This is a genomic window from Dyella nitratireducens (assembly GCF_014642835.1).
Taxonomy (GTDB): domain Bacteria; phylum Pseudomonadota; class Gammaproteobacteria; order Xanthomonadales; family Rhodanobacteraceae; genus Dyella_B; species Dyella_B nitratireducens.
In genome coordinates this window covers 56,681-113,388 of the sequence record NZ_BMJA01000007.1, presented here as the reverse complement: position 1 = coordinate 113,388, position 56,708 = coordinate 56,681, and the positions used below count along the sequence as shown (strand labels likewise).

Annotated in this window: 55 protein-coding genes (2 of these 55 running past the window's edge); 30 read left to right on the top strand and 25 right to left on the bottom strand. The window is 60.6% G+C overall.

Features of this window, described 5'->3' with window-relative positions:
- Positions 1–422 carry the start of a LysR family transcriptional regulator gene (locus IEX75_RS23610; protein ID WP_188798452.1) on the bottom strand. The gene continues 463 nt to the left of window position 1, outside the view, so the window shows 422 of its 885 coding nt (coding positions 1–422); it begins with the start codon at positions 420–422; its stop codon lies off the left edge, out of view.
- Between the two features lie 126 nt (positions 423–548).
- Between IEX75_RS23610 and trpB the strand changes: the two genes are divergently transcribed.
- Genes trpB through accD form a run of 3 tightly spaced genes read left to right on the top strand, consistent with a single transcriptional unit; the run spans position 549 to position 3,453 of the window.
- Positions 549–1,760 (top strand): tryptophan synthase subunit beta, encoded by a 1,212-nt coding sequence (gene trpB / locus IEX75_RS23605; RefSeq protein WP_188798450.1) that lies wholly within the window; start codon positions 549–551, stop codon positions 1,758–1,760.
- Positions 1,757–2,557: a tryptophan synthase subunit alpha gene (trpA, locus tag IEX75_RS23600; RefSeq protein WP_188798448.1), complete on the top strand. Its 801-nt coding sequence runs from the start codon at positions 1,757–1,759 to the stop codon at positions 2,555–2,557. The genes trpB and trpA overlap by 4 nt, the downstream gene beginning before the upstream one ends.
- Positions 2,558–2,583: 26 nt before the next feature.
- Positions 2,584–3,453 (top strand): acetyl-CoA carboxylase, carboxyltransferase subunit beta, encoded by an 870-nt coding sequence (accD, locus tag IEX75_RS23595; RefSeq protein WP_188798446.1) that lies wholly within the window; start codon positions 2,584–2,586, stop codon positions 3,451–3,453.
- A 361-nt stretch (positions 3,454–3,814) separates the two neighbouring features.
- Here accD and IEX75_RS23590 read toward each other — a convergent pair whose 3' ends face one another.
- Both IEX75_RS23590 and IEX75_RS23585 read right to left on the bottom strand, forming a co-directional pair.
- On the bottom strand, positions 3,815–4,390 hold the full coding sequence (locus IEX75_RS23590) for a phosphatase PAP2 family protein (RefSeq protein WP_188798444.1): 576 nt from the start codon (positions 4,388–4,390) through the stop codon (positions 3,815–3,817).
- The gene (locus tag IEX75_RS23585) at positions 4,359–5,519 is read right to left on the bottom strand and encodes a glycosyltransferase family 4 protein (protein WP_188798442.1); all 1,161 of its coding nucleotides are present in this window, start codon (positions 5,517–5,519) and stop codon (positions 4,359–4,361) included. Before IEX75_RS23585 ends, IEX75_RS23590 begins: the two co-directional genes overlap by 32 nt.
- A 174-nt stretch (positions 5,520–5,693) precedes the next feature.
- On the opposite strand from IEX75_RS23585, the gene IEX75_RS23580 reads away from it, so the two are divergent.
- From IEX75_RS23580 to IEX75_RS23550, 7 genes are all read left to right on the top strand, one after another.
- On the top strand, positions 5,694–6,128 hold the full coding sequence (locus IEX75_RS23580; protein ID WP_188798441.1) for a DUF4399 domain-containing protein: 435 nt from the start codon (positions 5,694–5,696) through the stop codon (positions 6,126–6,128).
- Between the two features lie 93 nt (positions 6,129–6,221).
- Complete coding sequence (gene gltX / locus IEX75_RS23575; RefSeq protein ID WP_188798439.1) at positions 6,222–7,625, top strand: glutamate--tRNA ligase; 1,404 nt, start codon at positions 6,222–6,224, stop codon at positions 7,623–7,625.
- Between the two features lie 97 nt (positions 7,626–7,722).
- Positions 7,723–7,998: a hypothetical protein gene (locus tag IEX75_RS23570; protein ID WP_188798437.1), complete on the top strand. Its 276-nt coding sequence runs from the start codon at positions 7,723–7,725 to the stop codon at positions 7,996–7,998.
- A 34-nt stretch (positions 7,999–8,032) separates the two neighbouring features.
- Positions 8,033–8,515 carry a transcriptional repressor gene (locus IEX75_RS23565; protein WP_188798435.1) on the top strand — a complete coding sequence of 161 codons (483 nt, stop codon included), beginning with the start codon at positions 8,033–8,035 and terminating at the stop codon, positions 8,513–8,515.
- A 118-nt stretch (positions 8,516–8,633) separates the two neighbouring features.
- Positions 8,634–9,068 (top strand): MerC domain-containing protein, encoded by a 435-nt coding sequence (locus IEX75_RS23560; protein ID WP_188798433.1) that lies wholly within the window; start codon positions 8,634–8,636, stop codon positions 9,066–9,068.
- Positions 9,069–9,115: 47 nt separating this feature from the next.
- The gene (locus tag IEX75_RS23555; protein WP_188798431.1) at positions 9,116–10,066 is read left to right on the top strand and encodes a cation diffusion facilitator family transporter; all 951 of its coding nucleotides are present in this window, start codon (positions 9,116–9,118) and stop codon (positions 10,064–10,066) included.
- Positions 10,067–10,150: 84 nt separating this feature from the next.
- Positions 10,151–10,318 (top strand): 30S ribosomal protein THX, encoded by a 168-nt coding sequence (locus IEX75_RS23550; RefSeq protein ID WP_188798429.1) that lies wholly within the window; start codon positions 10,151–10,153, stop codon positions 10,316–10,318.
- 109 nt (positions 10,319–10,427) lie between these two features.
- Here IEX75_RS23550 and hutI read toward each other — a convergent pair whose 3' ends face one another.
- The 3 genes from hutI to IEX75_RS23535 form a co-directional block, all read right to left on the bottom strand.
- A complete protein-coding gene (gene hutI / locus IEX75_RS23545) occupies positions 10,428–11,648 on the bottom strand; it encodes an imidazolonepropionase (protein ID WP_188798427.1) in 1,221 nt (406 codons plus the stop codon).
- Positions 11,645–13,090, bottom strand: a complete 1,446-nt coding sequence (locus IEX75_RS23540; RefSeq protein WP_188798425.1) for a chloride channel protein — start codon at positions 13,088–13,090, stop codon at positions 11,645–11,647. Before IEX75_RS23540 ends, hutI begins: the two co-directional genes overlap by 4 nt.
- A gap of 72 nt (positions 13,091–13,162) precedes the next feature.
- A complete protein-coding gene (locus tag IEX75_RS23535; protein ID WP_188798422.1) occupies positions 13,163–14,725 on the bottom strand; it encodes a bifunctional GNAT family N-acetyltransferase/carbon-nitrogen hydrolase family protein in 1,563 nt (520 codons plus the stop codon).
- Positions 14,726–14,815: 90 nt separating this feature from the next.
- On the opposite strand from IEX75_RS23535, the gene IEX75_RS23530 reads away from it, so the two are divergent.
- Entirely contained in the window at positions 14,816–16,180 is a 1,365-nt protein-coding gene (locus tag IEX75_RS23530) for a formimidoylglutamate deiminase (RefSeq protein ID WP_188798420.1), read from the top strand.
- A gap of 108 nt (positions 16,181–16,288) precedes the next feature.
- On the opposite strand, the gene IEX75_RS23525 is transcribed toward IEX75_RS23530, so the two are convergent.
- From IEX75_RS23525 to IEX75_RS23515, 3 genes are all read right to left on the bottom strand, one after another.
- The gene (locus tag IEX75_RS23525; RefSeq protein ID WP_188798418.1) at positions 16,289–17,104 is read right to left on the bottom strand and encodes a hypothetical protein; all 816 of its coding nucleotides are present in this window, start codon (positions 17,102–17,104) and stop codon (positions 16,289–16,291) included.
- 719 nt (positions 17,105–17,823) lie between these two features.
- The gene (locus tag IEX75_RS23520; RefSeq protein WP_188798416.1) at positions 17,824–18,216 is read right to left on the bottom strand and encodes an STAS domain-containing protein; all 393 of its coding nucleotides are present in this window, start codon (positions 18,214–18,216) and stop codon (positions 17,824–17,826) included.
- Positions 18,206–20,539, bottom strand: a complete 2,334-nt coding sequence (locus IEX75_RS23515; RefSeq protein ID WP_188798414.1) for a SpoIIE family protein phosphatase — start codon at positions 20,537–20,539, stop codon at positions 18,206–18,208. Before IEX75_RS23515 ends, IEX75_RS23520 begins: the two co-directional genes overlap by 11 nt.
- Positions 20,540–20,810: 271 nt before the next feature.
- On the opposite strand from IEX75_RS23515, the gene IEX75_RS23510 reads away from it, so the two are divergent.
- Positions 20,811–20,975, top strand: coding sequence for a hypothetical protein (locus IEX75_RS23510; RefSeq protein ID WP_188798413.1), 165 nt, complete (start codon positions 20,811–20,813; stop codon positions 20,973–20,975).
- Here the strand turns inward: IEX75_RS23510 and IEX75_RS23505 are convergent.
- Entirely contained in the window at positions 20,966–21,907 is a 942-nt protein-coding gene (locus IEX75_RS23505) for a LysR family transcriptional regulator (RefSeq protein ID WP_188798412.1), read from the bottom strand. The two genes, IEX75_RS23510 and IEX75_RS23505, sit on opposite strands and share 10 nt — an antisense overlap.
- A 116-nt stretch (positions 21,908–22,023) precedes the next feature.
- Here IEX75_RS23505 and IEX75_RS23500 point away from each other — a divergent pair, with 116 nt between their 5' ends.
- From IEX75_RS23500 to IEX75_RS23490, 3 genes are all read left to right on the top strand, one after another.
- On the top strand, positions 22,024–23,139 hold the full coding sequence (locus IEX75_RS23500; protein WP_188798411.1) for an aldo/keto reductase: 1,116 nt from the start codon (positions 22,024–22,026) through the stop codon (positions 23,137–23,139).
- Between the two features lie 57 nt (positions 23,140–23,196).
- A complete protein-coding gene (locus tag IEX75_RS23495) occupies positions 23,197–24,027 on the top strand; it encodes an alpha/beta fold hydrolase (RefSeq protein ID WP_188798410.1) in 831 nt (276 codons plus the stop codon).
- A gap of 258 nt (positions 24,028–24,285) precedes the next feature.
- Positions 24,286–25,536 (top strand): MFS transporter, encoded by a 1,251-nt coding sequence (locus IEX75_RS23490; protein ID WP_229721060.1) that lies wholly within the window; start codon positions 24,286–24,288, stop codon positions 25,534–25,536.
- 70 nt (positions 25,537–25,606) lie between these two features.
- Here the strand turns inward: IEX75_RS23490 and IEX75_RS23485 are convergent, their stop codons facing one another.
- Both IEX75_RS23485 and IEX75_RS23480 read right to left on the bottom strand, forming a co-directional pair.
- A complete protein-coding gene (locus IEX75_RS23485; protein ID WP_188798408.1) occupies positions 25,607–26,509 on the bottom strand; it encodes a LysR family transcriptional regulator in 903 nt (300 codons plus the stop codon).
- Between the two features lie 292 nt (positions 26,510–26,801).
- Complete coding sequence (locus IEX75_RS23480; protein WP_188798407.1) at positions 26,802–28,082, bottom strand: alkaline phosphatase family protein; 1,281 nt, start codon at positions 28,080–28,082, stop codon at positions 26,802–26,804.
- Between the two features lie 170 nt (positions 28,083–28,252).
- Between IEX75_RS23480 and IEX75_RS23475 the strand changes: the two genes are divergently transcribed.
- Positions 28,253–28,729, top strand: coding sequence for a nuclear transport factor 2 family protein (locus IEX75_RS23475; RefSeq protein ID WP_229721059.1), 477 nt, complete (start codon positions 28,253–28,255; stop codon positions 28,727–28,729).
- Between the two features lie 177 nt (positions 28,730–28,906).
- Here the strand turns inward: IEX75_RS23475 and IEX75_RS23470 are convergent, their stop codons facing one another.
- The 6 genes from IEX75_RS23470 to IEX75_RS23445 form a co-directional block, all read right to left on the bottom strand.
- Positions 28,907–30,151, bottom strand: a complete 1,245-nt coding sequence (locus IEX75_RS23470) for a TIGR03862 family flavoprotein (protein WP_188798403.1) — start codon at positions 30,149–30,151, stop codon at positions 28,907–28,909.
- Between the two features lie 39 nt (positions 30,152–30,190).
- Positions 30,191–30,700, bottom strand: coding sequence for a cupin domain-containing protein (locus IEX75_RS23465; protein ID WP_188798401.1), 510 nt, complete (start codon positions 30,698–30,700; stop codon positions 30,191–30,193).
- Positions 30,697–31,224: a methylated-DNA--[protein]-cysteine S-methyltransferase gene (locus IEX75_RS23460; RefSeq protein WP_188798399.1), complete on the bottom strand. Its 528-nt coding sequence runs from the start codon at positions 31,222–31,224 to the stop codon at positions 30,697–30,699. The genes IEX75_RS23465 and IEX75_RS23460 overlap by 4 nt, the downstream gene beginning before the upstream one ends.
- Entirely contained in the window at positions 31,221–32,735 is a 1,515-nt protein-coding gene (locus tag IEX75_RS23455) for an AlkA N-terminal domain-containing protein (protein WP_188798397.1), read from the bottom strand. The genes IEX75_RS23460 and IEX75_RS23455 overlap by 4 nt, the downstream gene beginning before the upstream one ends.
- Positions 32,736–32,908: 173 nt before the next feature.
- Entirely contained in the window at positions 32,909–33,457 is a 549-nt protein-coding gene (locus IEX75_RS23450) for a cytochrome b (RefSeq protein WP_188798395.1), read from the bottom strand.
- Positions 33,457–34,530, bottom strand: a complete 1,074-nt coding sequence (locus tag IEX75_RS23445) for a catalase family peroxidase (protein ID WP_188798392.1) — start codon at positions 34,528–34,530, stop codon at positions 33,457–33,459. Before IEX75_RS23445 ends, IEX75_RS23450 begins: the two co-directional genes overlap by 1 nt.
- Positions 34,531–34,820: 290 nt before the next feature.
- Here IEX75_RS23445 and hutU point away from each other — a divergent pair, with 290 nt between their 5' ends.
- The 5 genes from hutU to IEX75_RS23420 all read left to right on the top strand — a co-directional run bounded on the left by hutU (position 34,821) and on the right by IEX75_RS23420 (position 38,916).
- A complete protein-coding gene (gene hutU, locus IEX75_RS23440) occupies positions 34,821–36,491 on the top strand; it encodes a urocanate hydratase (RefSeq protein ID WP_188798390.1) in 1,671 nt (556 codons plus the stop codon).
- A gap of 256 nt (positions 36,492–36,747) precedes the next feature.
- On the top strand, positions 36,748–37,548 hold the full coding sequence (locus tag IEX75_RS23435) for a hypothetical protein (RefSeq protein WP_188798388.1): 801 nt from the start codon (positions 36,748–36,750) through the stop codon (positions 37,546–37,548).
- A gap of 16 nt (positions 37,549–37,564) precedes the next feature.
- Positions 37,565–37,927 (top strand): hypothetical protein, encoded by a 363-nt coding sequence (locus IEX75_RS23430; protein ID WP_188798386.1) that lies wholly within the window; start codon positions 37,565–37,567, stop codon positions 37,925–37,927.
- Positions 37,928–38,342: 415 nt separating this feature from the next.
- Positions 38,343–38,717, top strand: a complete 375-nt coding sequence (locus IEX75_RS23425; RefSeq protein WP_188798384.1) for a Tse2 family ADP-ribosyltransferase toxin — start codon at positions 38,343–38,345, stop codon at positions 38,715–38,717.
- A gap of 1 nt (position 38,718) precedes the next feature.
- Positions 38,719–38,916, top strand: coding sequence for a hypothetical protein (locus tag IEX75_RS23420; protein ID WP_188798382.1), 198 nt, complete (start codon positions 38,719–38,721; stop codon positions 38,914–38,916).
- A gap of 83 nt (positions 38,917–38,999) precedes the next feature.
- Here the strand turns inward: IEX75_RS23420 and IEX75_RS23415 are convergent, their stop codons facing one another.
- Complete coding sequence (locus IEX75_RS23415) at positions 39,000–40,340, bottom strand: amidohydrolase family protein (protein WP_188798380.1); 1,341 nt, start codon at positions 40,338–40,340, stop codon at positions 39,000–39,002.
- Positions 40,341–40,632: 292 nt separating this feature from the next.
- Here IEX75_RS23415 and IEX75_RS23410 point away from each other — a divergent pair, with 292 nt between their 5' ends.
- The 4 genes from IEX75_RS23410 to IEX75_RS23395 all read left to right on the top strand — a co-directional run bounded on the left by IEX75_RS23410 (position 40,633) and on the right by IEX75_RS23395 (position 42,679).
- Positions 40,633–41,064 carry an SRPBCC domain-containing protein gene (locus IEX75_RS23410; RefSeq protein WP_188798378.1) on the top strand — a complete coding sequence of 144 codons (432 nt, stop codon included), beginning with the start codon at positions 40,633–40,635 and terminating at the stop codon, positions 41,062–41,064.
- 92 nt (positions 41,065–41,156) lie between these two features.
- Positions 41,157–41,813 carry a hypothetical protein gene (locus tag IEX75_RS23405; RefSeq protein ID WP_188798376.1) on the top strand — a complete coding sequence of 219 codons (657 nt, stop codon included), beginning with the start codon at positions 41,157–41,159 and terminating at the stop codon, positions 41,811–41,813.
- Between the two features lie 14 nt (positions 41,814–41,827).
- A complete protein-coding gene (locus tag IEX75_RS23400) occupies positions 41,828–42,235 on the top strand; it encodes a DUF302 domain-containing protein (RefSeq protein ID WP_188798373.1) in 408 nt (135 codons plus the stop codon).
- Between the two features lie 3 nt (positions 42,236–42,238).
- The gene (locus IEX75_RS23395) at positions 42,239–42,679 is read left to right on the top strand and encodes a hypothetical protein (RefSeq protein WP_188798371.1); all 441 of its coding nucleotides are present in this window, start codon (positions 42,239–42,241) and stop codon (positions 42,677–42,679) included.
- A 70-nt stretch (positions 42,680–42,749) separates the two neighbouring features.
- Here IEX75_RS23395 and IEX75_RS23390 read toward each other — a convergent pair whose 3' ends face one another.
- From IEX75_RS23390 to IEX75_RS23365, 6 genes are all read right to left on the bottom strand, one after another.
- Positions 42,750–43,628: an AraC family transcriptional regulator gene (locus IEX75_RS23390; protein WP_188798369.1), complete on the bottom strand. Its 879-nt coding sequence runs from the start codon at positions 43,626–43,628 to the stop codon at positions 42,750–42,752.
- 71 nt (positions 43,629–43,699) lie between these two features.
- Positions 43,700–44,242 carry a YbhB/YbcL family Raf kinase inhibitor-like protein gene (locus IEX75_RS23385; protein WP_188798367.1) on the bottom strand — a complete coding sequence of 181 codons (543 nt, stop codon included), beginning with the start codon at positions 44,240–44,242 and terminating at the stop codon, positions 43,700–43,702.
- A gap of 5 nt (positions 44,243–44,247) precedes the next feature.
- Complete coding sequence (locus IEX75_RS23380) at positions 44,248–44,805, bottom strand: hypothetical protein (RefSeq protein WP_188798364.1); 558 nt, start codon at positions 44,803–44,805, stop codon at positions 44,248–44,250.
- A gap of 105 nt (positions 44,806–44,910) precedes the next feature.
- Positions 44,911–46,263: a PepSY-associated TM helix domain-containing protein gene (locus tag IEX75_RS23375; RefSeq protein WP_229721058.1), complete on the bottom strand. Its 1,353-nt coding sequence runs from the start codon at positions 46,261–46,263 to the stop codon at positions 44,911–44,913.
- Positions 46,264–46,276: 13 nt separating this feature from the next.
- A complete protein-coding gene (locus IEX75_RS23370; RefSeq protein WP_188798360.1) occupies positions 46,277–48,571 on the bottom strand; it encodes a TonB-dependent receptor in 2,295 nt (764 codons plus the stop codon).
- Between the two features lie 183 nt (positions 48,572–48,754).
- Positions 48,755–49,147, bottom strand: coding sequence for a DUF2946 domain-containing protein (locus IEX75_RS23365; protein WP_188798358.1), 393 nt, complete (start codon positions 49,145–49,147; stop codon positions 48,755–48,757).
- A gap of 160 nt (positions 49,148–49,307) precedes the next feature.
- Here IEX75_RS23365 and panE point away from each other — a divergent pair, with 160 nt between their 5' ends.
- From panE to IEX75_RS23340, 5 genes are all read left to right on the top strand, one after another.
- Complete coding sequence (gene panE / locus IEX75_RS23360; RefSeq protein WP_188798356.1) at positions 49,308–50,243, top strand: 2-dehydropantoate 2-reductase; 936 nt, start codon at positions 49,308–49,310, stop codon at positions 50,241–50,243.
- A gap of 213 nt (positions 50,244–50,456) precedes the next feature.
- Positions 50,457–52,259: an FAD-binding oxidoreductase gene (locus IEX75_RS23355; RefSeq protein WP_188798354.1), complete on the top strand. Its 1,803-nt coding sequence runs from the start codon at positions 50,457–50,459 to the stop codon at positions 52,257–52,259.
- Between the two features lie 272 nt (positions 52,260–52,531).
- Positions 52,532–54,220, top strand: coding sequence for a hypothetical protein (locus IEX75_RS23350; protein WP_188798352.1), 1,689 nt, complete (start codon positions 52,532–52,534; stop codon positions 54,218–54,220).
- 307 nt (positions 54,221–54,527) lie between these two features.
- Complete coding sequence (locus IEX75_RS23345; RefSeq protein ID WP_188798351.1) at positions 54,528–55,304, top strand: iron-containing redox enzyme family protein; 777 nt, start codon at positions 54,528–54,530, stop codon at positions 55,302–55,304.
- Between the two features lie 136 nt (positions 55,305–55,440).
- Positions 55,441–56,708, top strand: the beginning of a protein-coding gene (locus IEX75_RS23340; protein WP_188798349.1) for a putative bifunctional diguanylate cyclase/phosphodiesterase. It continues 1,432 nt past the right edge of the window; 1,268 of the gene's 2,700 nt are visible here — the first part of the coding sequence; it begins with the start codon at positions 55,441–55,443; its stop codon lies beyond the right edge, outside the window.

Below are 56,708 nucleotides of genomic sequence, written 5' to 3'. Positions count from 1 at the left end.
TCGGGTTCGGCATGCCGAGGCGCGAGTGGATCCTCCTCCGGCGATAGATGCAGCCGCAGCATCGGCAAGTCGCGTTCCAGCCGTTCCAGTCGCGGAATCACCCAGCGCGCGAGCAGGCTGCCAGCACACCCAAGCACGAAGGGCGCATCGTCGCGGCCACGTTGCAGATCCGCCCAGCCTTCCCGCAATTGCGCGAAGGCATTGCTCACACGGTCGTGTAGCTCCTCACCAATGGCCGTGAGCGCCACGCCGCGCCCTTGGCGAACAAACACAGGTTTTCCTAGGGCTTCTTCCAGCACGCGCAACTGCCGGCTGATGGCACCGTGGGTGACGTGTAGTTCCTCGGCCGCACGGCCTACGCTGCCCAAGCGGGCGGTGGCCTCGAAGGCGCGCAAGGCGTTGAGGGAGGGCAGGTCGCGCACGGATGTTGTGAGTTTTTCTAACAGATGCTGGCGATCATATCGCTTTTTTGATGACGCCAATCGCGGTATTTTCCTCGTCTGAGGCTGCCTTTCCGGTGCCCGCCATCCCTATAGGATTTCTGACCAATGCCCACGATCCAGGATTTCCATCAATGGCCCGATCCCCACGGGCGCTTCGGCGATTTCGGCGGGCAATACGTGGCCGAGACTTTGATGGCGCCGCTGGCCGAACTCACCGAGGCCTACCTGCGTCTGCGCGAGGATCCCGAGTTCCTGGCCGAACTTGATCGGGATCTCACCTACTACGTCGGCCGCCCCAGCCCGATCTATCACGCGGAACGGCTATCGAAGCACATCGGCGGCGCGCGCATCTTGCTCAAGCGCGAAGACCTGAACCACACCGGTGCGCACAAGATCAACAACACCATCGGCCAGGCGCTGGTCGCCAAGCGCATGGGCAAGCCGCGCGTGATCGCCGAAACCGGCGCCGGCCAGCACGGTGTGGCCACCGCGACAGTCGCCGCGCGCTTTGGCCTCAAATGCGTGGTCTACATGGGCGCCGTCGATATCGAGCGGCAGAAGATCAATGTGTACCGAATGAAACTGCTCGGTGCTGAAGTGGTGCCAGTCACGTCGGGATCGAAAACGCTGAAGGATGCCTTGAACGAAGCGATGCGCGACTGGGTCACCAATGTCGCCGACACGTTCTACATCATCGGCACCGTCGCCGGCCCGCATCCGTATCCCATGATGGTGCGCGACTTCAACGCCATCGTCGGGCGCGAAGCGCGCGTGCAGATGCTTGAGCAATACGGTCGCTTGCCCGACGTGCTTACTGCATGCGTGGGCGGCGGTTCGAACGCGATCGGTTTGTTCCATGCGTTCCTCAACGACAGCGGCGTGCGCATGGTTGGTGCCGAAGCGGCAGGTGAGGGCATTGCCACCGGTCATCATGCGGCTTCGCTGGCGGCAGGGCGTCCCGGTGTTTTGCACGGCAATCGCACCTACGTGCTGTGCGACGACAACGGCCAGATCACCGAAACACATTCGGTGTCGGCGGGTCTCGATTACCCCGGCGTTGGCCCGGAGCACGCGTTCCTGAAAGACGCCGGCCGTGCTGACTACGTCGGTGTCACCGACGACGAAGCCCTGGAAGCCTTCCACTTGCTCGCACGCACCGAAGGCATTCTTGCGGCACTGGAATCCAGCCACGCTGTGGCGCAGGCCTTGAAACTGGCGCGCGAGTTGCCGAAGGACGGCATCGTGCTGTGCAATCTTTCCGGCCGAGGGGATAAAGACGTGCATACGATTGCCGCACGCGAAGGAGTGCAGGTATGAGCCGCATCGATCAACGCTTTGCTGCACTGAAAGCCGCGGGCCGCACCGGCTTGATCCCCTTCGTTACCGCCGGCGATCCGGTGCCGGAACACACCGTAGCGTTGATGCATGCGCTGGTTGATGCCGGCGCCGATGTCATCGAACTGGGCGTGCCGTTTTCCGATCCGATGGCCGATGGTCCGGTGATCCAGCACGCGAGCGAACGCGCCATCGCCAAGGGCGTAGGTCTGCCGGATGTGCTGACGTGGGCAGCTCAATTCCGCGAGCGCGACCAGAGCACGCCGATCGTGCTGATGGGTTATCTCAATCCGGTCGAAATCCGTGGCTTCCAACGCTTCGCAGACGAAGCGGTCAAGGCGGGTGTCGATGGCGTGCTGCTGGTGGATTGCCCGCTGGAAGAAGCCGAGGTGCTGGCGCCGTTGCGCAACGCAGGCCTCCAGCAGATTCTGCTGGCCGCTCCCACGACCGCACCCGAGCGTATGGCGCAATTGTGCGAGGCCGCTGACGGTTTCCTGTACTATGTATCGTTCGCCGGCATCACGGGGGCGGGGCGCTTGAGTACGCAGGACATTGCCGCACGCGTGGCTGATATCCGCAAGCATGCCAAAGCACCGGTCGCTGTGGGGTTCGGCGTGAAGGATGCGCAAAGCGCAAAAGCCATCAGTGGATTTGCCGACGCCGTGGTGATTGGCAGTGCATTGGTGGAGCGTTTGGGTGGAGCGAAGACGGCATCGGAGATCACGGCAAAGATTGATGATTTCCTTCGTCCGATCCGCGCGGCACTGGATGCTGCTTGAAGTTTTAGCTGATTGAGGCGGAATCCATGAATTGGCTGCAAAAAATCATGACACCCCGCGTGCGGACGCAAGGCGCCGCCGCCGGCAAGGGCAAGGTACCCGAAGGTGTGTGGGAGAAGTGCGGTGGCTGCGGCGCCGTGCTGTACAAACCGGAGCTGGAACGCAATCTGATGGTGTGCCCCAAGTGCGGCCATCACCATGCGATCGGCGCGCGCGAACGGCTGTTGGCGTTTCTCGACGAAGGCAGCGCGCAGGAGCTGTGGGCCAGCATGGAGCCCAACGATCCGCTCAAGTTCCGCGATTCCAAGAAATACCGCGATCGCATCGTGGCCGCGCAGAAATCCACCGGCGAGAAAGACGCACTGATCGCGATGGGTGGCAAGCTCAAGGAACACCCGATGATGGCCGTGGCCTTTGAGTTCTCCTACATGGGTGGCTCGATGGGTTCGGTGGTTGGCGAGAAGTTTACCCGCGCCGCCGAGCGAGCCTTGAGTGAACGCAGTGCCCTGGTGTGCTTCTCCGCCACCGGCGGTGCGCGCATGCAGGAGGCGCTGTTCTCGCTGATGCAGATGGCGAAGACATCAGCCGCGCTTGCACGTTTGCGCGAAGCCGGTGTTCCGTACATCAGCGTGCTCACGCACCCGACTACCGGCGGCGTTTCCGCCAGCCTTGGCATGTTGGGTGACATCAACGTTGGCGAACCTAAAGCCCTCATCGGCTTTGCTGGCCCGCGCGTGATCGAGCAGACCGTGCGCGAGACGCTGCCGGAAGGCTTCCAGCGGTCGGAGTTTTTGCTTGAGCACGGTGCGATCGACATGATCGTGGATCGGCGGCAGATGCGCGACAAGCTGGCGGATGTGTTGAACATCTTGCGCAAGGTACCGCGCGCGGCGTAATGCATGCTGCATGATGCCTCGAACAACGCCGCCTTCGGGCGGCGTTGTTTTTTGTAGGTTGGGGTGCAAACCCCAACGTTGTGATGCTTACAAATTAGTGATGTTGGGGTTTGCACCCCAACCTACGGTTTTCCACAGCCAATGTGGATGCCTTCTTGAAAACCCTGTGGAAAACCCGCGCGCGCATCTTTTCCATCAACCACTTGGCACACCGTGATGAAATTTTGCGCAGCAAGTGCGCGTACTTTTCCACAGCGGTTGTGGAAAGTATCCGGTAGAGCCTGTGGATAGATGCGCTATGTCGTTGAGCGCAAAGCGTGTGAGTACGGCGTGATGAATGATTGATCAGCGCAAACTTTGATCAAGCGAACAGCAGCGGTGCGCTGTGCACCAACCACAGCGACAACGCGCCGAGGCCGCTGCCAACAAAAATCGCGGCGAGCACATCGCTTGGATAATGCAAGCCAAGAATCACGCGCGATGCAGCCACCAGCGCGGTGAACGTCAGCAGCAGCGGTGCAAGCAGCGGGTACCACGCCAGGGCGACGATAGTGAAGCCCACCGCCTGCAAGGTGTGACCGGAGGGGAAACTGAATTCATCCAGCGGCGGCACATGCGCGATCACACCAGGGCAGGTGCGGAACGGGCGCGGGCGGCGCGTCCAGCGCTTCAGCACGCGGTACAAGCCCAATGCCACCAGTCCGGTGGCTGCCATGTGCGCGGCGGCTTCCAGGCCACGCAGGCCATCGATCAATGCCAGCGCCAGCATCAATGCGTACCAAAACACACCATCGCCAAGGCGGCTGATGATGCCGAAGAACAGGCCGACGGCGTGCCGTGCCCCCCAGCGGTTGGCGGCAATGCACATGCGCCGGTCGAACGCGTGGCGCGGGAGGGCAACCTGCTCAGGCAGGTGCGATGGTGACATGGCGGTCATGCATGTTCTCCTCGACCAGTTCGCGCAACAGGTTTTCGAATTCGCGGATCACCGCGTCCGGTGAGAGCCGCTCCACGCTCTCCACGGCAGCGCGGCCCATATGGCGGATCAGTGCAACATCGCCGGCCAGCGTCACGGTTGCCGCCGTAAAGGCGTGGGCTTCGCCGGAAGCAATGCGGAAACCATTGATGCCGTCAAACAGATGCTCGCGTGCAGCGCCTTCGGCGTATGCCACCACGGGCAAGCCAGCCGCGAGCGCTTCCAGGATCACGTTGCCGAAGGTTTCGCTGAGGCTGGGGAATGGGAATAGATCTGCGCTTGCGTAATGCGATGCGAGGGCTTCGTCGCGCTTCATGCCGGCGAAGATGAAATCCGGATGTGCTGCCTGCAGCCCTGCTCGCGCGGGGCCGTCGCCCACCCACACATAGCGCGCTTTCGGCGCCACCTGCTGGATGGCGCGGAAGGTTTCCACGGCGAGGTCCAGATTTTTTTCCGGCGCAATACGGCCCACGTAGAGCACGACCGGCGTATCTGCATCCACGCCCCAGCTTTCGCGCAAGGCGTTGTCGCGCTTGGAGGGATGGAACAGCTTGGTGTCTACCGCGCGGCGCAGCAGGCGCGCGTGATCCACGCCCATCGCCGTCAATTCGGCAGCCAGCGCATCGGTGGGCACGAGTGTGACGTTTGCGCGCTGGTGGAAGCGGCGCAGGTAGTTGTGCACCACCGGTGTCAGAAAACCTACGCCGTAGTGATTGGCATAAGCATCGAAGCGTGTATGAAAACCGGTCGCAACAGGGACGCCCAAGCGTACGGCGGTCTTCACCGCAGAGCGGCCAAGCGGGCCTTCGGTGGCGACGTAGATGGCGTCGGGCCGACGTTGAGTCCAGCGCTGGCGGAGTGTGCGGTAGACAGGAAGCCCGAAGCGCAAGCCAGGATAACGGGGCAGCGCCGCGCCGCGTGTTTCCAGGGCATCGATGCCGGGTTCGTCGACGTGGCTGATGGTTTGACGAGGACGGATGAGATCGATCTCGTGGCCCTTTGCGGCCAGACCGGTTGCCAGACTATGCACGGTGAGTGCGACACCGTTGATCTCTGGCGGATACGTCTCGCTGATGATGCCGATACGCATGGCGCATCCTCGTCTTGTACGGCAGTAGCTTCCTCGGATGCCGTTGCGTAGCGATGGCGCTCACGTGACAAGGCGGTTACGCGTGTTACGGAATGAGGAAAAAGGTGCCCTGGCGGCCTCAACTCGGCTAGATTGCATGAATGGCATCCTCATCCTTAGGACAGGAGACACGTCATGAAAGGTCTGTTGCTTGGTTTTGCCCTGCTAGCCGCTGCAGGTTCCACCTTCGCCGTTGACGCTCCGGCGCTGCCAGTGACCAAGGCTCCGGCCGGTGCCGAGGTCTACATCATTTCGCCGCAGGATGGCGCCACCGTGCCGCAAACCTTCACCGTGCGCTTCGGCCTCAAGGGCATGGGCGTGGCACCTGCCGGCGTGACCCACGAAAAAACCGGTCATCACCACCTGCTGGTGGACGTGAAAGAGCTGCCACCCGCCGGGCAGCCCATTCCGAACGACAAACAACACGTCCATTTCGGCGGTGGCCAGACCGAAACCACGCTGACACTGACGCCTGGCACGCACACGCTGCAGTTGGATCTGGGCGATGCCAATCACATTCCGTTCGACCCGCCGCTGGTGTCGAAGGTGGTTACGGTGCATGTGAAGTAGTTGTTGCACAAAGCCCCTCTCCCAAAGGGAGAGGGGAGTTTGCTGGCGGCATCGGCTAAAATTTCCCGTTCCACCTGCCGCATCGTCGAGCTCATGACCGTCCGCACCCGCTTCGCCCCCAGTCCCACCGGTTTCCTGCACATCGGCGGCGCGCGTACCGCGCTGTATTGCTGGCTGGAAGCGCGCCGCCGCGGCGGGGAGTTCCTGCTGCGCATCGAAGACACCGATCGCGAGCGCTCCACCGATGCGGCCGTGCAAGCCATTATCGACGCCATGCATTGGCTGCAGTTGGATGCCGACAACAGTGCGCCGATCTTCCAGACGCAGCGCCTGGAGCGTTACAAGCAGGTCGCGCTCGAGCTGGTGGCCGCCGGTAAGGCTTATTACGCCTACGAAAGCAAGGACGAGATCGAAGCCATGCGCGAAGCCGCCATGGCTGGCGGCGAGAAGCCGCGCTACAACGGCTACTACCGCGATCGCAACGCACCTTTCCGCGACGATCCGAACCGCGTGATCCGTTTCAAGAACCCGCTGGAAGGATCGGTGGTGTGGGACGACAAGGTGAAGGGCAGGGTGGAGTGGTCCAACACCGAGCTGGATGATCTGGTGATCTTCCGCTCCGACGGCTGGCCCACCTACAACTTCGCCGTGGTGGTCGACGATATCGACATGGGCATCACCGAGGTGATCCGCGGCGACGACCACGTCAACAACACGCCACGCCAGATCAACATCTATCACGCGCTCGGCGCAAGGGTGCCGGAGTTTGCACACCTGCCGATGATCCTGGATAAGGAAGGCAAGAAGCTTTCCAAGCGCACCAATTCGGTTAGCGTGATGGAGTACCGCGAAAACGGCTTCCTGCCGCACGCGATCCTCAATTACCTGGTGCGCCTCGGATGGTCGCATGGCGATCAGGAAATTTTCTCACGCGAGGAAATGATCACGTTGTTCGACGCCGCCGACGTCAACAAGGCGGCGTCGCGCTTTGACACCGAAAAACTGCTGTGGCTCAACCAGCACTATCTGAAGACGGATGATCCGCAGACGCTGCTGCCGGAATTCGAATGGCATCTTGCGCGCGCAGGTATCGATACCAGCAAAGGCCCTGCGCCGGCTGATGTGATCGTCGCCTTGCGCGACCGCGTGCAAACGTTGAAGGACATGGCCGAGCGCGCCAGGATCTGGTACGGCCCGATCACCGAATGGGACGACAAGGCAGTCGCCAAGCATTTGAAGAACGACAGCGCCGTGCAGGTGTTGCAGTCCGCGCGCGAACTGCTCGTCGGATGCGAGTGGAAACCCGCGCCGATTCACCAGGTGATCGAGCAGATTGCCGCGAAACTGGAACTGGGCATGGGCAAGATCGCTCAGCCGCTGCGCGTGGCGATGACGGGTACGCAAGTATCGCCGTCGATCGATCACACGATTTATCTCGCTGGGCGCGACGTGGCGCTCAAGCGGATCGATGATGCCGTAGCGCTAGCGCACTCCTAACTGTAGGTTGGGTGCAAACCCCAACATCGCCATCTTGGTCGATACGGCAATGTTGGGGTTCACACCCCAACCTACAAAAGTCCTGAGCTCGCCAAAGATGGAAGAACTCCTCGCCAAAGCCACCCAAGGCGTCGACATGGACGCCCCCGATGCCTTCGTCCACATCTTCATCAACCTGATGGCGATGATCCCGTGGACCGCTTTGTTTTGGTGGAACCTGGTCTTCGTGGCGGTCGGCGCCTTGCTCGGCTGGTGGCGTGGCAAGTTGCTGAGCGGGGTGATCTGGGCGCTGGTGTTAGGGCCGATCGGCTGGATTGTCGTGCTGCTAACCCCCAAATCGGCCAAGCCACCACCGCTGCCGCGTTCGCGTTAGCTGCGGTGTATGATCGTTGACGAGGTGAATCCCATTGAGCCACAGCACGTCCACTAAAGACCACGTCCATCATCATCACGAAGGCCCGGCGGACTTCGTGGCGGCGGTGGAGCATGCCAGCGAGGAACGCGGCTTGCGCCTCACGCCGCTGCGCAAGGAAGTGCTGGAGTTGATCGCGGCGGCCGGTAAACCCGTAAAGGCGTACGACCTGCTCGATCAGCTGCGTGAACGCCATGGCAATGCCGCGCCGCCTACCGTCTACCGCGCGCTGGATTTCCTGCTCGAGAACGGCTTCATCCATAAGCTGGAATCGATCAACGCATTCGTGTCTTGCCATCACCCGGCCGAGGCGCACCAGGTGCCGTTCCTGATCTGCGATGTCTGCTCCAGCGCGCAAGAGGTGTGCGACGAGCGCGTGGCCGAGCTGATCGAAGCGCAGGCCAAGGCATTCGGTTTCCGCCCTCAAGCTCAGACGCTGGAAGTGCATGGCGTCTGCAAGCAGTGCCGTAAAGCCTGATCCGTCTTCCTGCACCTGGCCTGATTGGGTAGAAGTGTCCCTTGCGGATAGTTTTTGGATGTTATAACGTATCAAAACACCGGTACCCCCGCCGGCCATGCCGCATGGTGTCGTCCCCATGGATCCCACGCCAACGCAACAGAACACTCGCTGGTGGAACCTCGCCGACCGCGTCGGTGCCACGGCTTCGTTCCTCTGCGCCATTCACTGCGCCGCTTTGCCCTTCGTGCTTGCCATATTGCCGCTGATTGGCCTGAGCTTTCTCGCTGATCACGCTTTCGAGCGCGGCTTTGTGCTGTGCGCCAGCGCACTGGCGCTGGTGGCCTTGGTCAACGGCTATCGCCGCCACCATCGTTCACTGCCGCTTCGCCTGGCGTTGCCGGGTCTTACGCTGCTGGTGATCGGCGTCACGTTCGCAGAAAGCTATTCGATCATCGTGCATAGCGTGCTCGTTACTTGCGGGGGCTTGCTGGTCGCTTCCGCGCATTTCTTCAATCTTCGTTTCGATCGCCTTCACGGCCACGTGCACGGCCCACAGTGCGCGCACGGCTGAGGCGCGGTGATTGTGTAACGGCCGCATCGCTTCCTAGCATGGCGGCAATGAATCACGCGCACAGTCACACTCACGATCATCACGCTCATAGCCACGCCACGGGCATGGTGGGGCGTGAGCGCAAATTGCTGTTTGCCTTCGTACTCACCGCCGGCATGATGTTCGCCGAAGCCGCGGGCGGTTGGTGGTCCGGTTCGCTCGCGCTGCTTGCCGATGCCGGTCACATGCTGGTGGATGCAGCGGCTTTGATGCTTGCTTTGCTTGCGGCGCGGATGGCGCGGCGTCCGGCCGATGCGCGGCGCACCTACGGCTATGGCCGCATGGAAGTGCTGGCCGGTTTCGTCAACGCGCTAACGCAATTCGTGCTGGTTGCTTTGATCGCCTATGAAGCCATCGATCGCTTCTTCAAGCCGGTGCAGATTCTTTCTGGCGTGATGCTGGTCGTGGCGATCATCGGCCTGCTGGTGAACCTGATCGTGTTGCGCAGCCTGCATGATCACGCCCATGACGACGTGAACATCGGCGCAGCCAGTTTGCATGTGCTGGGCGATTTGCTCGGTTCGGTCGGCGCCGTACTGGCTGCTTTGGCGGTGCGCTGGCTGGGCTGGAACTGGGCGGATCCGGCGTTATCGATGCTGGTGTCGCTGTTGATCCTCCACAGCGCCTGGCAATTGCTGCGGCGTTCCACGCACATCCTGCTGGAAGGCGTGCCCGAAGGCATGGACCCGCACGAAGTGGAAGTCGCGTTGCGCGGTGCCGATGCGTCGATTCGCGACGTACACCATCTGCACGTATGGCAACTGGCGTCCGGCTCGCGCATGGCCACGCTGCACCTGGAGCTGCATGATAGGGACGCTGGCGCCCGCGTACTGGCAGCGGTCAATCGCACCCTGCTGGAGCGCTTTGGTATCCGCCACGCCACCGTGCAGATCGACCTGGACGATTGCCCGGACGGCAGCCCAGGCTGCAATGCCCAGCAGCACTCGCACCATCCTTAGCAGCCATCCCAGGCCGCTTGCGCTTTAGCCTGTCGCTGCTACGATGATTGGCCATCAACAGCATTACGAATCAAGGAGTTTCCCATGGGTAAGGGCGATCGCAAAACCCGCCGCGGCAAGACCTACCGCAGCAGCTACGGCAACACCCGCGCGCACTCCGTGAAGCCGGCGGTGGCTGGTGCCGGTTCGGCCGTGACCAAACCTGCCGCGGTGAAGAAGGCTGCCCCCGCGCCGAAGAAGAAATCGGCCTGAGCGAGTCCGCTCGCAGGTACGAAAGACCCCCGCCAGTCGGGGGTTTTTCATTATTGAGCCGGCGTTTTGGCCTGGTGGCCTTGTGTCTGGCGGACAGAACAGGGCATTTCTAGAAGAGTGCTGCCATGCCCCCGATCCAGATCTGCCGCACCAGCCCGCCGCCGATCCAATAGCAAAGCTCCGCAGGCTGCTTCGCATTCCATACCACCAGATCCGCACGCTTGCCGACAGCTAGTGTGCCGCGATCATGCAAACCCAGCGCACGTGCCGCATGGACGGTGATACCGCGCAAGGCTTCCTCCGGCGTCAAGCGGAACAAGGTACATGCCATGTTCGCGGCAAGGCGCAGCGAGAGCAGGGGAGATGTGCCGGGATTGCAGTCCGTGGCAATAGCGATGGGAACGCCATGCGAGCGCAGGCTTGCCACCGGCGGCAACTTGGTTTCGCGCAGCGCATAAAAAGCGCCTGGCAACAGCACGGCCGCGGTGCCGGCACGCGCCATCGCTTGAATGCCCGCGTCGCTTAGGTACTCGAGGTGATCTGCCGACAACCCGCCAAATTCGGCTACCAGCGCAGCGCCATCCAGATCGGACAGCTGCTCCGCGTGGAGCTTTACGCGCAGGCCAAGCTGCCGCGCGTGCTCGAACACGCGCTGTGTTTCGGCACGGGTGAAACCGATGCCCTCGCAGAATGCGTCGACAGCATCGACCAGGCCTTCCTGGGCAAGTGCGGGCAACAGCTCGTTGCAGACCAGGTCGACATAGTCGTCGCGGTGATCCTTGTATTCCGGCGGCAGCGCGTGCAGGCCGAGAAAGCTGGTTTGCACGTGGATACCCAGTTCCCGGCCGATACGGCGTGCGACGCGCAGCATGCGACGCTCTGCTTCCAGTTCCAGGCCATAGCCGGATTTGATTTCCAGCGTGGTCACGCCATCCGCCAGCAGGGCACGTGCGCGCGGCAGCGACTGCGCCAATAGCTCGTCCTCACTGGCGTTGCGCGTGGCCCGCACGCTGGAAACGATGCCACCGCCGGTGCGCGCAATCTCTTCGTAAGTGGCGCCGTTCAGGCGCAAATCGAATTCCTGTGCGCGATCGCCGCCGAACACCAGATGCGTGTGGCAGTCGATCAATCCCGGCGTTACCAAAGCGCCGCCGATATCGTGCATGTCTCGCGTCGTGGCGACTGATTCAGCAGAAAGATCGCGCATCGCGCCGATCCACACGATCTGTCCGCCTTGGCATGCGATGGCTGCATCGGTCAGCAATCCGTAAGTGGCTTCACCGACGAAAGTCGCCAGTGATGCATGGGTCAGCAGCAGATCCCAGTTCATGGGTCGGATTCTTCCGTTTCGGTTTCCGTGCGCGCGACAGGCTCACCGTACGCACTCGTGGCACCGATGTCTTCGGCCGGTGGCGATGTTGAGGCATGTTTTTCTGCCTGTAGCCGCTCGAAGTCCCGGATCATGCGTTCGGCAAAATCCTTGTACACCGGCGTAGGCGAAAAAATGGATGATGCGGCACGCGCCAACAGACAGACGGCCATGATCGGAATCACCATGTCCTGGTTGTTGGTGAGCTCCATCGCGATGACTGCAGAGGTCAGCGGTGCGCCGGTGACACCCGCGAGGTAGGCGCTCATGCCCAGCAACACCACAGCTGCCTCCGGTGCATGAGGCAGGAAGTAGGCAATGTTGTGCCCCAGGCCGGCGCCAACCGCCAACGCCGGCGAAAAGATACCGCCCGGAATACCAGCCCAGTACGACACCACATTGGCCAGCAGCTTAAGTGCGCCGAAGCCTTCGCCAGGGGTGTCAGATGCGCCCTGGACAAAGGCGCGTGCCTGCGCATAGCCGGTGCCATACACCGTACTGTGCGACAGCACACCGATCACGGCCAATGCGAGGCCGCAGCCGACCGCGAACAGCACCGGATTGCGCTCGCGCAGCCGGCCGACGACAGCCAGCGGCCCCTGCCTGCTCAACAGAATCAACCGTGCAAACAGGCCGCCCGCCAATCCGCACACGATGCCGCACTGCAGGACCGCAAGCCAGGCATGCCCCAATGGCAGGCTGGCCTGCACAGTGCCGAAGTAGGCGTAGTTTCCGAGGATGCCCATCGAAACCACCCCGCCGACGAACACGGCAGTAAGCAGCAAACCGCTGAAGCGGTGCTCGAAGGTGCCAGCCAATTCTTCGATGGCGAACACCACGCCCGCCAGCGGCGTGTTAAATGCGGCAGCGATACCGGCGGCGCCACCGGCAAGGATGAAGCGCGACAACGCCTTGGGATCGTCAAAGCCGAAACGCCGGCCCAGCCAGTGCATCAGCCCCGCGCCAACGTGCACGGTCGGCCCTTCACGGCCAATGGATGCACCCACGGTCAAGGCGAGCAAGGTCAGCACCATCTTGCTGACGGCAATCGGCAAGGCCAGCATCTTGGCGCGGAAACCGACATCGTCTACGTGGATCGTCGCAATCACCTGCGGAATACCGCTGCCGCGCGCTGCGCGCAGCCGCCCTTCGGTTACCCAGCACAGCAGGCCAAACACCAGCGGCGTAAGAATCAACGGTATCCAGATGCCGTGCGTTAGCAGTTTCTCGAACAGCTGATACGCCCAGTCGCTGGCCTTGGCAAACAAGATGGATGCGAGTGCGACCACAATGGCGCCGCTCCAGAGCGCAATGCGGCGTTTCCATTGATAGGGAGCGAAGAATTCGTGGCCTAGTACGGCACGTAGACGCGGGTTGGAGGCTTGGGGTGAGGATGCGGACATTGGCAGATTATGGCAGACCAGCCCGCTCTCCCTGTGTAGGTTGGATTTGCAGCCCAGCCGATGGAGAAAGCATTACCGCGACTGCCTCAACCACCGCGTCTCATACAAGTCGTACCGCCGATCCTTCAGATTCTGCACCGTCCCCGCATTGCGCGCCCGCGCCAGGCTCTCCAACCGCAGATCGGCGAACAACACCGTTTCGATATTCGGCGTGGAATCCGCCGCCACGCCGTCACGCGCAAACACGAAATCGCTGGGTGTAAGGATGCAGCTCTGCCCATACTGGATGTCGAAATTGTTCACGCCGGGCAGGTTGCCGACATTGCCGGAAAGAATCACATAGCACTGGTTTTCGATCGCCCGCGCCTGCGCGCAGTAACGCACGCGCAGATAACCTTCGCGCACATCGGTACAGAACGGCACGAACAGCATCAGCGCGCCTTGATCCACCAGGTGCCGTGCTACTTCAGGGAATTCCGAGTCGTAACAGATCATCACGCCGATCGGCCCGCAGTCAGTCTGGATCGTTGCAGCGCTATCGCCGCCGGAAACGTTCCATACATTGCGTTCGCTCGGCGTGGGGTGCAGTTTCTCGCGCTCGTGCACCGAACCGTCGCGCAGGCACACATAGCAAACGTTGTGGATATCGCCGTTCGGCTGTTCGGTTGGATGCGAACCGCCCACGATGTTGATGTTGTAGCGCACCGCCAGGTGGCTGAAGAGTTCCTTCACCTGCGGCGTGTAATGACTCAGCTTGCGGATGGTTGCCACCGGCGAGAGTTCTTCGTTCTCGATCGACAGCAACTGCAACGTGATCATTTCCGGGAACGCCACAAAATCCGCGCTGTAGTCCGCCGCGATATCGGTGAAGTATTCGACTTGCGTCGCGAATTCCTCGAACGACTTGATGCGCCGCTGCAAATACTGCACGGTCGCCACGCGTACCGAATCAGGCAAATGCCGCGGCGATTGCACCACCGGTATATCGGGCTGATCGAGCAGGGCGGGGTTGCGCCATACCAGGTGTGCGGCGTAGCCCAGCGACTCGTAGTCGGAAGGTACGTAGCCGCGCAGCAAGCCGATGATCTCGAAATCGTTCGTCAACTGAAAACTTAGCGTGGGGTCGCGTCGACGTCCTTCCGCGACCGCTTGCACATACGTCTCCGGGCTGCCATAGCGCTGGATGTTTCGCGACAGCCCAGGTATGCGTCCGCCAAACGTGATGCCGCGCAGCTTCAAATCCATGCACAGCCGTTTGCGCGCCTGATACAGGCGCTGGCCGATGCGCATGCCGCGGTAATCCGGATGTACCACCACTTCCATGCCATACAGCCAATTGCCGTCCGGGTTGTGGCGCGAGGCCATGCCGCCGCCGGTGATCTGCATCCAGGTATGCGGCTTCAGCGCCAGCGATTCGTCGATGCGAAAGGTGCCGCAGTAACCCACGATGTTGCCTTCGTACTCCACCACGAACTGGCCTTCGGGAAAGTGCGTCTGCTGGGAGCGCAGCATTTCCGCCGAGTGGCCCCATTCGGGCGTATAGACGCGTGCGGTGAGATCGACCAGCGCCGGCACATCGCCTGGTGCCGCCTGGCGCAAGGTCAGCAGGGGTGCGTTTTCATTTTTCTTGGCCATGGACTTCATCCTTTCCTAAGCAAGGTGAAGCAAATGCGAGTACGGCTGCGTGCCGCCGGTTACACTTGATGGGCTACAAGGAGATTGTTCATGAGCGATACGGCCCCGGTCTACCAGTTTCAAGCCCATCATCTATGGCAGGGTGCGCAGTGGCAAACCGACGCCGCGTTCGGCGTGGACAGCACTGGGCGGATCATTGCTTCGGCCGGCGAATCGCCTGAATACCTCGACGGCTGGGTGTTGCCCGGCATGCCGAACCTGCACTCGCATGCCTTCCAGCGTGCCATGGCCGGCCTGGCCGAACGCCGCGGCCCCGGCGACGATTCCTTTTGGACCTGGCGCGAAACCATGTACGGCTTCGCCGAGCGTATCGACCCGGATACCTTGCAAGCCATTGCCGCGCAGCTCTACGTGGAAATGCTTAAGGCCGGCTACACCCAGGTTTGCGAATTCCATTACCTGCATCATCAGCCTGATGGCAGCCCCTATGCGCAGCCGGAAGCCATGTCGCTGGCGCTGATCGAGGCGGCACGCGAAGCCGGCATCGCGTTGACGCTGCTGCCCGTGCTCTATATGAGCGGCGGCTTCGATGGCCGCGCACTGTCACCACGCCAGCGGCGCTTCGGCAACCACGTGGATGGCTATCTGCAATTGCTCGGCAATCTGCGCAAGCATGAAAGCCACGATGTGCGTGTTGGCGTGGCCTTGCACTCGCTACGCGCCATTCCAGAGCACGCATGGCGCGGCGTGATGGAACACGACGCGCTGAAAAATGGCCCCATCCATATCCATATCGCCGAACAGATCGGTGAAGTGCAGGACTGCCTCGCCACGCGCGGTGCACGCCCGGTGGAATGGCTGCTCGATCATGCGCCGGTCGATCATCGCTGGTGCCTGGTGCACGCCACGCACCTCACCGAGAGCGAGACCGCGCAGCTCGCACACCGCGGAGCCATCGCTGGATTGTGTCCCACCACGGAAGCCAATCTCGGCGACGGCCTGTTTCCGCTTGCACGCTATATCGATGCCGGTGGCGTACTCGGCATTGGTTCGGATTCGCATATTTCCATATCACCTGTCGAAGAACTGCGCTGGCTTGAATACGGCCAGCGGCTAAGCACGCGCCACCGCAATGTCGCTGCACGCCATGCCGGCGAAAGTGTGGGTGAAACACTCTGGCGCGCCGCGTTGAAGGGCGGGGCGCTGGCGGCCGATCTGCCGATCGGTTCACTCACACCGGCACAGCGGGCCGACTTCATCGTGCTCGACAGCGAATCGCCTCTGCTTGCGGCACGTGATGCGCGCTCGGCGATGGATAGCTTCCTGTTCGCCGGCAACACGCCACTGGTGCGCCATGTCATGGCCGGCGGACGCTGGGTGGTGCGTGATTTCCATCACCGCGATGAAGCACGCATCGCCTCTCGCTACCGTGCCGCGATGCAACGGCTAGCTTAAAGGCGCGATCAGTGCAGGTGTGATGAAAAATCCGGCGAGCTTTGAGCTCGCCGGATTTGCGATTAAACACATCGCCTTTGGCACGCGTAGGGGTGAGTAGTCCACCCACTAATAATAATTGTAGTCATTCCAAGTCCGCACGACGTACAAGGAATATGTGCCTTTGTAGTAGATATCTGGACCGCCAATCTGCTCGTTGTAGCCAGTGGTGTAGAGCGGCACGAGATCCGCGGTATAACAGGTGGCAGTACCGGTTATCTGGATGGCGATTTCCGCGTCGGAGCCCTGTTCGGTTCCGCTATCAAGGATGGAATTATCCAAGACCATGTTTCCGCTAAAGCTGTCCGTGCCGAGCGGGCAATTCGTATCCGGGATATTGCCGGAGACGGGAATGGATGTTCCAGGAGCAAAACTGCCTGCTGTGGTCGCCGGCTTGCCGTTGACATCAAGGTTGGTAATGGATTCATAAACGGTGCAGTCAATCTGGTCGCCGATGCTGCCGTCTGGCAGGCAGGTTTCCTGGATGGAGAGGTTGCTCCAGGTGATTAGCCCGCCCAGGGCGCTGCCGCTTCCGGAAGAGGAGGTGGCGTTGGCCTGGTCGGCACCGCTCCCTGCATCGGTGCTGTTGTCATCGTCTTGGGATTGATAGGTCGTTACACCGTTGATGTTTTCGGTAACGGACGGCGCCGGTTCGCTGTTGCTGCCGGAGTTGGTCGTCTCGCTTTGGTCGTCCGGCCCCCAGGTTTGGGTTGTCGGGAGCAGTCCAAGCAGTGTTTGCGTTGCCGTACCACTATCGGAATCCGCTTCACTGCTGAACTGGACACTTTGTGTTTGTGCGTATGCTGCGCTTCCCGGTCCAAAAGTCGCCACAACAAGTGCAGTGGAAAGCATCTTCATACTTAGGCTGTTGCGTATCGCATGCATGGCAATTCCCCTCATCAGTGGATGGACATGACTTGCTTGCATCGCCCTTGCTGATGGGCTCCGAACTTCAGTTATGTGTTGCCGTCATCCCGGTGAAAGCTGGGACGACGAGTAAAATTTGCAGCACCGCTGACGTTCGTGGCCAATCAGGTTGCCCGTTGAATGTCGGGCGCGGCTTTATAGGCCGAACAGGGTGAATGGCAGGTCGATGTTTTTGCCATCGATTGAAGATGCTTGCGTGAAGCCGGTGAAAAATCTTGCATAGTTTATGCTGCCGTCTTTATTCGGACGTATGGACGTCCGAATGTGATGGCAAATTAACGTAACCTGGTTGCGTTATGCTCTTGTTGCGCCATGGTGAGGGATCGCTGCGAAGCCAACTGCATCACGGTTTGCAGTGGCGAATGGCGCCAAGTTAGTGGCCTTTGCCTGTCAATGGGCAGAGCGATGTCCAGCAGGTTTGCAGCCGGAGCCGGATCATCGGAAGGCTGCTGCCCGCTACCTCGCGTGGCGGCCTCCGGCTGCAAGCCTGCTGGACATCGGCGCGGCGTGCATTGTGGCGAAGGCTGCATACAAAGCGAGTAAAGGGTGCGTGCGCGGGCGTAGAAAATGCGTAATTTCGCTCGTGTCCCGTAGGTTGGGGTGTAAACCCCAACGTCGCCATGTCCATCGCCCATCATGTTGGGATTTGCACGCCAACCTGCGACGCTACGGTCCGGTCACTCCAACTCCTCTCCCTCATGCAACACCCGCCGTTGAATCCGATCCAGATAATCATCTAACTCCCGCACGTTCTGGAAAATCTCATTCACCGGCACCGCCTTCACGATGTCGAACACTTTCCGCACCTGCACCTGCGGATTTACCAGCAAAGTCTGGCCATCGCGCGCGCGCATCGCTTTCCTGGCCTTGGCAATGCTTCGAAGGCCTGCGCTGCTGATGTAATCGAGCGCGGATAGATCGAGCACCAGGGTGCTGCCGGTGTTCATCTGCTCCAGCACCTTGTCGGCTTGCTTGTCGAACTCGCCGAAGCTGATGGCATCCAGCCGTCCTTCCAGGTAAAGCGTGGATCGCTGAGGGGTGAACGGATCGATGCGCAGATTAAGTGCCATGGCCGTGCTCCGTAGGATTAGCAAAGCGCAGTTGAAGATGATTGCCGTCTTCGTCATGCGTGTAGTTCAGTTCGCTGGACATGGCCCGCACCAGATGAATGCCCAGGCCGCCATCGTCCTCGCGGTCCGCAAGATCGCCGGTAAGGGTGGGGGAGCCGAATTGCAGCGGGTCGAATGGCGCGCCGTCGTGGTTCAGCTCCACCAGCACGGCTTCGTCGATGATCATCATGCGCAGGCCGATGGTTCTTTCGCTTCCATGGAGGTTGCCGTGATGAACCATGTTCACCATCAACTCCTCCAGCACCAGGCGCACATCGGCGCGCACATCGGTGCGTATGCCGGCTTCGTGCAGGGTTTCCGCGCAGAGATTGAGCGTGTCGAACACTTTTTCCAGCGTAGCGGGAAAAACCAGATCGAGCATCAGCGTCCCCTTGTCCAGTCCGGCATGGTTCCAGCGTAGTGCGAGCAAGGCGATATCATCGCTCTGACCGTGGCCGGCGGAAAATGCCTCGATATCCTCGACCAGGAACTTCGTCGGATCTCGGGGTCCCGTTCCATCGGTCGCATCGTGGAACTGACCCAGCCTGGCCAGCAACCTTTCGCCGCCGTATTGCTCCAGCGTCTTGCTGGCAGCTTCGGTCACGCCGTCGGTGTACATCAACAAGGTATCGCCCGGTTTCAGGCGAACGCGTATGGCCGGAAATGAAGCGGCTTCGTCCAGGCCGAGTGCAGAGCCTGACGTGACCGGCAACCAGCGCGGCGCCTGATTGCCCCATAGCACCGGTGGATCGTGCCCTGCGCTGGCGAGCGTCATATAGCCGGTCGCCACATCCAGAAAGCCGCACAGCAAGGTCACGAACATGCAGCTGTCGTTGTTGCGGCACAACTCATCGTTGATCAGCTGCAGCAAGTGCTGAGGCGATTGCGCGCGCGACGCCATGGCCTTGGCAAGCGTAATGGTGCGCGCCATGAACAAGGCCGCGGGAATGCCTTTATCGGCGACGTCACCCACCATGAAGCAGAAGCGCTGATTGGGCAGCATGAAATAGCTATACAGATCGCCGCCGACGCTGCGTGCGGGTTTCAGCACGGCAAACAGTTCAAAGTTCTGGCAGCGCGCATCGAGATAATGCGGGCCGGGCAGCAACGCTGTCTGGATCTGCTGTGCGATGTCGAGTTCGCTGGCAAGCCGCGCCTGCTCTTGCGCCACGCGGGTCAGTTCTTCCAGGTGCGCGGCCAGTTCAAGGCGCATCCGGTCGAACGCATGTGTAAGCCGGCCCACCTCGTCATGGCGGCGTACACGTGGAAGCGCAAAGTCCAGCGCGCCGCGTGCAACCAGCTCTGCGCGTTCGGCGAGCACACCTAGCGGTGCCAACGTGCGCCGGATGGTGATCATCACGATCAGTCCCAGCAACAGTATCGTCAGCGCGCCGAGCACCAGCACCGACATGAACGCATGGCGTACCTGCGCATAAATGAGTTCCTCCGGCACGACCACAGCAAATTTCCATTGCGTGCCCGCAATCGGCTGGTCGTACATCCATGCTCGCTCGCCCTGCAGATTCAACCGGTGTGCGTTCGCGTATTCCGGCAGGCTTGGTGCACTCAGTTGGCTGAGCAGGGTGGTTTGGGCTTCCTTGCCTACCTGTTCCACGGCATCGTTGGCCAAGTACCTGCCTTGCTGATCCATCACGAAAGCATGGGTGCCGGCCGGTAGATGCATCGATAGCAAGACGCCTTGCAGCCAATCCAGCGTGACATCCGCATTGACGACACCGATGGTGTTGTCGTCGGCCTGCATCGGTGCCGAATAGCTGACCAGCAGCCGATGCCGCGATTGCGACCAGAACACCGGATGCCAGCATCCTTGGTTGCAAACCAGCCCTTGCTGAAACCATGTTGCGTTCCAGTAAGGCTGCGGGTCTTTGAAAAGATCCCGGTGCGCGAGCGTTCCATCGCTCTGCCGGTCGACGAACGGTGATTGCCCCGCCTCTTGTGCCGCGGTGCTGCCCGGCACGAATGCTGCGGCGAGACCTGCAAGATCGGCATTGTCCGCGAGGGCGTCATGAATCAGCGATGCGGCGTTCCGCGGGCGCGGCTCGATAACGGCGGCCAGTACGCGGGTGGTGTTGGTGATGTCGTTCAGGCGCAGCTGGACGAGGCTGCTGCCCTGGCTCGCCAGTGCCGCGGATTCACGCTGTGCCTGCTGCAGCAATTGCTTGCCCACCAGGTGAAACAACAAATAGCCGCTGGCGACGAACACAAGCGCCGCACCGGCCAGCACCCATAGAGCCAACCTCCACGCCAGACTGCGCAACGACATGATTTCCCCCGCCTGTCATCACGAGCGGTTATAGCGGATTCGGTGACAGCCCTGATGCGAAGGAGTACGCACCTCGTGATGCCAAAAACGGGCTGGTCGCTGTCGGCCAGCTTACGCCGGGGCGGCGAGCATGAGGTTTCTTTCACAGCTCGAAAGGGAGAGGAAAGTTGCAGCCTGAACCCTCGGCATCAGTTCAGCTTGGCATCGTCATCGCAACGTTTTTTCGCTGCGTTTTCCGACGTGAGTTTCCACTGCTCACAGGAGAACCATCATGCGTCGATACCTTCCCAAGCTTTTGATTGCGCTGGCCGTGTTTGGCGGTGTTCTGATGCAGACTGGCTGCATCGTCGTTGCACCACGTCCGGCGCGTGTATGGGTGCCTGGATATTGGGGGCCGGGACACGTATGGGTAGGCGGCTACTACCGTTATCGTTGAACGCGTTGCTGCGAGGCATTCATGTCACGCGCACCCCATTCGCGAATGAAATCGATGAACACACGCAGTTTCGGGGGAACCTGGAAGCGGCTCGGGTAGTACAGGTAGAAACCGTCGAACGGCGGCAGCCATGGCCCGAGCACGCTTTCCAGCCGCCCTGCATCGATGGCGGCACGTGCAGAGATTTCCAACATGCACGTCAGGCCGATGCCAGCTTCGGCAGCGCGTAAAGCCAGCGGAACGTCGTTGACGGTGAGGCTCCCGTCGACGGCGATTTCGTACCAGCGGCCTTTTTGCTGGCCGCTGCGATGCGCGAATTCCCAACGATAAATGGCGCCGCTGCTGGCGAAGCGATGCCGGATGCAGTTGTGGCGTTGCAGTTCCTTGGGTTCTTTCGGGTAGCCATGACGCTTGAAGTAATCCGATGATCCCACCACGACCGCGCGCATCGGTCCGCCGATGGGAATGGCCACCATGTCGCGTTGCAGGCGTTCGCCCAGACGGATCCCTGCATCCAGGCCTTCGGCCACCAGGTCCGTCAGGCCGTCTTCCACGCGGATGTCCAGTTGCACGTCGGGCCAGCGCGCCATGAATTCACCGAGCATCGGCTCGATGATGGCGCGGGACACCACGCTCGCCACGGTCAGGCGAATGGTGCCGCGTGGGCGGTCGCCATGCTGGCGGATCGCATCCAGGGCCACATCCAGTTCGTTGAGTGCAGGCGCTATGCGCTGGAGCATTTCCTGGCCGGCTTCGGTCAGCCCCACGCGTCGCGTGGTGCGCTGGAGCAGCCGCGTGCCGAGCTGGCCTTCCAGTTGCTGCACGGTCTGGCTCAGCGCGGATGGCGTCACCTCCAGTGCCGCCGCCGCGCGGGTAAAGCTGCCGTACTCGGCGACGGCGCGGAAGGCGCGCAGGGCGTAGTGGTCGCGCATGGCCTGGCTCTCCATTTATTAGCATGGCTACATAATGCATCAAGCTGATGGTGGTTTTTCAACATGATCGGCCAGCGCACACTGCACCCCGTCGTCACCCACTACGGAGTTCAGCCATGTCGCTCGATCAATACTTCACGCTTGGACGTTCCGGCCTGCGCGTCAGCCGTCTAGCCCTTGGTGCCATGACCTTCGGCGATGACTGGGGCTGGGGCACGGCGGAGCAGACCGCCCGCGCCATGTTCGATCGTTACCTGGAAGCCGGCGGCAACTTCATCGACACCGCCGACATGTACACCGAAGGCACCAGCGAAAGCATGCTGGGCAAGTTCATCGAAGAAAGCGGTGCGCGGGATCGCGTCGTACTCGCCACCAAGTTCACCTACAACGCGGAGCCCGGCAATCCCAATGCCGGCGGCAACGGCCGCAAGAACATCATGCGCGCGGTGGAAGGTTCGCTGCGCCGCCTGCGTACCGATTACATCGATCTGTATTTGCTGCACACCTGGGACCGCATCACGCCTGCTGAAGAAGTGGTGCGCACGCTCGATGATCTCGTGCGCGCGGGCAAGATCCGCTACGCCGGACTCTCCGACATTCCTGCCTGGTATGCGGCGCGCGCGCAGACGTTTGCCGAAGCGCATGCGTTGACGCCACTGGTGAACATGCAACTCGAATACTCGCTGGCCGAGCGCCACATCGAGCATGAGTACGTGCCGCTGGGGCAGAACCTCGGCATGGGCATCACGGCATGGAGCCCGCTCGCGATGGGCATGCTGTCGGGCAAGTACAAGCCCAGCCAGCAAGGTGGCGAGGGTGATGGACGGCTGGCCAAGATCGGCAACGCGCCAGGCTTCGAACGCTTTACCGCGCGCAACTGGAAGATCGTTGCCGAACTGGAGAAGGTAGCCAAGGAAGCCGGCCAGAGCATGGCGAGCGTCGCGTTGAACTGGGTGGCGACGCAGCCGGGCATTGCCTCCGTCATCATCGGCGCCACCAAGCTGGAACAGCTCGACGCCAATCTCGCCGCGCTTGCTTTCCAGTTGCCGGTTGATTTGCGTGCTCGTCTGGATGCCGTCAGCGCTACGGAAAAACCGTTCCCGTATTACATGTTTGCCGACATCCAGCAGACGCGGATTCATGGTGGCGTAGCGGTGGGCGACAAGCCGTCAGGGTATGCACCATCCGTGTTCGTGCCGAAGCTGGCGGCGCGGGAGTTCAAAACGCGTTGATGTTTCTCCCCCCTGCAAGCAGGGGGAGGGGCTTGCTTATCGGAGAAAGGGAGCACCATGACCAACTCGACGTCACACTGCATCGGCGTCCCTCACGCCCACCTCTACGCCGAACAAACCGGCGAGGGCGACGCCATCACCCTGCTGCACGGCTTCCTGGTCGACCGTGGACAATGGGACTTCGAATTCACTGCTTTGGCCGACACGCATCGCGTACTGCGCTATGACGCCCGCGGTTTCGGCCGCTCCAGCATCGAACCTGGCAGCTACGCGCATCACGAAGATCTGGCCGCCGTGTTGGACGCATGCGGCATACAACGCACCGCCTTCCTCGCCTGTTCCGGTGGCGCAGCCACCGCTTTGGATTTCACGCTGGCGCATCCGCAGCGTGTCAGCGCACTGATCCTCATCGGTCCCGGCTACTGGGGCCGCTTCGCCGACAGCACGCCGGCAGCGCGCGCTTTTCTGCAGGCACTCGGCACCTTCGACGTCAATGGCATGATCGATAGCTCGCTACGCGCTTTCACCGACGGTCCACGCCGTGCCGTCAGCGAAGTGGACCCCGTCGCCCGCAGGCATACCGAAGCCATGACCTCGCAGTTGTTCAAGCGCGAAACCAGCTACTGGACACGTGCTGCGCAAGATCAACGCACGCCGAAGCCCAGTGCACTCGAACGCCTGCATGAAATCGATGTACCAACCGTGCTGATCGTCGGCAGCGAAGACCAGATCGAAGTGCATCAGCTGGCGCAGGAACTCCTCGAAGGCTTGCCGCAAGCACGCATGTATGTCGTGCATGGGGCAGGGCATCACGCCAACTTGGAAGCGCCCACTCAGGTGCGCGGCATTGTGCGTGATGCTTTATCGATGGCGGCATTCGCGGATTGATACGTGCCGGCTATCGAGCCGGACTTGCGGTGTTATCGACGTTCCACGGAAGGAACTCTATGCTTGCGCTACCTGAAAAAAACCGAGCGCCCTCACCGTCATTCCGGCGAACGCCGGAATCCAGTACAAACATGGTATGCGAAGCATTCAATACAAAGGTTTTGTGTGCTTCGCACGACGTATTAATACTGGATTCCGGCGTTCGCCGGAATGACGGCGAGGAACTTCGAGTCACTGTCGCGACCACGCCGCACCGTTATGGACACCCTCTCAACGGACAACCTCATCCGCCACGGCACCCCGGCCTTCAAGCGCACCAACCTCGCGCTGTTCGCCGCCGGTCTGGCGACCTTCGGCTTGCTGTATTGCGTGCAGCCCCTGATGCCGCTGTTCAGCCAGCACTACGGCATCAGTGCCGCTACCAGCGCGTTGTCGCTGTCGCTGACCACTGGCGTGCTGGCCTTCGCCATGCTGTTTGCGGGCGGCGTGTCTGATGCAGTGGGACGCAAGTCGGTCATGGTAGCGTCGCTGCTTTCTTCCGCCGTGCTGGTGTTGCTCACTGCGTTGATGCCGAACTGGTACGCGCTGCTGACGCTGCGAACGCTGCTCGGCATCACGCTCAGCGGTTTGCCGGCCGTCGCAATGACGTATCTCACCGAAGAAATGCATGCCGAATCGATTGGCCTGGGCATGGGCCTGTACATCAGCGGCAGCGCGATTGGCGGCATGAGCGGGCGACTGATAGCCGGCGTGGTGGCTGACTTTGCCGGCTGGCGCGCTGGTGTCGCCGTGGTCGGCATCATTGGTTTGATCGCTGGCCTGGTGTTCTGGAAAGCCTTGCCGCCGTCGCGCCACTTCCATCCTCAAGCCTTGCAATGGCGTGCGTTGTTTTCCCGCTTCGCCGGCATCTTTCGCGATCCCGGCCTGCCGTGGTTGTTCCTGGAAGGCTTTCTGCTGCTCGGCGCATTCGTCACGGTCTACAACTATCTGGGCTATCGCTTGCTGGCGCCGCCGTTCAATCTCAGCCAGACCGTGGTTGGCCTGATCTTCGGCATCTATCTGGTCGGCACCTTCAGCTCGGCCTGGATGGGGCATCTGGCCGGCAAACTGGGTCGGCGCAAAGTACTCTGGACGGCGTTTGCGCTGATGCTATGGGGCGTGGCATGCACCATGACAGCATCGCTGTGGTTGATCATCTTTGGCCTGACGGCCATTACCTTCGGTTTCTTCGGCGGCCATTCCATCGTCAGCAGCTGGGTAGGGCGGCGTGGCGGTGCGGCGAAGGCACAGGCTTCGTCGATGTACCTTTTCAGTTATTACATGGGTTCGAGCGTAGCTGGCTGGAGTGGTGGCTTGTTTTATGCAGCGTATCATTGGCTAGGCGTTGCGCTGTTCGTCGGTGCGCTGGTGCTGGCCGGCTTGCTGATCGCGTTGTGCCTGTATCGCCTACCGCCTTTACCGCAGTTAGCCACGCCACCTGCACCCATGAGTAAGGGAGCGATGCCGTAGGTTGGGGTGTAAACCCCAACATCGACATGCATATGTACACGAATTGTTGGGGTTTGCATCCCAACCTACGCTAGCCTTTGGCTGCGGTGAGTAACTGCACGAAACGTGGCACCAGCGGCGAACGCTCGTCATCGCGATACACCACGTGGATTTCCGACATGGCGTTCGTTTCCGCCAACGCCACGTAGCTGACCCCTTCCACGCGGATGTGATCGCAAGACTGGGGCAGAATCGCCACGCCGAAGCCGGCGGCAACCAGGCCGATGATGGTGGATGCCTCGCGCGCTTCCTGCGAAATGCGTGGTGCAAAGCCTGCCTCGCGGCACAACGTCATGACATGTTCGTGCACGCCTGCACCGGCGTTGCGTGCGAACACCACGAACGGTTCCTGCGCCAATACTTTGACCGACAACTTGCCGCGCGCACCCACACGCTTCAGCGCGGGGTGATCCGAACGCAGCACCGCCACCAGCGGATCGCGGAACAGGCGCTTGGAAATCAGGGATGAAGGCAGCGTACTCGGGCGCAGAATACCCACCTGCAAGCGGCGCTCAAGCAGCGCATCGACCTGCTGCAGCGAATTCATTTCTTCCAGCTGCAAATGCACCGCGGGAAAGTGCTGGCGGAACGCAAAGATGGCGCCGGGGATATCCTGCGAAAGCGGCGTCGTGCGCGTAAAGCCGATGCGCAGTTCACCCAGCTCGCCGCGTTGCGCGCGCTGAACCAGGTCCACGGCGCGATCGGTGCGTTCGAGGATATCGCGCGCTTCCTGCAGCAACACCCGGCCGGGCTCGGTCAAGGCCACGCGCCGGTTGGTGCGCGTCAGCAGGCGGGCGCCGACCGCGTCTTCCAGCTGGCGAATCTGCTGGCTGAGCGGCGGCTGCGACATGCCCAGCCGCTCGGCAGCCTTGCCGAAATGCAGCGTGTCGGCGACGGCGACGAAGTAACGCAGGTGGCGGAGTTCGATGTTCATGGCCGCTACTTTCGTGGCATGCGGCGCGATGCTCAAGTGCTGCCCTATTTTTACCTAGAACTACCCCTTCCCCTGCGGCAGTAGGGGAGGGCCGGGTTGGGGTTGCTTGTGCTTTAGCGCACAGCCGAATTGACTTTAGATAGCAAGCAGCGTGTGGCCGGATGCACCTTGCTGCGATATAGGATCGCCTGCCGCTCGCTTCGCTCGCACCCCACCCTAACCCTCCCCTGCAAGCAGGGGAGGGAACTGCATCTCGTATTGTTGATGCTCGACGCTAATCAGATACCAAGCGTTATTGGGCTGGCGCCGGCTCCGGCTTCAACATCCCCTGCACATCCTCGAACTTCCCGTCGCTGAACTTCGGCGAGATCCCCAGCAAATGCGCCATCAGCGGATAGACGTCCACGTTGGGGAAACTGTGATAACGGATGCCGCTCTGGAACGCCGGCCCATGTGCAATAAACGAAGCCTGCATCAGCGGATCGGCATTGTCATAGCCGTGTTCGCCAATGCTTATGTGGCCAGCGTGCTTGGCCTGGTAGTCCGTGGTGGTAATGCGCCAACCCACGTCGGCCAGGCACACCAGCTGCGGCACGCGTGCATTGGCGCCGTAGTTGAAGCGTGCAGGGATGCGCGTCTTGTCCCAGCAATGCATATGCTGCTGCGGCTGTTCGAGCTTTTCCTCGATGGCATTGAAATCGTGCTTGCGCTTGGGATTGAAGCCAGCCACCACACCCAGGCTCACTTCCTCCACGTCGTCCATCGGAATCAGCTTGTCGATAAGAATGCTGTTTTCCAGCGGTACGCTCGCCATGCCGTGGTCGGCCAGCACGATGATATTGATCTTGTCGTATAGGCCACGCTGGCGCAGACCATCGACCAGGCGCGCCATGGCTTCATCGGTTCCGCGCAATGCCTGGTTCACTTCCGCTGAGTCCGGCCCGTGCTCATGGCCGGCATGATCGACCGCATCGAAATACAGGGTCAGGAAGGTGGGGCGTTGATCCTGCGGCAGATCCAGCCACGCAAGGACTTGGTCGACACGCTGGTCGGGTGTCACCTTGCCGTCGTATGGTTTCCAGTAATCCGGATGCTTGCCCTGGATATTTGCTTCGGAGCCGGGCCAGAACATGGTTGCGGTACGCAGTCCGTTTGCATCGGCCGTCACCCACAGTGGCGTGGCCTGGTCCCACCACAATTCATTGCTCACTGCCTTGCGGTCCTTCAACGAGAACTTGCCCAGTTCCGGATCGACCATGGTGTTGTTGACGATGCCGTTGTGGTCCGGCACCAGGCCGGTGACGATGGCGTAGTGATTGGGAAACGTCAACGAGGGAAACGACGGCTGCATCCCATCGGCATGCACGCCCGTGGCAGCGAGTTGCTGCAAGGTGGGGCTGAAACCGCGGTTGATGTAGTCGGCGCGATAGGCGTCGATGGAGATAAGCAGCAGTGGCGCGGTGGCCGCAGCCTTGGCCTGTTGCGCCTCCGTTCCGGCCGGTACAGAGGGATGCGTGGCGCAGCCCCCCAGGGCAATGAGCGAACAAAGCAGCAGGCTGGATAAGCGTTTCATGGAATGGAACCCGAGTTTCGATCAGCCGTGAATCATGACGCAGTTATATGACTAATTCAGCATGTCCGGTGGTGCGTTGACATGCCGCATACCGTCGCAAGTTTTTATGCAGGCCGGACCGGGCCAGGAATTACAATGCCAATTCCCCGTGCCACCTGATGAGAGCCCTCATGTCTGCGATTGAGCAACGCCCGCCCTTGCCGCCGTTTACGCGCGAAACCGCGATCCAGAAAGTCCGCCTGGCCGAGGATGCCTGGAACACGCGCGAGCCCGGCCGCGTAGCGCTCGCGTACACGCCTAATAGCCGCTGGCGCAATCGTTCGGAATTCCTCAGCGGCCGCGATGCCATCGTGGCTTTTCTTACGCGCAAATGGGCGCGAGAGTTGGAGTACCGCTTGATCAAGGAGCTTTGGGCGTTCGATGGCAACCGCATTGCTGTGCGTTTTGCCTATGAGTGGCATGACGATTCCGGTAACTGGTTTCGTTCCTATGGCAACGAGAACTGGTTGTTCGATGAAAACGGCTTGATGGCCGAGCGGCATGCGAGCATCAATGATGTGCCTATTGCCGAATCGGAACGCAAATACCATTGGCCGCAAGGACGCAGGCCGGATGATCATCCGGGGCTAAGTGATCTTGGTTTGTAAGCACGATTCACGCCCCATCATATGCAGGGAGTTTCGCAATACCTCACCGTCATTCCGGAGAAGGCCGGAATCCAGTTTTAATATGCGTCCGAAGGACACGATATTTTTTTATGTTGTGTGCTTCGCACGGCGCGTTTGTACTGGATTCCGGCTTTCGCCGGAATGACGAGAACAGGATTACGCGATGTTGTGTTTCAACCATGCCGCCACACCAAGCCCCGCGCGATACCCACTCGCAAAACATGCCGTCAGCAAGTAACCACCGGTAGGCGCTTCCCAATCCAGCATCTCACCCGCGCAAAACACGCCGGGCAGCGCAGTCAGCATCAAGGCATCATCCAAAGCTTCCAGCCGTACACCGCCAGCGCTGCTGATGGCCTCGGCCATGGGACGTGGCTGTTTCAAGCGCAAGGGCAGGCATTTGATGGTACGTGCCAGAACGTCCGTATTGTTGCGTTGTGCCGTATCGAGCACCTCGTGCAATAAAGCCGTCTTCACACCCACCAACCCAGCCTGACGCCGCAGATGCTCGCTCAGCGTGCGACTTCCGCGCGGCTTGGCGAGATCATGGCGCAACCGATCCAATGTACGGTCCGGCGCCAGGTCCAGCTCCAACACGGCATAGCCCTCCTGGGCGATGGTGTTGCGCAAGCTGGCGGATAGCGCATAGATCAGACTGCCTTCGATGCCGGTTTCGGTGATCACACATTCGCCTTGCAGCATAGGCGAATGCCCGGAACCATCATGCAGACGCGCGGCAACAGGCTTCACTGGCGCACCGGCGAAGTGCGAGGCCAGGTGCGCACTCCATCCGATGTCGAAGCCGCAATTGGCAGGCTGCAAGGGGGCAACGTCGACGCCACGCTCAACCAACCGCGCCTGCCACGTACCATCCGAACCCAACTGTGGCCAACTGCCACCACCCAGCGCTAAAACTGCCGCACCTGCATGCACGAAGCTCTCGCCGTCCGCCGTGGCGAAATGCCAAGCGCCATCATCGCGCCAACCGAGCCAACGATGGTGCACATGAAAACGCACGCCACTTTCACGCAGCCGATGCACCCAGCCGCGCAACAGTGGCGCCGCTTTCAAGTCACTGGGAAAAACACGGCCGGAGCTGCCAACAAAGGTGTCTACGCCAAGGCCACGTGCCCATGCGCGTAGCGCATCGGCATCGAAATCATCCAGCCATGCGCCGATGTCCTTGGTGCGCTCGCCATACCGCTTGTCGAACGCCAGCCGCGGCTCGCTATGCGTAAGGTTCATGCCACCCTTGCCGGCGATCAGAAACTTGCGCCCGACCGAACCTTTCGCCTCATACAGATCGACTTCCAAACCCTGCGCACGTGCTGTTTCGGCGGCCATCAACCCAGCAGGGCCTCCGCCAATGATGATCAGGTTGGAGGGATGCGTAAAAGACATGCGCTGCCACGGTGTTGAAGACCGTGCATTGTAAAAGAGCTACGCGCCGTTTCCGCCTGGTGCCAGTCGTCGGATCACAGCCTCATGCGCCGGGTAGCGACTCAGCAGCGCCTGGGTATCCGCCAGTTCGAAGGTTGCGAATTCAAACCCTGGTGCCACCGTGCAACCTGCCAGCGAATACCCTTGCGGTCCTTCGCGCTCCGCCGCAAACCAGCAGCCCGCCGGTACCACGTACTGAAACACCGCATCCGGTTCTTGCAGCATGTTCCCAAGCCGTTGCACTTTCAATTCACCGCGGTCGTCCAGCATGTGAATCAGCAGCGGATCGCCAGCATAGAAGTGCCACATTTCATCCGAGTCGATGCGGTGCCAGGCGGAGTAGGCCTGATCGTGCAGCAGGTAATAGATGCCCGTTGATGCGCTACGTGGTGTGCCGTCCGCTCGCGTGACGCACTCATCGCATTGGTAAGTGCGCCGGTAAAAGCCACCTTCTGGATGCGGCTGCAGGTCGAGTTGCCGAATGAGCCGAGTGACGATGGTGTTTGTCATGAGCGGCCCAATGCCACCCCAAACAAGTCACCTCGTGCAATCTGATCTTCCATCGCCAACAAGTATCGTTTCGTCGGCAAGCCGCCACCAAAGCCCGTCAAGCTCCCGTCCGCGCCGATCACCCGATGGCAAGGCAACACGATCGGCAACGGATTGCGCCCATTGGCAGCCCCCACCGCGCGTACCGCCTGCGGTTGCCCGATGCGTTTTGCCATGTCGCCGTAGCTGATGGTGGTGCCGTAAGGAATCTTCGCCAGCGCATGCCACACCGCGACTTGAAACGGCGTTCCAATTGGATGCAACGGCAAATCGAACGTCGTGCGCGTGCCCGCAAAATATTCTTCCAGTTGCTTGCGCGCGAACGCGAGTTGGGCCGGATCGTGCTTCCACGCCGGGTCAGGCGTTGTCTGGTGCTTTCCGGTTTCGAACCACACTTCGCGCAAGCCTTGCGCATCGGCAGCCAGCAACAGCTTGCCGATGGGTGTGGATAGATAGTCGTACCAGATATCGTTTGAGGTCGTCATGCCGCTGTTCTCTTTCGGGGCGCAGCGGACAGCTTGGCCGGCTCGCTCACACTGCGCCATAGATGCATCACCGCATAGGCTCGCCACGGACGCCATGCTTCGGCCATCTGCGTCAATGCCTTGGTGCTGAGCATAGTGCCATCGGTGGATGCAGCGCGGCGCAGGATCAAATCGGCAGCCGGAAACGCATCCGGATGGCTCATGCCGCGCATCGCCATGTAGTGCGCCGTCCATTCGCCGATACCGGGCAAGGCTACCCAGCGTTGCACGAACTCATCCAGCGATTGCTCGACGCGAAAATCCACGCGGCCATCCAGCACTGCACGCGCGACACCGCGAATGCTTTGCGCGCGTGCAGTGGTAATGCCCAAGGCATTGAGATCGGCATCCACCAAGACGTCGGGTTTGGGAAACAGGCACTCCAGTCCAGGCGCTACCGGCACGGGCAATGCTTCGCCGTAGCGATGCACCACACGCGATGCAAGCGTGCGTGCCGCTGCCACGCTCACTTGCTGGCCGAGAATCGCACGCACTGCCACTTCAAAACCGTTCCAACTGCCAGGCAAACGCAGGCCCGGGTATTTGCGCAACGAGGCACGCATCGGTGCGGTCGTCTGCAAGGCCGTTGCAATGGCTTGCGGATCAGCGTCCAGATCGAACATGCGGCGAATGCGCGTCACCACCGATAGCATCTTCGCCGGCTGCGGGCAATGCAGTTGCAGACGCAGTGCATGTTCCTTGTCCGGCCACGCACTCAGCCGCAACCAGCCCGGCGTTTCAGCGGGACCGAAGACACGCGTGTAACTTTCCTCATCGACCACTTCGATGCCGGGCAGGGCACGGCCGCGCAGAAAGGCCAGCAGCGAGTGGAAGTCGTAAGGCGGCCGGTAATGCAGGCGCAGTACCAGGCTGTCGCTATGGCTCGCATGCGGTTTCCTGCGCAGCTCGCGCGGCGCAATGCGGTTGGCCTGCAAGAACGCCGCATTGAAGCGCCGCAAGCTGCTGAAGCCCGATGCAAGCGCCACATCGGTGACGGGCATATTCGTCTCGGTCAGCAACTGCTTGGCAAACAGCAGCCGGCGCGTGGTGTGCACATCGATGGGCGGCGCTCCCAAGCGTTCCACGAACAAGCGCCGTAACTGCCGTGCTCCGACACCGACACGGCGCGCAAGCTCATCCACCGGATGATCTTGCAGCAGGCCGCCATCGATCAGCTTCAATGCGCTCGACACCACGTGATCGCCGCGCTGCCAGGCATCGTTACCCGGTGCCAACTCGGGCCGGCAGCGCAGGCAAGGGCGAAACCCCGCCGCTTCCGCCGCCGCGGCCGTCGTGTAATAGCTGACGTTCTGGCGCTTGGGTGAAGGCGAAGCAGGACATACCGGCCGGCAGTAGATGCGGGTGGTGCTGACGGCAATGAAGAACAGCCCATCAAAGCGTGCATCGCGACTCAGTCGGGCCCGTTCGCAGGTTTGCGGGTCCAGCGTGGGGACGGTGTGGAGTTGTGTCATGCGTGCAGGCTAGCACCGTTGCAAACGGGAAACTCGCCGTTTTCGGACATCAACGCCAGCGACGCCTGATCGGCGTTGAACTTGCACTCACCATCCCATCGTCGCCCCGGCGAACGCCGGGGCTCAGTGTCTTCAAACGATGCCTATCGACCTAAGCAAGCTTACAGCTTCGCTTATTCCGGCTCGTGACGGATGCCAGTCATACTGGAAAGCACCCCATCCCTGCGAATCAAGCCGTGATACAGCGCCGCACCGAGGTGCGCGAGGAAGGTCAAGAACAACAGCGCTGCCAGCCACGCATGTGCATGCCGCAGGATCGCAAATGCGGTGGCATTCACCGGGAAAATCGGTGGCAAGCGCAGTGAATGGCTAAGCATCACCGGATAGCCACCTGCCGACAACATGGCCCATCCCACCAATGGCATCACCAGCATCAACGCGTACAGCAGATAATGCGAAGCATGCGCCGCGAGCTTTTGCAGGGCGGGCAAGTCGGCGGGCAAGGGCGGTGGCGGATTGCGTAGACGCACGATAAGCCGGATCACGGCAAGCACGAGTATCGCTATGCCGAGCGGTTTGTGGATGGCGAGCAGCCAATCATGCCGTTCCGAAACCGATGCCACCATGCCGACGCCGATAAACAACATCGACACGATCATGATCGCCATCAGCCAATGCAGTACACGGGCAGCAAGCACGAACTGGTCAGGTGAGCGCGTCATCACTTGGTCTCCGGCTTGGTGGTCGCTGCGGCAGTGCCGGGAAGATGCGCTTCCTCGCTGGTGCGGCGCAGATACGACGTGGCGTATGCAGCGGAGCGTGCAGGCAGCAGGGGATCGTCGGAAATCTCAATGCCGTGCGGCAACACGGTCGGGTCGTAGTTGATATCGCGGCATTCGCCGCTTTCCTGTGGCTGGGTGCTGGTGAGGACCAATGTGCCGGCATCGATTTCTCGCCGATCCGACGGCCACTCCTTGCTCGCATCATCGGTAGGGTCGCCGGGGTTGGCGAGCGTCACCATCAGGTGCCAGCGTTGCGGCCCTTGTGCAAGCCGTTGCGCCAGATCGGCATCCAGATAATTCGCATCGCTGCCGCCGACGGCATCACCGCTGGCTTCCGGCACCATGCGCCAGCGCACTGCATGTTTTTCTCCATTCGCATCGATGAACTCGAAGGCATTCAAGCTCCAATAACTATTGGTGACATAGCTCGCGGAGGGCTTGGCCGTTTTCACCCAGGCGAGAAACGCCGCCGTTTCAGGATGCGCGGCGAAGAACGCGCCGACTTTGGCCGGGTTGGGTTTGCCGGTCGAAGGATCGGGTTGCTGTGCCTGCAGCAGTTCGTAGAACGCCTGCGGCGTGGCGACCGGAAATACCGGCATGCTGTTCATGCCGGTGCGCCATTGCTGTCCATTTGCTTGCGCAAAGCGCAAGGCCAGGCTGCGGATGGGGGCGCTGCTGTCCGGCGCATAGGGATTGCCCACGGGAACCGCGAAACGTCCCACGACGGGTGTCCGTCCCGGCGAGAACACTTGCGCGACCGAATAGGTTTGCGCCTGACCATTGCTGTCGAAATAACCGGCCACGCACACACCTTTGGCGTGGTTGCGGCGATAGCCCGGGAAGACACCGGCATTGGCTTGCAGCTGATTCACCATGCGCTGCGCCGTCAGGCGCTGTGGTGCCAGCCAGCTGCCGACATAGCCGAAAGCCAGAACAATGACGAGCAGCACGAATGCGATCAGCGCGAAGCGTAGAAAAACACTGCGGCGAGAAAGGGGAGGTGGGGCATGCATGGGATCATGTCCTGCTGGTTGTAGGTTGCAGAAAGATGCCATCCCTCCATGGACTCGCCTGTCACCTTCGCTGATGACGGACCTGCGGTTACATCTCGCTCGTAAAGCCGCGCTGATTGCGCGGGCTACCCTTGGATTTCATTGCCGAGCCTGAGCGGCTGTGAAAGGCCCGTCAATAGACATGGCAGTTTTTTGCACGCAAAGATCGGTTTTGCCGCAGCGCAGTTGGCGGCCTCGAAACGGGACGCCCATAATGGCGGCTTTCCCTAGGCAGTCGCAGGACATCCCCGATGAACGCCCCCACCCGCATCGATACCACCCGCACCATTCGCGCGCCGCATGGTTCGGCGCTCACCTGCAAAAGCTGGCTCACCGAAGCCCCCTATCGCATGATCCAGAACAACCTGGACCCGGCCGTGGCGGAAAACCCGGCGGAACTGGTGGTTTACGGCGGCATCGGCCGCGCCGCACGCAACTGGGAGTGTTTCGACGCCATCCTGCGCGCTTTGCGCGACCTCAACGACAACGAAACCCTGCTGGTGCAATCCGGCAAACCGGTCGGCGTGTTTCCCACCCATGCGGATGCGCCGCGCGTGCTGATCGCCAATTCCAACCTGGTGCCGGCCTGGTCGAACTGGGAGCACTTCAACGAATTGGATAAGAAAGGCCTGATGATGTACGGCCAGATGACGGCTGGTTCGTGGATCTACATCGGCTCGCAAGGCATCGTGCAGGGCACCTACGAAACCTTCGTGGAAATGGGCCGCCAGCATTACAACGGCAGCCTCAAAGGCAAGTGGATTCTCACCGCCGGCCTCGGCGGCATGGGCGGCGCGCAACCGCTGGCCGCATCGCTGGCCGGTGCGTGCAGCTTGAACATCGAATGCCAGCAGAGCCGCATCGATTTCCGCCTGAAGACGCGTTATGTCGATGAGCAAGCCACCGATCTGGATGACGCACTGGCACGCATCGAGAAATACACCAAGGCCGGTGAAGCCAAATCCATCGCCTTGCTCGGCAATGCCGCCGACGTGCTGCCCGAACTCGTACGCCGCGGCGTAAAACCCGATGCCGTCACCGACCAGACCAGCGCACACGACCCGATCAACGGTTACCTGCCGCAAGGCTGGACGGTGGAGCAGTGGTTCGAACGCCGCAAGAGCGATCCCGCCGGCACCGCCAAGGCGGCCAAGCAAGCCATGAAAAAGCACGTGGAAGCCATGCTCGCTTTCCACGCGCAAGGCATTCCCACCTTCGACTACGGCAACAACATCCGCCAGATGGCGAAGGACGAAGGCTGCGCCAACGCCTTCGATTTCCCCGGCTTCGTGCCCGCCTTCGTGCGTCCGCTGTTCTGCCGCGGTGTTGGTCCGTTCCGCTGGGTGGCGCTGTCCGGCGATCCGGAAGACATCATGAAGACCGATGCCAAGGTGAAGGAGCTGATCCCCGATGATCCGCACCTGCACAACTGGCTGGATATGGCTGAGAAGCGCATCAGCTTCCAGGGCCTGCCGGCGCGCATCTGCTGGGTTGGCTTGGGCCAGCGCCACAAGCTTGGCTTGGCATTCAACGAAATGGTGCGTAAGGGCGAGCTGAAAGCCCCGATCGTGATCGGCCGCGATCATCTCGATTCCGGCTCGGTCGCCAGTCCCAACCGCGAAACCGAAGCGATGAAGGATGGCAGCGATGCCGTTTCCGATTGGCCACTGCTCAACGCGCTGCTCAATACCGCGGGTGGCGCGACGTGGGTGAGCTTCCATCATGGTGGTGGCGTGGGCATGGGTTACAGCCAGCACAGCGGCGTGGTGATCGTGTGCGACGGTACTGAAGCGGCCGACAAGCGCATTGCGCGGGTGCTGTGGAATGACCCGGGTACGGGTGTGATGCGGCATGCGGATGCGGGTTATGACATCGCTATTCAGTGTGCGAAGGAGCAAGGGCTCAACTTGCCGATGCTTTGATACAAGCGTATCCAAGCTAGGAGTTATATCCGAGCAGCCTTACAGCATCTGTAAGGCTGCTTTTTTGTGCACGGCTCTATGGATGACTGATCCTTAATGAGGAATTTGCTGTATAAGGCACCAGAACCCAGGTGCACCTAGCGCTTGGGAGGGGTAACTTCATATCAAGCATGGCCGGACATGGGCGCGCAGAGCCGCTGCCAAGCCGGCGCTGGAAGTGTTACGCGGGTAAAGCTGTACAGGGAGGAATGGTCTGATGCGCACTCGGTCATTTATGTTGATGGTGCTGGTCTTCGTCGTGCTCCTTGCCGGCTGCAGCCGAGAAAGCATGATGAAGGCATTTACTTCACCGGAAGACGAGCAGCAAGCCAAGCATTATATCGGCCTGTTGCAAGCACAGAAATTCGATGAGATCGAAAATGATATCGATCCTTCCATCAAATTAAAGTCGACCAATCTTGATCAGACTTTGCGCGCCATGGCTGCGCAGATGCCTGCAGGGCAGCCTTTGTCGGTAAAGCTGGTGAATGCCAGCTTCATCACCAGTAATACGCTGCATAAAAGCAAACTCATATACGAATATCAGTACCCTGACCAACATGTCTTGATAAATATTGCGACGCAAAAGAAAGATGGCATTACGACCATCATTGCATTCAACGTTAAAAAACTTTCTGAATCCCTTGAAAGCAGCAATAGCTTCAGCATGGGCGGCAAGAGCCCACTGCAATATGCGGTGCTGGCCCTTGCCGTGATCGCGGCTCTTTTTAGTCTGTACGCACTCATCCTGTGTATCCGCACCAAGATGCGCGGGAGGAAGTGGCTTTGGATCATCTTCATCCTGTTCGGTGTTTGCAGCTTGTCCGTCAACTGGGCGACGGGGGAGTGGAACCTTCAGCTGGTTTCCATCCAATTGCTTAGTGCGAGCGCCGCCGCGCCGCTGTATGGGGCATGGGTGATTTCCGTATCGGTGCCGCTTGGCGCGATCTTGTTTGTATTGCGAAGAAGGGAACTGGCTGCGCCGGCCGAACAATCAGTCACCTCGAGCGATTCTTGACAAGGACGTAAAGCAAATGGCCGAAAACGAAGCCATCGTCGTCTTGTACCGCCCGGTGGGGCCTGAAGAACTCGAACTGCTCCGTCAAAGCGAATTCCGCCGTTGGCCACCCAGGCTTCCGGAGCAACCCATCTTTTATCCTGTCACCAATGAGCGCTACGCATCCGAAATTGCCGAGCGGTGGAACGTCAAGGACAGCAAGTACGGCGCTGTGACGCGCTTTCACGTGCGAGCCGGTTTCATGTCGAAATATCCGATCCAGCGAGTGGGTACATCTCATCACACGGAGTGGTGGGTGCCGGCTGAGGAACTGGAGGCGTTGAACGACAACATCATCGGTGTCATCGAGGTGATACGAGAGTACGGGTCTCGTGCGTGATGGGCGTTTGTTGGTTCTTGGTTTAATGGTCTGCTTATGTACCAGTGTTAGCGCGACTGGCTACAAACTGAGCAGCGATGGTGCTTGCGAAAGGTTGAGACGTGCCATTGCCACTCAGCGATCAGCACCACGTGGCCTACGAGAATACCGTTGTGACTTTGATCACGGAGAGGGCGCTGGCCGTTATTACGTGTTCGCACTACGCTCCAACTTTCCTGCCCCGCCTGGAGCGAAACCTGACTGGGTAGGCAGCGCTCTTGTTGGCTGGTTCGCCGTATCCAGAGAGAGCGGCGAAATAGATGAGTGGGATGTGGCTGAAGAGGTAATCGGCAAAAGAATTGCCGTCAGTGAGCCATAAATATGAAACATCATCTTCGCATTGCACATCCAGTTACGGATTTCGAACTCGCCCACTGTGAAGATCGACATCGATCTCTACAGAGGGGGCAACTCGACATCACCACGCTTGGACCATGTTCGAGATAAGGACGTCGTGAAATACAAGGACGAGTCAACCGGTCTTACAAAGGTCAAAGGTATGTCCGGAGGAATTTCAACTTTCACCGCACCTAAGCCAGAGACCAACTGGTGGTGGATCAGGGCTGGAACCCCTGTTCCTGACAAGCTGGTTATTACCCGTGATACAACAGATCCTAAAACCAAGATTACCCACTACACAATTCGTCCAGAATCAGACATGTTCCTGACGGAATTCGTCGCACAACTTCAATCATTCTTGAATGTTGAAAGACTTCCTATAGAGCTCGGTGGCCGCTGGGAGAAGAGATAAAATGAATACCATTGATTGGCCCGAAGTCAATTGCCTAATAGAGGCGCTTGAGATGTTGGTGTCTAAGCACAGGAGCATCCTTGCCGACACTTCTATTGATGAAGACACGCGCTCCGACCATGCGAATGATCTGGCATACGTTGAAATTCTTCTGCATAAATATCAACAAGTGCGAGATCAGGTCGCAGCGGCTCAATAGCGCGTAGGTTGGGGTGCAAACCCCAACATTGTCATGCTTGTGTAGATGGCGATGTTGGGGTTTGCACCCCAACCTACGTAGCTTCAGGGCTGGGCAGGCTGTTTGTAGATCACGCCACCTTTCATCACGAACGGTACATGCTCGATTGCGCTGATATCGGAAGTAGGATCACCTTGCACAGCAATGATGTCTGCATCCAATCCAGCCTTCAGCTGCCCGAACTCATCCTGCTGCCGCAAAATCTTCGCATCCACTGCCGTAGCCGCCAGCAGTGCACGTGCTGGCGACATGCCATTACGCACCATCCATTCCAGTTCCTTGTAGTTGGTGCCGTGGGTGAATACGCCCACGTCGCTGCCGCAGCCGATGGTGACACCGGCTTGCATGGCGTATTTGAAGGCGTTGGCAGCTTGTTGCATGTCTGCGGTTGGCGGTAGGCCGGGTTTCCAGCCGTGGAAGTATTCGGCGTAGGCGGCTTCGGCTTCCAGGGTGGGCAGGTAGGCGACGTTGTGCTGTTTCATCAGCGCGAATACTTCAGGCGTGCCGCCGTAGCCGTGCTCGATGGTGTCGACACCGGCGAGCACGGCGCGGCGCATACCTTCGGCCGTGGTGGAGTGCATGGAGACGGGCAGGCCGAGGGAGTGGGCGGTGTCGACGCCGGCTTTCAGTTCTTCTTCGCTGAAGGTGGGCACGGCGCCTTTGCTCTTGCCGCAGTGGTAGTCGGCGTAGATCTTGATCCAGTCCGCGCCGTGGCCGGCCTGGTCACGCACGGCGTCGATCATCGCCGGTACACCGGCCACGGGAATGCCGCCTTGCGGAAGATTGAGGTCGGTGCGAAAGCCTTCGGGGCCGGGGCCATAGCAATGAGCGGCGATCGTGGCGCGTGTGGCAACGAACATGTGCGGGCCGGGAATCAATCCTTCGTTGATGGAGTGTTGCACATCGACGTCGGCATAGCCTGCGCCTTCTGTGCCGAGATCACGTAATACAGTGAAACCGGCCATCAGCGTATCGTGCACGTGCTTGACGGCTTCAATGGTGCGGTACGACTGCGTTTCCTTAAGTACCTGGTCGTTCCACAAGGTTTCGTTGTAAGGGTGCAGGAAGATGTGTGAGTGTGCATCGATCAGGCCAGGCAGCAGCGTGGTGCCGGGCAGGTCGATGGTTTGTGTGCCGGGTGGTGCGTGCACATCGGAAGCGGGGCCGACTGCGGCGATCTTGTCGCCTTGTACCAATACCACCCAGCCGGCATGTGCTTGTTCGCTGCGGGCGTCGAAAACGCGATCGGCCTTGAGCAGCCAGGCGTGGTCAGCGGGTTTTGGGGGTGAGATGGTGTCTGCGGATACCGTGGATGCGCCCATGGAGCAGGCGATGAACATGCTGCCGAACAACGCGGCGAGGCGGTGAAACCGATGCTTCGACATGGCTGGTCCCCAAGCTCTTGTCTAACGGATCGGTCTTTTATAACAAGAATGAGGTGGTGCCGATAAGCATGGCTTTCTTCATGGGGTGTGCGCTTGCCTCACCGTCATTCCGGCGAAGGCCGGAATCCAGTACAAACATGCGGTGCGCAGCGGCGTAGGTTGGGTTAGCGCAGCGTAACCCAACAATGCTTCGTCGCCAGCACCGTTGGGTTACGCTGCGCTAACCCAACCTACGCGACTGAGGTATGGCGAGAGCAAAGTAAAATGTCTCGTCCTATTTGCAATGCCGCCCATGATCAACCCATTCGTCAAAGCATCCATAAGCATCAGCACCGACGCAGAGCACGTCTGGCGCGCACTGACAGAGCCGGGCCTTATTGCCGCATGGATGCTCGGCGCGCAGGTGGAATCCTTATGGCAACCCGGCAGCGACATCAGCTATGCCGTTCGGATGCCAGGCAAGGACAGGCTGTTTCATGATCGAGGAACGGTGCTGGTTGCGGAGTACGCCAGCTTGTTGAAGTACAACCACTGGAGCGAAGCGGCGGGTCTTCCGGATAGGCCTGAAAATCGCAGCACGCTTACGTTCCGTCTGGAGCAGCATGCCGAAGCAGCCTTGCTTACCGTTCTGCATGAACATTTCCAGAGTCATGCGGCCTATAAGCACGCCGAGTTCTTCTGGAGCTACGCACTTCCGGATATCAAGCAATTGCTTGAAAAGTGATCGCAAGGTCATTCGACTGGGCGACGTGCTGCATTTCGGCCGTTCGGCGTGTACGATCCCGCCGTCGATCATGTTTCCGGCAGGGAGGTCGCATGAGCAGCATGGCATCACGGTTCGCCTGGATATTTGCCATCGTCTGTCTGCCTGGCCTGGCCAACGACCAGAAAACCTTGCCACCTGTGCAGGTGACCGCGCCGGCTTACACCTCGCATCACGGTGGTTATCTCATCTCGGGCGATTTCAAGGTCGATCCGCGTATGCCGTCGATCGTGTTTCCCTCGCAACCACTGGTTGCCGAAGACGTTCTCAGTGTTGAGCCGGTGTATCTGGCGAATGACGATTACTTGGTGGTGCAGGAATGCGCTTCGGCGGATTGCAGCCGGGCAAGTCTGGTGCGTGTGTGGCATCCGGGTGGCGTTGCCACGGAAATCCAGAACGATCCCAACCGCATCCTGATCAGGCATGAGAACAAGTATTGGATCTGGGTGAAGCGCCTGCCGCTTGCATCTGCCATGGGTTGCAGCGACTGCAATGATGAGCATTTCTATACCAGCTTCGAGCCGTTCAGTCCGCCGATGGTGCTGATGCCCAACGGTGAACTGGCTGCCTATAACCGGGAAGCTTTGCTGGCAGCACGCGATCAAGATCCGGTGCCGGTGAAAACGCAATCGCACGAAGGCTCCACATTCGTGGTGACTTATGCGGATGGAAGCACGGTGAGGATTCGACGCATGCATGCTGAGCATTGACGAGGTAAAACACGATGGCTAGTCATACCGGAATACTTCGCTTTCATAGTCCCCACGCATTCAAAGAGACGGTACAGCGCCTACACGCTGCGCTTGCCGAGCGCGGTATCAAGGTATTTGCCAGCATCGATCAACAGGCCGAGGCCGTGGCGATTGGCCTGATGATGCCACCCACAACCTTAATCATTTTCGGTAATCCGAAGGCCGGCACGCCGCTGATGCTTGCCAATCCTGACGCGGGTATCGATCTTCCGCTGAAGGCTTTGGTCGTGGAAAACGAGCCGGGCAGGGTAGAAGTGTTGATCAATAGCACCAAGTATTTGATCGAGCGGCACGCATTGCCACAAGCGCTTGAAACCAATCTTTTGCCGGTGGAAGCGCTGGTCGCGAACGTGTTGGGAGTCAAGCCTGAGTCGAACTGAGGCATGACTTTCGATCAGGCCATGGGCTTTATTCGTGAGCACGGCATCGTGCTCAGCGCAGCATGTGGTCCGGTTCCTCGTATGGCGGAAGTGATTGCGGGTGAGCCGATCAAGGGTAGTTGGTGGGCGCATCCCAAGAGCCATGAGATCTTCCGGGTATTCCAGCAACTGGCCGAATCGCCGGAGATCCTTGTCTGTCGCTTGGTGGATGGCAAGGTGACGTTCGTGCATCGGCGGCTATGGCCGGCGCTAGTTCGACTCGCCGATCGCTTCGAACCTGCGTGGCTTGCGCAGGTGTATGAGGAACACACGGCCAAAGGTCATCATGAAGCCCACGAGGTGCCGTATCCGCAATGGGTGCCCGCTGATGTGCTTGAGGAAGCCAAGCGGCTTGGCGCGGAACAGGCGTTGTCGATGTTGGGGCCAGTGGTGTTGCCCAAGTAGGTTGGGGTGCAAACCCCAACATCGCGATGCATGGCAATTCAATGTTGGGGTTTGCACCCCAACCTACGATTCACTTCAAGGGCAAAAAAATATCCACCACTGCCTCATGCTCCGGCACATCCGGAAAGAACCTCACCCGCTGCACGAACAGCGGAAAATCACGCGGTTCTTCACCACTGTGCGGCAGCCATTCGGAATACAGATACGAAATTGAGGCATACAGGTGATCATCCGAACCCATATGCCGCAACACTGCGCAGCGGCCAGCGGGAATGATCTTGTCGACGATGCCGTCACCGGCGATATCGCGGTCTACGGCAACGCATAGATCCATACGATAGTCTTCGGGCGCTACCTGATAAGGGTCATCGTAGAAGATATTGAACGTAGCGTGCCGGCTGGGATGCAAATGGTGTTGTTTGCGCCAGGCGATGAACGAACGGATCGAATCGCCGAGGTGGTTTGGATCGCCACGATGTTCCAGTACGGCGATGCGGGTTTCCGCGAAATCCATGATGCGAACGTCGCGGGTATCTGTTTTGGCGTGCATGTATCGGGTCCTTAGCGCGGTAAGCGGTTCGTAGGTGCCGTGCCAAGGTTCCCATCGCGGCTGTTTGCGGAACTCGGTGGGCGTTTGCCCGGCGCTTTTCTTGAATGCGCGGGCAAACGATTCGGGGTTGTCGTAACCGCTGTCCAGCGCGATCTCGATCACTGGCTGATCGTCGCGAAAGGCCAGTTGATAGGACGCGCGTTTCAGCCGGCTCAGTTGCACGTATTTGTACACGCCGATCCCAAACAGGTCCGAAAACTGCCGCAAGAAGTGATGCTTCGAGAACGCGGCCACGGCACTAAGCCGCGCCACCGTAAGCTCCTCGTGCAAATGCTCATCAATGTAGGTGAATACTTTCTGGAAGCGGGCGAGGTAGGCGTCCGTGGGGCGTGTGTTCAATGCGATATCTCCTTGGCGACCGGAAGCTTACGTACCGGCCGCGCAGCGCGCCTGACAGAAATTGCTGAATGTCAGTTGCGCGTATACAAGCCGGTGATGCGTCCTTCCGCCAGCACGTGGCCCTGGATGGCGGTGCTCACTTGCTGTGCGCTCGCGCCGGATGGCAGCGCAGGCACCGTGTCGAGCGCGTAGATGTGGAAGACGTAATGGTGCGTCGAGCCTGAAGGCGGGCAGGGGCCGCCGTAGCCTATCCGGCCAAAACCGTTGACGCCCTCGGCGGCATGTTCAAGCCGCTGTGACGGGGTCGATGCACCTTCCTGCAGCTCGCGTGTATCGGCGCTAATGCCATACGCCAGCCAGTGCGCGAAGGCGACTGGCGCATCCGGATCTTCCACCACGATCGCAAAGCTGCGGGTACCGCTGGGCGGTGTGGGCAAGCGGATATCTGGCGATAGATCGGCACCGTCGCAGCTGAGCTTTGCCGGTATCGTGCCACCATCCGTGAAGCTGGCGCTGCTGATGGGCAAGGCGGCGTGGGATTGCCAGGCGCATGCCGCACCGGTCTGCAGCACGAGCAAGGCGAAGCTAAGCAACGTACGTTTGCAGCATCGCATGCGTATCAATGATCCGCGTCCGCCAGGCTGACCGTGACGAACGTGCGATGGAGGAAACGAGCGCGCAGCGTGTTGTCGTTGAGTGAAAACGCATTGGCCGGCATCGGCCGGGTCGAGTCGTAGGGTGTCTGGGTGGCAAAGCGCAGGAAGGGGTCGACGTATTGCACCGTCCATTGGCCGTTCGATGCATTGACAGGGGTGCTGGGCAGGTCGCCCAGCCGCTGCACCCAGAAGGAGACCTGTCCGTCCTCCGGTAGCACGAACTGCTGGCTGGTGCTCGACTGGCCTGCGTAATAAGGCGTGAGCGGCAGTGTCTTTACCAGGCGCGGATGCAGGCAACCCTCGTCGCACATCGCTACCTGCAGTATCAGCACTGGCTGCGCGTTGGAGGCGTACACCTTGATCATGTCGCCTTTCTTTAGCGCAGACGTGCTCTGGAAGACGATCGGCTTGCCGTTGCCGTCCTGTTGCGCCACGGTGAAGGTGGTGTTGTCGATGGCGTGCGCGACGGTGACGAAACTCAGGGCGAGCAATGTGCTGGCGAAGATGCGTGCCGTAAACATGACGATCACCTCGACGAATGCCGTGCGGTGCGACGCGCGGAGCGTTGCCGGCGCTATCTTGCGCCGATTTTCTTTTGCTGTCAGCGGGAATGACGGCCGTGAGAGTTACGTGAGCCCCAGAAACGCACATGCGCGCTCGGACCGCCGCAAGAAACAGCGCTCGATCACCCACACGAGCAACATGGATATACCAAACAGCGGCAACACCAGGCCCAACAGGACAAGCACGCCGATCAGCACATACGGGAGGCTGGCGTTGACGGCCGGCGGCGCACCCAGCACACCGGCGGGACGGCGGCGCCACCACATCACTGCGGCGCTGGTACATAGCGTGATCAAGCCAAGCGCCGTGAACACGCCAAGAATCTGATTGAGCGGCGGAAACAGTACGCCCTCGTGGATGGCGATGCCGTAACCGATGATGCGATCGAGCAGCGGTTTCTGTGCAAACGTGGTTTGATGCAGAACCGCACCGGTGGTGGCATCGAACGTCACCTCGCCGCGGCGCGGGCGATCGTCGGTATCCGAGCGAGCGGTCCAGTGCGGCGAGCGTTGCGAGGGTGGTGCGATCAACACGGGTGGCGCCAAATGCTGCGTAGCGGCTATCGGCACCAGGCGATCGAGCGGTGCATCGTCGACCGGCATGGACATGCCGTCCATCGCCATACCGGGCATGTCCATGCCCGGCATGCTCATGCCGCCGTGCATCGTGTGCGCGCTGGTGGGCGGCGCGTTCTCCTGCCTGATCTGTGCGCGCTCCGATGCGCTACTGGTGTTCCAGTCTTGTGGCGCGGTGTTTGTGGCGAACGTCTGGCGAAGGCAACGCAGCGTGCCGCCCCAGGTAGTCGTCCATGGCAGGCCGGACAGCAGCAGAAACAGGGCAAACAGTGAGATCCACAGGCCGGTCACCGCGTGCAGGTCGCGCCAGAACACGCGGCGTCCATGCTTCAATCGAGGGTAAAGCGCACCGGCCAGGCGTGCGTTGCGTGGCCACCACAGATACAGACCACTCAGCAGCATCAGGATGGTCCACGAGGCGGCCAGTTCCACCAGGATCGAACCGCCGCGGCCCAGCAACAGTTCGCCGTGCAGATAAAAGATCACCCGCATGAAGCGATCGTTCTCGCGCACCACATCCAGCACCTGCAAGCTGGATGGATTGACGAACACGCGGATCAATTCGCTCCCACGCCCTAGCAACACACGCGTGGCGGCTTCAGGCGATTCGGGCAGTACGTACGCGTTGAGCACCGAGCCAGGTACCGCGTGCAGCGCCGCGGCAACCTGCGCGGAAGGCGGTTGCGCCGCGGTGTGGGTGACGTGCGCGTACTGCCGTTCCAGCCATGGTTCCAACTGCGGCTTGAACAGATAGATCATGCCGGTGATCGCCAGCCACAACACGAACGGCAGACAGAACAGCCCGGCATAGAAATGCCAGCGCCAGACCAGGCGGTGCACGCTGCGCCGCCGCTCAGAGTTTGAACTTGAGATTGGCGACATAAGTGCGCTGCGGGAACGGGTGATAGAGGAAGTACTGGCGGTTGTTAAGGTTGTCGATGCCGAACGACGCCGACAGCTGCTCGTTGATCTGGTAGTCGGCATGCAGATCGAACACCACGAACGTATCGAACGCACCAAACACGTTCTCCGTGTTGTCGGTGTTGTCCATGGTCGAGTACTGCCTGCCGCTATAGCGGCCCGCCAGAGTGATGGCCCACGCAGGAGTGGGGCGATACGTGGCGACCGCCGTAGCGCGCCAGCGCGGCACATAGGGCACGTGCTTGCCATCCGACGTCGTGCCCGCGCTGCTGGCAAAGGCGTCATTGGAAAGAATGGTGGAGTCGACGAAGGTAACGCTACCGGACAGCTCCAATCCCTGGATCAGCACATTGTCATGATCGGCCACCAGTTCGATACCGCGGTTGCGTACCGCACCGACGTTGCTCACGAAGGTCACCGGCACCGCGTAGTTGGGCAGCGTGGAGGTCTGGTTGATCATCGCGTTGCGCGTGTTCTCCTGGAACAGCGACATGCGCACGAAGCCATCATCCAGCGCGTGTTCGACGGCCAGTTCGCCGCTGAGGTCACGCTCCGGTTTCAGGTTCGGATTGGGCGAGGCGAAGGTGTTGCCGGTGGCGACAAGCTGATACAACTCGGAAACGGTGGGAAAACGCACGGCTTTCGCAGCAGAACCGGTGATGCGCCAAGTGGGTGAGATATCCCAGCGCAGCGTGGCCTTCGGCGAAAAATCGGTGGCCCGTTCGCCTGGCTGATACACCGCCGTCTTGCTGCTGAAATTGAAACCGTCACTGGCGCGCCACTTTTCATAACGCCCGCCGATCGTCGCCAACCAATCGGGTGCGATCTGCCACGCATCTTGAATCCACAACGCCTCGGTGGTGGTTTTGCCGCGGCCGGAGGCATACAGGCTCGTGACGCTCGATGGATCCGGCCACGCGCTTAAGTTGTAGGTGGGATTGGCGAGCGTGTATTGATCCGCGTGCGCGCCGCCGGAAATCTCATGTGCTCCGCCATAACCCTGCGGTCGCCAGATGCCTTTCAAATCAGCCGTGGACCAGTTGGTGCCGCCATAGCTGGCCAGCAGGCCGTTCGGCGTGAACGTGGCGCCATTGCCGACGCCATAGGGTGACCACTGGTTGTCCTTGATGTAATCGTAATGCGTGATCACCAGTTCGCCATCGACGTCGCTTCGGGTATCCGTTTTCAACGACAGCGCCTGCATCAGGTGATGTGCGCTCAGGAAATAATCGTTGCTGGCAAAGGCCGAGGATTTGCCGTAACTCGGCGCGCCTTGCGGATTGGTCAGATACGTCTGCACGCGCGACTGGCCATGGTTGCTCCAGAAGCCGATCCAGTACGCCGCCTGCAACCACGGCGTGATGTCGTAGGCGAATTTGCCGTTGAGATTGAGCTGGCGTGTATGCAACAGCCCGCCGGCACCAATGACATTCGCCGGTTGGCCTACCTTGTTACGTGCCGGGATGGTGCCGAGAGTGCCCGCTGGCGTGTTGGCACTGGTGAGGTAGCTGAGCGGCTGGCTGAAACTGTTGAGTCCGGTGGCACCCACGAACCATGAAAATTTACCGCTGCGCCCGCCCGCGGTGATGCTGGTCTTGCTGCTGCTGTAGTCGCCCTTGGTGTTGTAGAAGTCGTACGTCTGGATGGCTTCGGTCTGCTGGATCGTCACTTCCGGTTTGTCCGGCGTGCGCGTGACGATGTGCATGACGCCACCCATCGAGTTGCCGGCATAGGCGGCCGAATAAGGCCCGTACAACATGTCGATGTGATCGATCTGCTCCGGCGACACCATGCCCCAGCGCGGCGCACCGTTGGTGTTGTTGTTGCCGATCAGTGCGGAGATCGGAATGTCGTCCACGTATACCAGCGTGCGTGCACTGGAATTCACCCCCCAGTCGCGCGTGGCGAGCACCGGCTGGGTATCGCCTGTATTTCGCTTGCGGATGAAAAGGCTGGGCATGTATTTGGTGGCGTCTTCCACGTCCATCGCGTTGACCGTCGCATTCATCTGCGCGGCGGTAACGCTTACCTGGGTGGCAGGAAAGTTGGGATCCGAGGCGAGCGGCATGCGCGTAGCGGCGGAGACGCTTACCGGTGTGAGCGTGGTTGGTTTTTTCGATGGAGGATGCGTGCTGGTCGTCGCGGCATCCTGGGCTATGGCGATGGACGATGCGAGCACGGCGAACGGCAACGCAGCCAGTGCATGGGAGCGGAGAGTTGGGCGCATGTTGTGGGGAATGCATTTGAATGCGTGCTTGTTATGGCAGCGCGTAAATCAAAGGGTGTGCGATGAGGCCAGAAACGCCAATGCTGTCATTTCGGCCTTCGCCGGAATGACGAGCAACCACGCGCGGAGGTTCAAACCTCCGGCGTGCATCGACATTCAGGGCAGCAGCGAAACGCTGCTACATCAGCCGTTGGCGGTCAACGGCGGTCCGCGTGGTTGCGCATGCAGCAGCGGCGTGGCAGGAACGTTGTGCGGCAACGCCGTGCGCGGTGCATACGGAGCGAGATAGATCGGTGGCAGAACGACCGGCGTATCGAATCCCAGCACCGGCGTATGCGAAAACAGCACGCAATAACCGCATCGTGCGGTGGGATCGTCCGGATGCCCCGGCATGCCGTGATGATGATTCGCGTGCGCGTCATGCAGGGCGCAGCCGGGGTCCACGTTGGACGACATGCCGTCCATCGCCATGTCCATGGGCATGGAACGCGAGACGACCGGCATCAGCACGATCAGCGCCATGGCGGCCAAAGCCAGCCATGCCACGAACCTTTGCTGTGCGGAGCGTTTCAACACGTTCGATAAACCCTGGCTCGGCAGACCCTGTGCGACGAAAGCCTAGAGTAGGCTCCAAACATTTTGACAGCAAATGACAAAAACGTCATGCGGCACTTTGCTTCAGGGTGTTGCATACCCATGATGGGAATTGTTTTGATCAGGTGAAGGCGATACAGCCATGAAGATTCTGGTAGTTGGTGCGGGTGCAATCGGTGGTTATTTCGGCGGGCGTCTACTGGAAAGCGGTCAGGACGTTACCTTCCTGGTGCGCAAGGCGCGTGCGGAAGCACTGGCACGCAACGGCTTGCAGATTCGGAGCGCGCAGGGCGATGCCAACTTGCCGCCGCCACGCACGATGCAAGCGAATGCGCTGAACGAGACGTTCGACCTGATCATCGTGAGTTGCAAGGCGTATCACTTGACGCAAGCGATCGAAGACATGGCACCTGCCGTCGGCAACCAGACGGCCATCTTGCCGTTGCTCAACGGCATGCAGCATCTGGATCTGCTCGATGCGCGATTTGGCGCCGAACATGTGCTCGGTGGTCAATGCGTGATTCCTGTGACGTTGGATGCGGAAGGCGTGGTGCGTCATCTCGGCCCCGCGGCAGGCCTGAGTTTCGGTGAGCGTGATGGCAGCCGCTCGCAGCGCGTGGAACACATCGCACAGGCGATGGCGAATGCCCGTTTCGATTCGCGCCTGAGTACCACCATCCTGCAGGACATGTGGGACAAGTGGGTGTTTCTCGCGTCGCTGGCCGGCATTACCTGCCTGATGCGCGCGCCGATCGGCGATATCGTTGCGGCGCCGGGTGGCGAGCGGGCCATTCTCGATCTGCTGGAGGAGTGTCGACGGGTGGCCGAAGCGAATGGTCATGCGCCCAAGGATGCCGCCATGCAACGTTCTCGCGGCATGCTGACGGATGCGGGCTCAACGATGAGCGCTTCGATGATGCGTGATCTGGAGCAGGGCAGCGCGGTAGAGGCCGATCATGTGATCGGGGATCTGCTGACGCGCGGTAAGGTTGCCGGTCTGGAGTTGCCGATCTTGCGGTTGGCCTACGTGCATGTGAAGGCGTATGAGGCGCGGCGGGGACGGGAGGCCAGAACGTAGGTTGGGGTGCAAACCCCAACATTGTCATCTTGATGGACACAGTCATGTTGGGGTTTGCACCCCAACCTACGGTGGTCCGAAGCTTTTTTGCCTGCCTGTTTCATCCCGGATATCCCACCACTCGTCCCTCGCGTATCACTACACATCCCTTCGCGCTAGAACCATAGCCACCTGACACCGACAGTTTCCCCATTCCACCCACCGGAGCGGGACATGAACAGGCGCGAGTTATTGAAAGCGGTATTGGCGATTCCTTTCCTGCCGGGCGTCATGACCGGCGCCCTCGGGTCACCCTGGGCAGCGGGCAGCAAGTTCCACGCACGAGTACGTCCCGGCCAGGCCGGCTGGCCATCACCCGCCCAATGGGACGAACTCAACCAAGCTGTCGGCGGGCGGCTGCTGAAACCGCAATTGCCGTTCACCGCCTCCAAAGCGGCTTGTGATGAAGCGCTCAAGCACATCAAAAACCCGTTCTACATCGGCGACCAGCCGGGGCTGACCCAGACCAGCGGCTGGGCCGATGCCTGGCTGTCGCAGCCCAGTGCATACGCGGTAGCCGCGGAAAGTGCAGCGGATGTCGCGGCAGCTGTCCGCTTCGCCAGCAAACATCGCTTGCGCCTGGTCGTGAAAGGCGGTGGGCATAGTTACCAGGGCACATCCGATGCACCGGATTCCTTGCTGATCTGGACGCGGCACATGAACGCCATCCACTTGCACGACGCCTTCGTGGGGCAGGGATGCGAAGGCACGCGGGCGCCACAGCCAGCGGTGAGCCTGCAATCGGGCGCCATGTGGATCGACGCGTACGATGCCGTAACAACGCGTGCCGGACGCTATGTACAAGGCGGCGGTTGTTGCACGGTGGGCGTAGCCGGGCTGATTCAGAGCGGCGGTTTCGGTAGTTTCTCCAAACGGTTCGGTATGGCGTCGGCGGGGTTGATCGAAGCGGAGATCGTGACGGCAGAGGGTGAAGTACGCATCGCCAACGCATGCACCAACCCTGATCTGTTCTGGGGCATCAAAGGCGGCGGTGGCGGCAGTCTTGGCGTGGTGACGCGCGTAACGCTGCGCACGCACGCGCTGCCGGAGTTTTTCGGCGCGGTATTCGGGGATATCAAGGCGGCGTCGGATGCTGCTTATCGTGCCTTGATCGCCAAGGCCATCAGTTTCTATCAGAGCGATCTATTCAATCCGCATTGGGGCGAACAGATGCGCTTTCATGGCGACAACGTGTTGCATATCGCCATGGTGTTCCAAGGTTTGAGCCAGCAACAGGCGCAAGCGATCTGGCAACCGTTTCTGGATTGGGTGCATGCGAGCAACGACTACAGCTTCGTCAAACCCATGCAAATACTTGCCGTGCCTGCGCAGCATTTCTGGGATGCGGCGTATTTCCGGCAGCACGTACCCGGAGTGATGATTCCCGATGATCGCGACGGTGCACCACGCCAGCATGTGCTGTGGGCTGGCGATCAGGGCGAGGTGGGCTGGTTTATTCACAGCTTCAAATCGGCATGGCTGCCGGCCTCCTTGCTGCGCAAGGACGGTCAGGCGCAACTGGTCGATGCGATCTTTGCGTGCACGCGCCAATGGGATGTCGAGTTCCACTTCAACAAAGGTTTGGCCGGTGCGCCGTCTGAAGCGATCGCCGCTGCGCGCGACATCGCAACCAATCCGCAAGTACTGGATGCTTTCGCGCTGGCGATCATGGCGGGGAATGGCGCGCCTGCATATCCCGGCATGCCTGGCGCCGATCCGGATCTGCCGAAGGCGCGCGACGAAGCCGCTGCCGTCGGACGCGCGATGGATGCATTGCTGAAAGTGGCGCCGAATGCGGGTGCGTATCTATCGGAAAGCGATTATTTCCAGCGCGATTGGCAGCAGGCGTTCTGGGGGACGAACTATCCACGGCTTGCGGCGGTGAAGCGGAAGTACGATCCGGAAGGATTGTTCTTTGTGCATCACGGTGTGGGGAGTGAACGGTGGAGTGCGGATGGGTTTACGCGTTTGGTCTAACGACGCACTGCATGCTGATGATGTTCTCGTAGGTTGGGGTGCAAACCCCAACATTGCCGTGCTGATCAAGATGGCGATGTTGGGGTTTACACCCCAACCTACAAAGGCTGACGGCAAAGCGTGAAGCGAGTCCATAGTTTGCTTGATTATCTTCACGTGTTCATCACATAACACACATGCAACAACCACTGTAAACAAGCCTTCATTTCCTAGCATTACCGTGCCCGGGTTGTGCGCAGTACTCCGTTCCATCCCACACTCCGGAGACCACGATGACCGCGACTTCCCGCTTCCGTTTTCGCCGCACGCCCATCGCCGCAGCACTTGCCATCACCGCGCTGGCCGCGGGCGTCATGGTTTATGCCAACGATGCATGGCAGAACCACGATATCCATTTCTGGCCAGGCAACCTGGTGGTAAGCCGCAGCGTCTACGACAACAACGCCAGCAACGTGACGGTGGGCGAGGTGTTGCCGCCGAATTGCCCGGCTGCCAGTGGATCATGCGGTGCGGCGAGCGGTGCGCCGTACGACGGCACGTATCCCTACGTGTGGAACAACGATCTCTACGATGGCAGCTTCGGCATTACGTCGCGTATCTACCTGGACCAGATCACGCCGAACGGCTGGCTGATCGATTCGCTGGAAGTGCCCAACAACCAGCATCCGTCGTCGCGTGAAGGGCAATTCGTCACCAGCTTCAGTTCCAAATCCGAACTTGGCCTGCATCTTTCGCTGGATGGCCGCTATCTCACGTTCATGGGTTATGTCGCACCGGTCGATGCCATCGACGCGTCCAACGGCAATACGCCGCTGGTGATCGACGACACCAATCCCGATGGACAAGTGTTTTATCGCGGCGTAGCGCTGATGGATCGCAACGGACATTTCCGCTTTACCGAGACCAATGCCTACAGCGGCAACAATGGCCGTGCAGCGATCTACAACAATCTCAACGGCGCGAACGTGTTCTACACCGTGGGCAACGCCGGCAATGGTGCCAACCCGCAGCCGGATGGCGTGATCCTTGGCGCCGGTGCGCAGTACATCGTGCCGTCGGCGCTGCCGGAGTCGCTGCAGAATCCGGTCATGCCTCAGCCGCTGGCGAGTTTCTCAGTCACCGAGCTGGGTGCGAAGGCCGACAAAATCGGCAAGGACGACAACTTCCGCGGCATCACCGTGTTCAACAACGTGGTGTATGTCACCAAGGGCAGCGGCGGCAACGGTGTGAATACCGTTTATTTCATCGATACCACCGGCAAGGCCTGCACGAAGGGTGGCGTGGGTGTGCCGGTCGCGGGCGCACCGCTGCCGACGGCCCCACTTTCCTATGACGCATCCACGCTGCAGACCAGCGGCCTGCCCAACAACATGTGCGTCCTGGCTGGCTTCCCATCCACGCCGAACAAGACAGCCACGACGCTGGCCTACCCCTTCGCCTTGTGGTTTGCGGATGCGAATACCTTGTACGTCGCCGACGAAGGCGATGGCTATGCAGGCGGCTCGGATCTGTACACGCATGCCGCCGCGCAAACCACGGCGGGCTTGCAGAAGTGGGTGTTCAACGCCAATACGCAATCCTGGACGCTGGCCTATACGCTGCAGGCAGGCCTGAATCTCGGCCAGCCGTACACGGTGAATGGCTATCCCACCGGCACCAACGCCGCGACGGGTTTGCCGTGGTCGCCGGCTACTGACGGCCTGCGCCAGATCACCGGACAGGTGGATGAGGACGGCAAGGTTACGATCTGGGCAGTTACCTCCACCATCAGCGGTAACGGCGACACCGGTGCCGATCCGGACAAGCTGGTAGCCATTCGCGACGAGCTGTTGAACACCACGGTAGCGGGTGCTGCGGACGAACGCTTCGTCACGCTGCGTTCGGCCAAGTTCGGTGAGGTGTTGCGCGGGGTGTCCTTTACCCCCGGCACGGATACGCACCACGAATCCGGCTGGCATTGATGCAGGAATGCGGGCATGCCGTTTGGCATGCCCGCACTGCGCGTGATGGCGGGGCCGTCATTCGCGCGGGAATAGCGGTGCTCGAAACAGTGTTCCAGGTTTTTGTGGTTGCGTGCGACGGTCGTCTGCGTTCGACCCGGCAAGCCTTCGGCTAGAACCTCTGGCTAGGGCTTCCGCCCAAGAAATGGGGAGAGTCGCAACGGCGTATCAGGGCGCTCACTATGTTGGGTCTGGGCTGCCATCCGGCGCCCAGTTCGGCCCCCATCCGGGCCAAAACTAACCCGTAACCTAGTGGAGACTCACACATATGTACGCACATTTCGAACGCACCGGCTCGCTGACCGAACTTTCCAGCTACCCGCGTTGGGCGCAAGACCTGATCGCTGCCTGCGAACCGACCAAACAAGCTGTCGTGAAGCATGAGCTGTGGACACTGATGCGCGAGAACCGTCTGGATGCTGCAGGCACGCGCGACTTCATGGTAGGCGTGTGGCCCGTGATTGAGCGTTTTCCGGGCTATATGGCGCTTAATTTGCTGAAAACCCGTTACGGCCGCAGCCCGGGCGAAAACATGGCCCGCCGCTGGCTGGTACGCAACATCCGAGTGGAGCAGAATCATGCCGAATACTGGCTCAATTGGGCCGAGGGAGCAGGGGTGCCCCAAACCGAGGTTCTGAACGGCACCACCCCCTACGGGACGGACGCCTTGTCCAACTGGTGTGAGGAGGTGAGTCGCAGTGGTCCGTTGGCGGCCGGCATGCTGGCTACCAATTACGCGGTGGAAGGGGCAACGGGGGAATGGTCGCAATGGGTCTACGACAGCGCGGACTATACGGAGAGCTTCCCCAAGGCCAGCCGCGCGGGCACCTTGCGTTGGCTTCAACTTCACGCCGCGTATGATGATACTCATCCATGGGAGGCGCTGGAGATCGTATGTACCCTGGTGGGTACCTCGCCGCGTCCGGATGAAGTGGCGTATCTGCAGGAATGCGTAAAGCGTAGTTACGTAAGTATGAGGATCACCCTCGATCGGTGTCTGGATGTGCGTCGTGACCCATGGGCAGCCAATGAAGCGGCCGCTTAAGCAGCTTAAGTAATACGTTAGGCGGGGCGATACACATCGGATCGGCAGTTTTTTTACTGTGGACGACAGGCTCTAAGATAGGGGCAAGATGCGTACCGCCCACCATGCAACGCAACGACCGCTGTCACGGCGTCTTATGCCCTTGGCATACGGCTTGGCGGCGGTCGTTGGCTTGGTTTTGTGCTTGACCTGGGGGGCGCTGCAAGTCCAGGTGACGCTGGCCGGTTTCTTGAACGGCGAAAGCCTGTGGTCGAAGGCGCAAAAACAGGCCGTGATCGAACTGGCCGGCTATGCCCGCAGCGGCGACCCGGCCCGGCTCGAAAATTTCCGCCGCAACTACGATGTGGTGCGTACGGACCGCTGGGCGCGTGATGCCATCGCCGCCGGCCATTACGACAGGCATGCCGTCTATCAGGCTTTCCAGCGCGGCGGGGTTATTCCCGCGGCGATCCCGGGCATGGTCTTCATCCTCGACCATTTTGGGTCGCTGCCCTATGTGGGGCCGGCGCTGCGCGATTGGCGCTCGGTCGACGGTGCGATCGAGGAATTGAACGGCATCGCCGGACAGTTGCAGCAGGTCTATGCGCAAGGCGTGCCGCCAGCCGGGGAAATCGAGCGGCAACGCGCGCGCATCGAAGCACTGAACACCTACATCGAGCCGCGCAGCGACGATTTCTCATTGCAGATTGCCTTGGGTGCCGCATGGCTGGGCCGGGTGCTGTTTATCAGCGTGCTGGTGACGGCGATGTTGGCGTCCATGCTGTGGGTGCGCATGGCCCAGCGCATCCTGGCCGGCATTCGTGGTACCGAAGAACGTTATCGCCAGCTGTTCGACAGCGCTGCCGACGCAATTGTGATGGTGGACGAAGTGCATGGCCGCATTCTCGGCGCGAATCGCACGGCCGGTACGTGGACCGGGCGCGAACCGCATGAATTGATCGGAGTGCATTTCCACGACCTGTTCGTGGAAGGCAGCATGCGTTCGGCGGGCTCCTCCACCATTGGCCTGCTGCGCGCGGTCAATGGCCTGATCCGTAGCGTGGAAACACATAGCAGCCTTACCACCTGGGGTGCGCAACCGGTGCGCCAGGCGATCATGCGCGATGTATCCGATCGCATTGCGATGGAACAGGAACGCCGCATTGCTGCCGAAGCGCTGGCTAGCGTGGCCGAAGGCGTCATCATTGCCGACGCCGACCGGCGCGTGACCACGGTGAACGCCGCGCACACGCGCATCACCGGCTACACCTTGCCGTATTTGCAGCATCACCGTTTCGACGAACTGCGCCGCATGCCGGATGGCTCGCCGCTGCCCGCGTCCATCTGGGAAATGGTGGCCGAAGGCGGCAACTGGGTGGGCGAGGTGCAGAGCTGGCGTTCGGATGGTTCGTCCTATCCGGAGCT

Excerpts from the sequence above, each read along its gene's own strand:
- trpB (WP_188798450.1), top strand. The coding sequence starts at position 549 with ATGCCCACGATCCAGGATTTCCATCAATGGCCCGATCCCCACGGGCGC.
- trpA (WP_188798448.1), top strand. The coding sequence starts at position 1,757 with ATGAGCCGCATCGATCAACGCTTTGCTGCACTGAAAGCCGCGGGCCGC.
- accD (WP_188798446.1), top strand. The coding sequence starts at position 2,584 with ATGAATTGGCTGCAAAAAATCATGACACCCCGCGTGCGGACGCAAGGC.
- IEX75_RS23590 (WP_188798444.1), bottom strand. The coding sequence starts at position 4,390 with ATGACCGCCATGTCACCATCGCACCTGCCTGAGCAGGTTGCCCTCCCG.
- IEX75_RS23585 (WP_188798442.1), bottom strand. The coding sequence starts at position 5,519 with ATGCGTATCGGCATCATCAGCGAGACGTATCCGCCAGAGATCAACGGT.
- IEX75_RS23580 (WP_188798441.1), top strand. The coding sequence starts at position 5,694 with ATGAAAGGTCTGTTGCTTGGTTTTGCCCTGCTAGCCGCTGCAGGTTCC.
- gltX (WP_188798439.1), top strand. The coding sequence starts at position 6,222 with ATGACCGTCCGCACCCGCTTCGCCCCCAGTCCCACCGGTTTCCTGCAC.
- IEX75_RS23570 (WP_188798437.1), top strand. The coding sequence starts at position 7,723 with ATGGAAGAACTCCTCGCCAAAGCCACCCAAGGCGTCGACATGGACGCC.
- IEX75_RS23560 (WP_188798433.1), top strand. The coding sequence starts at position 8,634 with ATGGATCCCACGCCAACGCAACAGAACACTCGCTGGTGGAACCTCGCC.
- IEX75_RS23555 (WP_188798431.1), top strand. The coding sequence starts at position 9,116 with ATGAATCACGCGCACAGTCACACTCACGATCATCACGCTCATAGCCAC.
- IEX75_RS23550 (WP_188798429.1), top strand. The coding sequence starts at position 10,151 with ATGGGTAAGGGCGATCGCAAAACCCGCCGCGGCAAGACCTACCGCAGC.
- hutI (WP_188798427.1), bottom strand. The coding sequence starts at position 11,648 with ATGAACTGGGATCTGCTGCTGACCCATGCATCACTGGCGACTTTCGTC.
- IEX75_RS23540 (WP_188798425.1), bottom strand. The coding sequence starts at position 13,090 with ATGTCCGCATCCTCACCCCAAGCCTCCAACCCGCGTCTACGTGCCGTA.
- IEX75_RS23535 (WP_188798422.1), bottom strand. The coding sequence starts at position 14,725 with ATGGCCAAGAAAAATGAAAACGCACCCCTGCTGACCTTGCGCCAGGCG.
- IEX75_RS23530 (WP_188798420.1), top strand. The coding sequence starts at position 14,816 with ATGAGCGATACGGCCCCGGTCTACCAGTTTCAAGCCCATCATCTATGG.
- IEX75_RS23525 (WP_188798418.1), bottom strand. The coding sequence starts at position 17,104 with ATGCATGCGATACGCAACAGCCTAAGTATGAAGATGCTTTCCACTGCA.
- IEX75_RS23520 (WP_188798416.1), bottom strand. The coding sequence starts at position 18,216 with ATGGCACTTAATCTGCGCATCGATCCGTTCACCCCTCAGCGATCCACG.
- IEX75_RS23515 (WP_188798414.1), bottom strand. The coding sequence starts at position 20,539 with ATGTCGTTGCGCAGTCTGGCGTGGAGGTTGGCTCTATGGGTGCTGGCC.
- IEX75_RS23510 (WP_188798413.1), top strand. The coding sequence starts at position 20,811 with ATGCGTCGATACCTTCCCAAGCTTTTGATTGCGCTGGCCGTGTTTGGC.
- IEX75_RS23505 (WP_188798412.1), bottom strand. The coding sequence starts at position 21,907 with ATGCGCGACCACTACGCCCTGCGCGCCTTCCGCGCCGTCGCCGAGTAC.
- IEX75_RS23500 (WP_188798411.1), top strand. The coding sequence starts at position 22,024 with ATGTCGCTCGATCAATACTTCACGCTTGGACGTTCCGGCCTGCGCGTC.
- IEX75_RS23495 (WP_188798410.1), top strand. The coding sequence starts at position 23,197 with ATGACCAACTCGACGTCACACTGCATCGGCGTCCCTCACGCCCACCTC.
- IEX75_RS23490 (WP_229721060.1), top strand. The coding sequence starts at position 24,286 with ATGGACACCCTCTCAACGGACAACCTCATCCGCCACGGCACCCCGGCC.
- IEX75_RS23485 (WP_188798408.1), bottom strand. The coding sequence starts at position 26,509 with ATGAACATCGAACTCCGCCACCTGCGTTACTTCGTCGCCGTCGCCGAC.
- IEX75_RS23480 (WP_188798407.1), bottom strand. The coding sequence starts at position 28,082 with ATGAAACGCTTATCCAGCCTGCTGCTTTGTTCGCTCATTGCCCTGGGG.
- IEX75_RS23475 (WP_229721059.1), top strand. The coding sequence starts at position 28,253 with ATGTCTGCGATTGAGCAACGCCCGCCCTTGCCGCCGTTTACGCGCGAA.
- IEX75_RS23470 (WP_188798403.1), bottom strand. The coding sequence starts at position 30,151 with ATGTCTTTTACGCATCCCTCCAACCTGATCATCATTGGCGGAGGCCCT.
- IEX75_RS23465 (WP_188798401.1), bottom strand. The coding sequence starts at position 30,700 with ATGACAAACACCATCGTCACTCGGCTCATTCGGCAACTCGACCTGCAG.
- IEX75_RS23460 (WP_188798399.1), bottom strand. The coding sequence starts at position 31,224 with ATGACGACCTCAAACGATATCTGGTACGACTATCTATCCACACCCATC.
- IEX75_RS23455 (WP_188798397.1), bottom strand. The coding sequence starts at position 32,735 with ATGACACAACTCCACACCGTCCCCACGCTGGACCCGCAAACCTGCGAA.
- IEX75_RS23450 (WP_188798395.1), bottom strand. The coding sequence starts at position 33,457 with ATGACGCGCTCACCTGACCAGTTCGTGCTTGCTGCCCGTGTACTGCAT.
- IEX75_RS23445 (WP_188798392.1), bottom strand. The coding sequence starts at position 34,530 with ATGCATGCCCCACCTCCCCTTTCTCGCCGCAGTGTTTTTCTACGCTTC.
- hutU (WP_188798390.1), top strand. The coding sequence starts at position 34,821 with ATGAACGCCCCCACCCGCATCGATACCACCCGCACCATTCGCGCGCCG.
- IEX75_RS23435 (WP_188798388.1), top strand. The coding sequence starts at position 36,748 with ATGCGCACTCGGTCATTTATGTTGATGGTGCTGGTCTTCGTCGTGCTC.
- IEX75_RS23430 (WP_188798386.1), top strand. The coding sequence starts at position 37,565 with ATGGCCGAAAACGAAGCCATCGTCGTCTTGTACCGCCCGGTGGGGCCT.
- IEX75_RS23420 (WP_188798382.1), top strand. The coding sequence starts at position 38,719 with ATGAATACCATTGATTGGCCCGAAGTCAATTGCCTAATAGAGGCGCTT.
- IEX75_RS23415 (WP_188798380.1), bottom strand. The coding sequence starts at position 40,340 with ATGTCGAAGCATCGGTTTCACCGCCTCGCCGCGTTGTTCGGCAGCATG.
- IEX75_RS23410 (WP_188798378.1), top strand. The coding sequence starts at position 40,633 with ATGATCAACCCATTCGTCAAAGCATCCATAAGCATCAGCACCGACGCA.
- IEX75_RS23405 (WP_188798376.1), top strand. The coding sequence starts at position 41,157 with ATGAGCAGCATGGCATCACGGTTCGCCTGGATATTTGCCATCGTCTGT.
- IEX75_RS23400 (WP_188798373.1), top strand. The coding sequence starts at position 41,828 with ATGGCTAGTCATACCGGAATACTTCGCTTTCATAGTCCCCACGCATTC.
- IEX75_RS23395 (WP_188798371.1), top strand. The coding sequence starts at position 42,239 with ATGACTTTCGATCAGGCCATGGGCTTTATTCGTGAGCACGGCATCGTG.
- IEX75_RS23385 (WP_188798367.1), bottom strand. The coding sequence starts at position 44,242 with ATGCGATGCTGCAAACGTACGTTGCTTAGCTTCGCCTTGCTCGTGCTG.
- IEX75_RS23380 (WP_188798364.1), bottom strand. The coding sequence starts at position 44,805 with ATGTTTACGGCACGCATCTTCGCCAGCACATTGCTCGCCCTGAGTTTC.
- IEX75_RS23370 (WP_188798360.1), bottom strand. The coding sequence starts at position 48,571 with ATGCGCCCAACTCTCCGCTCCCATGCACTGGCTGCGTTGCCGTTCGCC.
- panE (WP_188798356.1), top strand. The coding sequence starts at position 49,308 with ATGAAGATTCTGGTAGTTGGTGCGGGTGCAATCGGTGGTTATTTCGGC.
- IEX75_RS23355 (WP_188798354.1), top strand. The coding sequence starts at position 50,457 with ATGAACAGGCGCGAGTTATTGAAAGCGGTATTGGCGATTCCTTTCCTG.
- IEX75_RS23350 (WP_188798352.1), top strand. The coding sequence starts at position 52,532 with ATGACCGCGACTTCCCGCTTCCGTTTTCGCCGCACGCCCATCGCCGCA.
- IEX75_RS23345 (WP_188798351.1), top strand. The coding sequence starts at position 54,528 with ATGTACGCACATTTCGAACGCACCGGCTCGCTGACCGAACTTTCCAGC.